This window comes from Paracoccus denitrificans (assembly GCF_900100045.1).
Classification (GTDB): Bacteria; Pseudomonadota; Alphaproteobacteria; order Rhodobacterales; family Rhodobacteraceae; genus Paracoccus; species Paracoccus denitrificans.
Map to the genome: position 1 here is coordinate 55,021 of NZ_FNEA01000011.1, position 56,615 is coordinate 111,635.

53 protein-coding genes, 1 tRNA gene and 3 pseudogenes (3 of these 57 cut by a window edge) are annotated in these 56,615 nt (G+C 63.6%); 20 read left to right on the forward strand and 37 right to left on the reverse strand.

Annotated features, from left to right (window positions below):
• Positions 1-841: the 5' portion of an ROK family transcriptional regulator gene (locus BLT64_RS11280; protein ID WP_011746851.1), read on the reverse strand. It extends 350 nt beyond the left edge of the window; only the first 841 of its 1,191 coding nucleotides appear in the window; its start codon is at positions 839-841; its stop codon lies beyond the left edge, outside the window.
• Positions 842-960: 119 nt separating this feature from the next.
• Here BLT64_RS11280 and BLT64_RS11285 point away from each other — a divergent pair, with 119 nt between their 5' ends.
• The 4 genes from BLT64_RS11285 to BLT64_RS11300 all read left to right on the forward strand — a co-directional run bounded on the left by BLT64_RS11285 (position 961) and on the right by BLT64_RS11300 (position 4,592).
• The gene (locus BLT64_RS11285; protein WP_011746850.1) at positions 961-1,980 is read left to right on the forward strand and encodes a sugar ABC transporter substrate-binding protein; all 1,020 of its coding nucleotides are present in this window, start codon (positions 961-963) and stop codon (positions 1,978-1,980) included.
• 92 nt (positions 1,981-2,072) lie between these two features.
• Positions 2,073-3,146, forward strand: a complete 1,074-nt coding sequence (locus BLT64_RS11290) for an ABC transporter permease (protein ID WP_011746849.1) — start codon at positions 2,073-2,075, stop codon at positions 3,144-3,146.
• Entirely contained in the window at positions 3,143-3,937 is a 795-nt protein-coding gene (locus BLT64_RS11295; protein ID WP_011746848.1) for an ATP-binding cassette domain-containing protein, read from the forward strand. Before BLT64_RS11290 ends, BLT64_RS11295 begins: the two co-directional genes overlap by 4 nt.
• Before the next feature lie 40 nt (positions 3,938-3,977).
• Positions 3,978-4,592 carry a nucleoside/nucleotide kinase family protein gene (locus tag BLT64_RS11300; protein WP_011746847.1) on the forward strand — a complete coding sequence of 205 codons (615 nt, stop codon included), beginning with the start codon at positions 3,978-3,980 and terminating at the stop codon, positions 4,590-4,592.
• On the opposite strand, the gene mog is transcribed toward BLT64_RS11300, so the two are convergent.
• The 3 genes from mog to BLT64_RS11315 form a co-directional block, all read right to left on the reverse strand.
• A complete protein-coding gene (gene mog, locus BLT64_RS11305) occupies positions 4,567-5,118 on the reverse strand; it encodes a molybdopterin adenylyltransferase (protein WP_011746846.1) in 552 nt (183 codons plus the stop codon). The two genes, BLT64_RS11300 and mog, sit on opposite strands and share 26 nt — an antisense overlap.
• 42 nt (positions 5,119-5,160) lie before the next feature.
• On the reverse strand, positions 5,161-5,640 hold the full coding sequence (locus BLT64_RS11310) for a VOC family protein (RefSeq protein ID WP_011746845.1): 480 nt from the start codon (positions 5,638-5,640) through the stop codon (positions 5,161-5,163).
• Positions 5,641-5,777: 137 nt separating this feature from the next.
• Positions 5,778-7,004: an argininosuccinate synthase gene (locus tag BLT64_RS11315; RefSeq protein ID WP_011746844.1), complete on the reverse strand. Its 1,227-nt coding sequence runs from the start codon at positions 7,002-7,004 to the stop codon at positions 5,778-5,780.
• A gap of 181 nt (positions 7,005-7,185) precedes the next feature.
• On the opposite strand from BLT64_RS11315, the gene BLT64_RS11320 reads away from it, so the two are divergent.
• Both BLT64_RS11320 and ilvA read left to right on the forward strand, forming a co-directional pair.
• Positions 7,186-7,896: a hypothetical protein gene (locus BLT64_RS11320; RefSeq protein WP_041529755.1), complete on the forward strand. Its 711-nt coding sequence runs from the start codon at positions 7,186-7,188 to the stop codon at positions 7,894-7,896.
• 78 nt (positions 7,897-7,974) lie between these two features.
• Complete coding sequence (gene ilvA, locus BLT64_RS11325) at positions 7,975-9,213, forward strand: threonine ammonia-lyase IlvA (protein WP_011746842.1); 1,239 nt, start codon at positions 7,975-7,977, stop codon at positions 9,211-9,213.
• Positions 9,214-9,220: 7 nt separating this feature from the next.
• Here the strand turns inward: ilvA and BLT64_RS11330 are convergent, their stop codons facing one another.
• A complete protein-coding gene (locus tag BLT64_RS11330) occupies positions 9,221-9,571 on the reverse strand; it encodes an Hpt domain-containing protein (protein WP_011746841.1) in 351 nt (116 codons plus the stop codon).
• Positions 9,572-9,690: 119 nt separating this feature from the next.
• Between BLT64_RS11330 and BLT64_RS11335 the strand changes: the two genes are divergently transcribed.
• Positions 9,691-10,962 carry a PP2C family protein-serine/threonine phosphatase gene (locus BLT64_RS11335; RefSeq protein WP_011746840.1) on the forward strand — a complete coding sequence of 424 codons (1,272 nt, stop codon included), beginning with the start codon at positions 9,691-9,693 and terminating at the stop codon, positions 10,960-10,962.
• An 8-nt stretch (positions 10,963-10,970) separates the two neighbouring features.
• Here BLT64_RS11335 and BLT64_RS11340 read toward each other — a convergent pair whose 3' ends face one another.
• Positions 10,971-11,411 (reverse strand): NUDIX domain-containing protein, encoded by a 441-nt coding sequence (locus BLT64_RS11340; RefSeq protein WP_011746839.1) that lies wholly within the window; start codon positions 11,409-11,411, stop codon positions 10,971-10,973.
• A 209-nt stretch (positions 11,412-11,620) separates the two neighbouring features.
• Positions 11,621-11,705 (reverse strand) — tRNA-Leu (locus BLT64_RS11345).
• A 308-nt stretch (positions 11,706-12,013) separates the two neighbouring features.
• Between BLT64_RS11345 and BLT64_RS11350 the strand changes: the two genes are divergently transcribed.
• From BLT64_RS11350 to gltB, 6 genes are all read left to right on the forward strand, one after another.
• The gene (locus BLT64_RS11350; protein ID WP_011746838.1) at positions 12,014-13,612 is read left to right on the forward strand and encodes a GMC oxidoreductase; all 1,599 of its coding nucleotides are present in this window, start codon (positions 12,014-12,016) and stop codon (positions 13,610-13,612) included.
• Positions 13,613-13,642: 30 nt separating this feature from the next.
• The gene (locus BLT64_RS11355; RefSeq protein WP_011746837.1) at positions 13,643-14,635 is read left to right on the forward strand and encodes a complex I NDUFA9 subunit family protein; all 993 of its coding nucleotides are present in this window, start codon (positions 13,643-13,645) and stop codon (positions 14,633-14,635) included.
• Positions 14,635-15,438: an undecaprenyl-diphosphate phosphatase gene (locus BLT64_RS11360; protein ID WP_011746836.1), complete on the forward strand. Its 804-nt coding sequence runs from the start codon at positions 14,635-14,637 to the stop codon at positions 15,436-15,438. Before BLT64_RS11355 ends, BLT64_RS11360 begins: the two co-directional genes overlap by 1 nt.
• 150 nt (positions 15,439-15,588) lie before the next feature.
• Positions 15,589-17,082 (forward strand): NAD(P)-dependent oxidoreductase, encoded by a 1,494-nt coding sequence (locus BLT64_RS11365; protein ID WP_011746835.1) that lies wholly within the window; start codon positions 15,589-15,591, stop codon positions 17,080-17,082.
• Positions 17,083-17,160: 78 nt separating this feature from the next.
• Positions 17,161-17,859, forward strand: a complete 699-nt coding sequence (locus BLT64_RS11370) for a hypothetical protein (RefSeq protein ID WP_233901923.1) — start codon at positions 17,161-17,163, stop codon at positions 17,857-17,859.
• 11 nt (positions 17,860-17,870) lie between these two features.
• Complete coding sequence (gene gltB / locus BLT64_RS11375; protein WP_041530071.1) at positions 17,871-22,406, forward strand: glutamate synthase large subunit; 4,536 nt, start codon at positions 17,871-17,873, stop codon at positions 22,404-22,406.
• 587 nt (positions 22,407-22,993) lie between these two features.
• Here the strand turns inward: gltB and BLT64_RS11380 are convergent.
• The 5 genes from BLT64_RS11380 to BLT64_RS11400 all read right to left on the reverse strand — a co-directional run bounded on the left by BLT64_RS11380 (position 22,994) and on the right by BLT64_RS11400 (position 25,589).
• Positions 22,994-23,377 (reverse strand): HVO_A0114 family putative DNA-binding protein, encoded by a 384-nt coding sequence (locus BLT64_RS11380; protein WP_011746831.1) that lies wholly within the window; start codon positions 23,375-23,377, stop codon positions 22,994-22,996.
• 109 nt (positions 23,378-23,486) lie between these two features.
• A complete protein-coding gene (locus tag BLT64_RS11385) occupies positions 23,487-23,780 on the reverse strand; it encodes a helix-turn-helix domain-containing protein (RefSeq protein WP_011746830.1) in 294 nt (97 codons plus the stop codon).
• Entirely contained in the window at positions 23,762-24,088 is a 327-nt protein-coding gene (locus BLT64_RS11390) for a type II toxin-antitoxin system RelE/ParE family toxin (protein ID WP_241663482.1), read from the reverse strand. The genes BLT64_RS11385 and BLT64_RS11390 overlap by 19 nt, the downstream gene beginning before the upstream one ends.
• 839 nt (positions 24,089-24,927) lie before the next feature.
• Positions 24,928-25,329, reverse strand: coding sequence for a type II toxin-antitoxin system VapC family toxin (locus BLT64_RS11395; RefSeq protein WP_011746828.1), 402 nt, complete (start codon positions 25,327-25,329; stop codon positions 24,928-24,930).
• On the reverse strand, positions 25,326-25,589 hold the full coding sequence (locus BLT64_RS11400; protein ID WP_011746827.1) for an antitoxin: 264 nt from the start codon (positions 25,587-25,589) through the stop codon (positions 25,326-25,328). Before BLT64_RS11400 ends, BLT64_RS11395 begins: the two co-directional genes overlap by 4 nt.
• A 534-nt stretch (positions 25,590-26,123) precedes the next feature.
• Between BLT64_RS11400 and BLT64_RS27355 the strand changes: the two are divergent.
• Positions 26,124-26,246 (forward strand): annotated as a pseudogene (locus BLT64_RS27355) (IS5/IS1182 family transposase); the annotation flags it as partial.
• Positions 26,247-26,440: 194 nt separating this feature from the next.
• On the opposite strand, the gene BLT64_RS11410 reads toward BLT64_RS27355, so the two are convergent.
• The 14 genes from BLT64_RS11410 to BLT64_RS11475 all read right to left on the reverse strand — a co-directional run bounded on the left by BLT64_RS11410 (position 26,441) and on the right by BLT64_RS11475 (position 42,309).
• Complete coding sequence (locus tag BLT64_RS11410; RefSeq protein ID WP_011746825.1) at positions 26,441-27,679, reverse strand: MFS transporter; 1,239 nt, start codon at positions 27,677-27,679, stop codon at positions 26,441-26,443.
• A gap of 135 nt (positions 27,680-27,814) precedes the next feature.
• Positions 27,815-28,588 (reverse strand): SDR family NAD(P)-dependent oxidoreductase, encoded by a 774-nt coding sequence (locus tag BLT64_RS11415; protein ID WP_011746824.1) that lies wholly within the window; start codon positions 28,586-28,588, stop codon positions 27,815-27,817.
• On the reverse strand, positions 28,585-29,751 hold the full coding sequence (locus BLT64_RS11420; RefSeq protein ID WP_011746823.1) for an alpha/beta hydrolase family protein: 1,167 nt from the start codon (positions 29,749-29,751) through the stop codon (positions 28,585-28,587). Before BLT64_RS11420 ends, BLT64_RS11415 begins: the two co-directional genes overlap by 4 nt.
• 185 nt (positions 29,752-29,936) lie before the next feature.
• Entirely contained in the window at positions 29,937-30,551 is a 615-nt protein-coding gene (locus BLT64_RS11425; protein WP_011746822.1) for a helix-turn-helix domain-containing protein, read from the reverse strand.
• Between the two features lie 53 nt (positions 30,552-30,604).
• Positions 30,605-31,057 (reverse strand): acyl-CoA thioesterase, encoded by a 453-nt coding sequence (locus BLT64_RS11430; protein ID WP_011746821.1) that lies wholly within the window; start codon positions 31,055-31,057, stop codon positions 30,605-30,607.
• A 379-nt stretch (positions 31,058-31,436) separates the two neighbouring features.
• On the reverse strand, positions 31,437-32,201 hold the full coding sequence (locus BLT64_RS11435) for an SDR family oxidoreductase (RefSeq protein WP_011746819.1): 765 nt from the start codon (positions 32,199-32,201) through the stop codon (positions 31,437-31,439).
• On the reverse strand, positions 32,198-33,964 hold the full coding sequence (locus BLT64_RS11440) for a hydantoinase B/oxoprolinase family protein (protein WP_011746818.1): 1,767 nt from the start codon (positions 33,962-33,964) through the stop codon (positions 32,198-32,200). The genes BLT64_RS11435 and BLT64_RS11440 overlap by 4 nt, the downstream gene beginning before the upstream one ends.
• An 11-nt stretch (positions 33,965-33,975) precedes the next feature.
• The gene (locus tag BLT64_RS11445) at positions 33,976-36,039 is read right to left on the reverse strand and encodes a hydantoinase/oxoprolinase family protein (protein WP_011746817.1); all 2,064 of its coding nucleotides are present in this window, start codon (positions 36,037-36,039) and stop codon (positions 33,976-33,978) included.
• A gap of 16 nt (positions 36,040-36,055) precedes the next feature.
• Complete coding sequence (kce, locus tag BLT64_RS11450; protein WP_011746816.1) at positions 36,056-36,985, reverse strand: 3,5-dioxohexanoate:acetyl-CoA acetone transferase; 930 nt, start codon at positions 36,983-36,985, stop codon at positions 36,056-36,058.
• Positions 36,986-37,229: 244 nt separating this feature from the next.
• Positions 37,230-38,018 (reverse strand): GntR family transcriptional regulator, encoded by a 789-nt coding sequence (locus BLT64_RS11455; RefSeq protein WP_011746815.1) that lies wholly within the window; start codon positions 38,016-38,018, stop codon positions 37,230-37,232.
• A gap of 99 nt (positions 38,019-38,117) precedes the next feature.
• Positions 38,118-38,903, reverse strand: coding sequence for an ABC transporter permease (locus tag BLT64_RS11460; RefSeq protein ID WP_011746814.1), 786 nt, complete (start codon positions 38,901-38,903; stop codon positions 38,118-38,120).
• Entirely contained in the window at positions 38,900-40,150 is a 1,251-nt protein-coding gene (locus BLT64_RS11465) for an ABC transporter permease (RefSeq protein ID WP_011746813.1), read from the reverse strand. Before BLT64_RS11465 ends, BLT64_RS11460 begins: the two co-directional genes overlap by 4 nt.
• Positions 40,147-41,199 carry an ABC transporter substrate-binding protein gene (locus BLT64_RS11470; RefSeq protein ID WP_049792290.1) on the reverse strand — a complete coding sequence of 351 codons (1,053 nt, stop codon included), beginning with the start codon at positions 41,197-41,199 and terminating at the stop codon, positions 40,147-40,149. The genes BLT64_RS11465 and BLT64_RS11470 overlap by 4 nt, the downstream gene beginning before the upstream one ends.
• Before the next feature lie 24 nt (positions 41,200-41,223).
• Complete coding sequence (locus BLT64_RS11475; protein WP_011746811.1) at positions 41,224-42,309, reverse strand: ABC transporter ATP-binding protein; 1,086 nt, start codon at positions 42,307-42,309, stop codon at positions 41,224-41,226.
• A gap of 507 nt (positions 42,310-42,816) precedes the next feature.
• On the opposite strand from BLT64_RS11475, the gene BLT64_RS26830 reads away from it, so the two are divergent.
• On the forward strand, positions 42,817-42,957 hold the full coding sequence (locus tag BLT64_RS26830) for a hypothetical protein (protein WP_157137423.1): 141 nt from the start codon (positions 42,817-42,819) through the stop codon (positions 42,955-42,957).
• 313 nt (positions 42,958-43,270) lie between these two features.
• On the opposite strand, the gene BLT64_RS11485 is transcribed toward BLT64_RS26830, so the two are convergent.
• The 11 genes and pseudogenes from BLT64_RS11485 to BLT64_RS11535 all read right to left on the reverse strand — a co-directional run bounded on the left by BLT64_RS11485 (position 43,271) and on the right by BLT64_RS11535 (position 53,920).
• Positions 43,271-44,269 (reverse strand): IS110 family RNA-guided transposase, encoded by a 999-nt coding sequence (locus BLT64_RS11485; RefSeq protein ID WP_011746810.1) that lies wholly within the window; start codon positions 44,267-44,269, stop codon positions 43,271-43,273.
• A 109-nt stretch (positions 44,270-44,378) separates the two neighbouring features.
• Positions 44,379-45,287: pseudogene (locus BLT64_RS11490) on the reverse strand (recombinase family protein); the annotation flags it as partial.
• A 23-nt stretch (positions 45,288-45,310) separates the two neighbouring features.
• A pseudogene (locus BLT64_RS11495) lies at positions 45,311-45,847 on the reverse strand (ATP-binding protein); the annotation flags it as partial.
• On the reverse strand, positions 45,844-47,361 hold the full coding sequence (gene istA / locus BLT64_RS11500; protein WP_011746807.1) for an IS21 family transposase: 1,518 nt from the start codon (positions 47,359-47,361) through the stop codon (positions 45,844-45,846). The pseudogene BLT64_RS11495 and the gene istA, both read right to left, overlap by 4 nt.
• Before the next feature lie 164 nt (positions 47,362-47,525).
• Positions 47,526-49,007, reverse strand: coding sequence for a TniQ family protein (locus BLT64_RS11505; protein ID WP_011746806.1), 1,482 nt, complete (start codon positions 49,005-49,007; stop codon positions 47,526-47,528).
• A gap of 1 nt (position 49,008) precedes the next feature.
• Positions 49,009-50,007 (reverse strand): TniB family NTP-binding protein, encoded by a 999-nt coding sequence (locus tag BLT64_RS11510; RefSeq protein ID WP_011746805.1) that lies wholly within the window; start codon positions 50,005-50,007, stop codon positions 49,009-49,011.
• Positions 49,997-52,129, reverse strand: a complete 2,133-nt coding sequence (locus BLT64_RS11515; RefSeq protein ID WP_011746804.1) for a TnsB C-terminal domain-containing protein — start codon at positions 52,127-52,129, stop codon at positions 49,997-49,999. The genes BLT64_RS11510 and BLT64_RS11515 overlap by 11 nt, the downstream gene beginning before the upstream one ends.
• A 9-nt stretch (positions 52,130-52,138) precedes the next feature.
• Positions 52,139-52,666, reverse strand: coding sequence for a hypothetical protein (locus BLT64_RS11520; protein ID WP_011746803.1), 528 nt, complete (start codon positions 52,664-52,666; stop codon positions 52,139-52,141).
• Positions 52,667-52,877: 211 nt separating this feature from the next.
• The gene (locus BLT64_RS11525; RefSeq protein ID WP_041529748.1) at positions 52,878-53,108 is read right to left on the reverse strand and encodes a helix-turn-helix domain-containing protein; all 231 of its coding nucleotides are present in this window, start codon (positions 53,106-53,108) and stop codon (positions 52,878-52,880) included.
• Positions 53,109-53,274: 166 nt separating this feature from the next.
• The gene (locus BLT64_RS11530; RefSeq protein ID WP_074810464.1) at positions 53,275-53,475 is read right to left on the reverse strand and encodes a hypothetical protein; all 201 of its coding nucleotides are present in this window, start codon (positions 53,473-53,475) and stop codon (positions 53,275-53,277) included.
• Between the two features lie 190 nt (positions 53,476-53,665).
• Positions 53,666-53,920, reverse strand: coding sequence for a helix-turn-helix domain-containing protein (locus BLT64_RS11535; RefSeq protein WP_011746801.1), 255 nt, complete (start codon positions 53,918-53,920; stop codon positions 53,666-53,668).
• 86 nt (positions 53,921-54,006) lie between these two features.
• Between BLT64_RS11535 and BLT64_RS11540 the strand changes: the two genes are divergently transcribed.
• Positions 54,007-54,837, forward strand: coding sequence for a hypothetical protein (locus tag BLT64_RS11540; protein ID WP_011746800.1), 831 nt, complete (start codon positions 54,007-54,009; stop codon positions 54,835-54,837).
• A gap of 14 nt (positions 54,838-54,851) precedes the next feature.
• Positions 54,852-55,091, forward strand: a complete 240-nt coding sequence (locus BLT64_RS11545) for a hypothetical protein (RefSeq protein WP_074810467.1) — start codon at positions 54,852-54,854, stop codon at positions 55,089-55,091.
• A gap of 94 nt (positions 55,092-55,185) precedes the next feature.
• Positions 55,186-55,737 (forward strand): hypothetical protein, encoded by a 552-nt coding sequence (locus BLT64_RS11550; protein ID WP_232290484.1) that lies wholly within the window; start codon positions 55,186-55,188, stop codon positions 55,735-55,737.
• A 381-nt stretch (positions 55,738-56,118) separates the two neighbouring features.
• A protein-coding gene (socA, locus tag BLT64_RS11555; RefSeq protein ID WP_232290483.1) for a type VI toxin-antitoxin system SocA family antitoxin crosses the window boundary here: on the forward strand, positions 56,119-56,615 show its 5' portion. The gene runs 16 nt beyond the window's last position; only the first 497 of its 513 coding nucleotides appear in the window; the start codon lies at positions 56,119-56,121; the stop codon falls past the right edge of the window.
• Positions 56,609-56,615: the 5' portion of a type VI toxin-antitoxin system SocB family DNA replication inhibitor toxin gene (gene socB / locus BLT64_RS11560; RefSeq protein WP_011746797.1), read on the forward strand. Its footprint extends 710 nt past the window's final position; the window shows 7 of its 717 coding nt (coding positions 1-7); the start codon lies at positions 56,609-56,611; its stop codon lies beyond the right edge, outside the window. The genes socA and socB overlap by 23 nt, the downstream gene beginning before the upstream one ends.

The window sequence follows — 56,615 nt, forward strand, 5'->3', positions numbered from 1 at the left end:
TGGCCGGCGGCACCTGCCAGTCGGCATCATCCAGCGGCAGGTCGCCGCCCAGCGCCGCCTCAAGCACCGAGATCGAGGCAACGTCCAGCACCTGCCGGCCGCCCGGCACCGGATAAGAGCCCATCGCGCCGGCATTGCGCGATGGCCCCAACCGCAGCCGCCCCTCCAGCACCACGCCGCCGCCGGCGAAATGCGCGATGTAGAAATACAGGAAATCCTGCGGCAATTCGTCGGTGCCGAACATCATCTCGGCCCCGCAGGCGCAGGAGCCGTCATTCTCCAGCCAGACCGGCAGGTCCAGCGCCTCGGCCAGTTCGGTGCGCAGATCGCGGCCGCGCCAGGGCTGCATCTCCTCGGCCCAGTCCCACAGGTAGAAGGGGCTGGCGATGCCCATGCCCGCCAGCCGCGCATGTTGCGCATCGGTCAGACCCGCCAGGATCTCGGCCACGCCGGCGATGGCGAAATCGCGAATCGCGTCGGGATGCGGATAGGCATGGGGCAGCAGTCGGATCTGCCGGATCCGGCCTGCGAAGTCGACCAGCACCAGCTCCGCCACCCGGCGCCCGACCTTGAGGCCCAGGAACAGCGCCCCCTCCGGCGCCAGCGCCAGCGGCAGCAGCGGCTGGCCCACCTTGCCGCGCCGACGCTCGCCCCCCGCATCCAGCAGGCCCGCGGCGATCAGCTCGCGCGTGATGTTGGTGACGGCCTGCGCCGACAGGCCGGTGGCCTGGGCCAGCGCGGCCCGCGGCATCGGTCCATTGCGGCGAATCAACCACAGGATCTGCCGCTCGTTCTGGCTGCGGACCCCCTGCGGCGTCGCCGCCGGATTGGTGTTCGGCATGATCGCTTCCTCCCCCTCCATATAAATCAACGAAATTGATTTATTGACAAGCCCCCGTTTCTTCGGCAGCCTTTTGCAAGGAGGCGGCGGTCAGACCCGCCCAGAGGAGGAAGGACATCATGACCAAGACCAAACTGCTGCGCGCGGCGCTGGCGGGCTCGGCCCTGACCCTGATCGCCGGCATGGCGCAGGCGGACAGTGCCTGTCTGATCACCAAGACCGACACCAACCCCTTTTTCGTGAAGATGAAGGAAGGCGCGCAGGCCAAGGCCGCCGAACTGGGGATCGAACTGAAATCCTATGCCGGCCGCATCGACGGCGATCACGAAAGCCAGGTTTCGGCGGTCGAGGCCTGCATCGCCGACGGCGCCAAGGGCATCCTGATCACCGCCTCGGACACCAAGGCCATCGTGGATTCGGTCAAGGCGGCGCGGGATGCCGGGCTGCTGGTCATCGCGCTGGACACGCCGCTGGACCCGATCGACGCGGCGGACGCGACCTTCGCCACCGACAACTTCAAGGCCGGCGAGCTGATCGGCCAATGGGCCAAGGCCACCATGGGCGACGCGGCGGCCGAGGCCAGGATCGCGCTGCTGGACCTGGCGATCTCGCAGCCTTCGGTCGACGTGCTGCGCGACCAGGGCTTCCTGCAGGGCTTCGGCGTCGAACTGGGCGACCCCGAGAAATGGGGCGACGAGACCGATCCGCGCATCGTCGGCCACGAGGTCACCTCGGGCAACGAGGAAGGCGGGCTGAAGGCGATGGAGACGCTGCTGGCCAAGGATCCCGACATCAACCTGGTCTATACCATCAACGAACCCGCCGCCGCCGGTGCGTATGAGGCGCTGAAGGCCGTCGGGCGCGAGGGCGACGTGCTGATCGTCTCGGTCGATGGCGGCTGCCCGGGCGTGGAGAACGTCAAGGACGGCGTGATCGGCGCCACCTCGCAGCAATATCCGCTGGACATGGCGTCGCGGGGGATCGAGGCCATCGCCGCCTTCGCCAAGGACGGCACCAGGCCCGAGCCGACCGAGGGCAAGGATTTCGTCGATACCGGCGTGCAGCTTGTCACCGACAAGCCCGCCGAGGGCGTCGAATCCATCGACAGCGCCAAGGGCACCGAGCTCTGCTGGGGCTGAGCCTCGACTGAACCGCAGGGCGGGACGTCGTCCCGCCCTTGCCACAGGCAGCGGCGCCCGGCGTGGCGTCTTGCAAGGGAGGAAGACCGTCCATGTCATCCGACGCAAAGACGGCCGCCAGCTACGAGGAGGGCCTGCAAGGCGCCTCGGACAAGGTTGCCGAGTTCCAAGAACAGAAAACTGCCCTGAAGCGCCTGCAACATTGGTTGCACATGACGCCCTCGGCGGTGCCGATGATCGTGCTGGTCGCGGCGATCGTCGTCTTCGGCCTGCTGTCGCCGAACTTCTTCAAGGCGGTGACGCTGTCCACCATCCTGCAACAGATCGCCATCGTCGGCATCCTGGGCTGCGCGCAGTCGCTGGTGGTGCTGACGGCCGGGATCGACCTTTCGGTCGGCGCCATCGCGGTGTTTTCCTCGGTGCTGATGGGGCAGTTCACCTTTCGCTACGGCATCCCGGCGCCGCTTGCCATCGCGCTGGGGCTGGCGGCGGGCACGGCCATGGGCTTTGCCAACGGCTGGCTGGTCGCCCGCATCAAGCTGCCACCCTTTATCGTGACGCTGGGCACCTGGCAGATCATCCTGGCGGCGAACTACATCTATTCCGCGAACGAGACGATCCGCTCCTCGGCCATCGCTGCCGAGGCGCCGGCGCTGCAATTCTGGGGCTATTCCATCCAGCCCGGAGGGGTGAAGATCCTCTATGCCGTCTTCCTGATGGTCGCGCTGGTCGCCCTGCTCGCCTATGTCCTGCGCCATACCGCCTGGGGCCGCCATGTCTATGCCGTGGGCGACGACCCGGAAGCGGCGGAACTGGCCGGCGTGCGCACCAAGCGGGTGCTGATCCAGGTCTATGTGCTGGCCGGACTTTTCTGCGCCATAGCCGGCTGGGTGATGATCGGCCGCTTCGGCTCGGTCTCGCCTTCGGCCTCGACCGGGCAGCTGGGCAACATCCAGTCCATCACCGCCGTGGTGATCGGGGGGATCAGCCTGTTCGGCGGGCGCGGCTCGATCGTCGGCATGTTCTTCGGCGCGCTGATCGTCGGCGTGTTCGAGATGGGCCTCAAGATGGTCGGCACCGATCCGCAATGGACCTTCTTCCTCATCGGCCTGCTCATCATCCTCGCCGTGGCGGTGGATCAATGGATCAGAAAGGCATCGGCATGACCGCGAACATTTCCGGGGAACCGCTTCTGAAGGCCCGTGGCCTGGTCAAGCGCTATGGCAAGGTCACCGCGCTGGATCATTGCGACTTCGACCTGCTGCCGGGCGAGATCCTGGCCGTCATCGGCGACAACGGCGCCGGCAAGTCCTCGCTGATCAAGGCGCTTTCCGGCGCGGTCCAGCCCGACGAGGGCGAGATCGCGCTGGAGGGCAAGCCGGTGCGCTTTGCCAACCCGCTGGATGCGCGCGGCTATGGCATCGAATGCGTCTACCAGACGCTGGCCATGTCGCCTGCCCTTTCCATCGCCGACAACATGTTCATGGGGCGCGAATTGCGCAAGCCGGGCATCATGGGCCAGTGGTTTCGCAAGCTGGACCGCCCGGCGATGGAGAAGTTCGCCCGCGAAAAGCTGACCGAGCTGGGGCTGATGACGATCCAGAACATCAACCAGGCGGTCGAAACGCTTTCCGGCGGCCAGCGCCAGGGCGTCGCGGTGGCGCGGGCGGCCGCCTTCGGGTCAAAGGTGGTGATCCTGGACGAGCCGACGGCGGCACTTGGCGTCAAGGAAAGCCGCCGCGTGCTGGAACTGATCCGCGACGTGCGCTCGCGCGGCATCCCGATCATCCTGATCAGCCACAACATGCCGCATGTCTTCGAGGTGGCGGACCGCATCCATATCCACCGGCTGGGGCGGCGGCTCTGCGTGATCCGGCCGGACGACTATTCCATGTCGGACGCGGTGGCCTTCATGACCGGCGCCAAGCTGCCGGAAGAGGCGGCGACGGCAGCCTGAACCGCGCAAACGCCCTTATGCCTTCCCGGGGATATCTTGCATGGAAGAAATACTGGATCGGATTGCGGGACTTGGGCCCGGGCGGCGGGTGCTGGCTGTCCTGGGCGCACCCGGGTCGGGGAAATCCACCCTGGCCGCGCAGTTGGCGGCGGGGCTCGACGATGCGGTGCTGGTGCCGATGGACGGGTTCCATCTGGACAACCGGCTGCTGGAGGCGGACGGGCGGCGCGGCTGCAAGGGCGCGCCCGAAACCTTCGACGCGGCAGGGTTCGTCGCGCTGGTGCAGCGGTTGAAGGCGGGGGGCGAGGTGATCCACCCGATCTTCGACCGCGCGCTGGACCTGGCCATCGCCGGCGCCGGCCGGGTCGAGGCAGAAACCCGGCTGGTGGTGGTCGAGGGCAATTACCTGCTGCTGGACCGCGACCCCTGGCGCGAACTGGCCGGGCTTTGGGACCTGTCGGTCATGCTGGACGTGCCGATGGAGGAGTTGCGACGCCGCCTGACCGCCCGCTGGCAGGGGCTGGGCCGCTCGCCCGCCGAAGTGATGGCGCATCTGGAAAACGACCTCGGCAATGCCGAACTGGTGCTGCGCGAATCGCTGCCCGCCGATCTGGTGGTGCGGCCCGGACCTATTTCTTCGGCCGAAACGCCTTGATGCGGGCCGGGTCGGTTTCGATATAGGCCGCGCCGATCAGGTCGAGGCAATAGGGCACCGCCGCAAAGACCGCATCGAGGCAGGTGGCGATGGCAGAGGGCTTGCCGGGAATGGTGATCATCAGCGTCGCGCCACGGATGCCCGCCGTCTGGCGCGACAGGATGGCGGTCGGCACCTCGCGCAGGCTGGCGCGGCGCATCTCCTCGCCAAAGCCGGGCAACTCCTTTTCGATGACATCGGCCATCGCCTCGGGCGTCTGGTCGCGTGGCGCCGGGCCGGTGCCGCCGGTGATCAGGATCAGGTCGGCGCCCTGTTCGTCGGCAAGGTCGCGCAGGCAATCCGCGACGATCTCGCGCCCGTCGGGGATGATGCGGCGCGTGATGTCCATGGGCGAGGTGATGGTGGCGTGCAGCCAGTCCTCGGCCCCCGGGCCACCCTTGTCCTCGTATTCGCCGCTGGCGGCACGGTCCGAGACGGTGACGATGGCGACATGGGCGGGGCGATCGGCGGCGGGGTTCTGGGTCATGGCCGCATCTTGGCGCAGACGACGCGCGAAGGAAAGCGCGGCTCAACCGCGCCGGGCCGCCTCGATGGCCGCAACGTCGATCCTGGTCATCTCCATCATCGCATCGAAGGCACGTTTCGCCTCGTCACCGCCGGCGGCCAGCGCGTCGGTCAGCACGCGCGGGGTGATCTGCCACGAGACGCCCCACTTGTCCTTGCACCAGCCGCAGGCGCTTTCCTGGCCGCCATTGCCGACGATCGCATTCCAGTAGCGGTCGGTTTCCTCCTGGTCATCGGTGGCGATCTGGAACGAGAACGCCTCGTTATGCCGGAATGTCGGGCCGCCGTTCAGGCCGAGGCAGGGTATGCCTGCGACAGTGAATTCGACCAGCAGCACATCGCCCGCCTTGCCCGAGGGAAAGTCGCTGGGCGCATGGCGCACCGCGGTGACTGCGCTGTCGGGAAAGGTCTCGGCATAGAAACGGGCGGCCGCCTCGGCATCCTTGTCATACCAAAGGCAGATGGTGTTCTTGGCCATGGTCATTTCCGGTTCCTCCTCGGGCATTGCCTGCGGCCGAACGCGCCATGGCCGCGGCGGTTCCCCGTGCCGGGGTCCGTCGCGGCCAGCAAGAAAGGCCGCAGGACTTGCCCGCGGCCTTTGGCATGGAATGATGCTGGCGGTTACTTGAAGCGCGCGTTGCGGTTCGCGACCAGCTTCAGCCGCAGCGCATTCAGGCGGATGAAGCCCGCCGCGTCCTTCTGGTCATAGGCGCCGGCGTCGTCCTCGAAGGTGACGTGCTTTTCGCTGTAAAGCGAGTGCTCCGACCAGCGGCCGACCGTGTGAACGCCGCCCTTGTAGAGCTTGAGCCGCACGGTGCCGGTCACATGCTCCTGGCTCTTGTCGATCAGCGCCTGCAACATCTCGCGCTCGGGCGAATACCAGAAGCCGTTATAGATCAGCTCGGCATAGCGCGGCATGATCGAATCCTTGAGGTGGCCGGCGCCGCTGTCCAGCGTGATCTGCTCGATGCCGCGATGCGCCTCCAGCAGGATGGTGCCGCCGGGGGTCTCGTAGATGCCGCGCGACTTCATGCCGACAAAGCGGTTTTCCACGAAATCGAGCCGGCCGATGCCGTGCTTGCGGCCGTATTCGTTCAGCGCCGTCAGGATGGTCGCGGGCGACAGCGCCTCGCCGTTGATCGCCACCGCGTCGCCCCGCTCGAAGCTTACTTCGATATATTCGGGCTGGTCCGGCGCATCCTCGGGGCTGACGGTGCGCTGATAGACGTAATCGGGCGCCTCGTCGGCCGGATTCTCCAGCGCCTTGCCCTCGGAAGAGGTGTGCAGCAGGTTCGCATCGACCGAGAACGGCGCCTCGCCGCGCTTGTCCTTGGCGATCGGGATCTGGTTCTGCTCGGCGAACTCGATCAGCTTGGTGCGCGAGGTCAGATCCCATTCCCGCCAGGGCGCGATCACCTTGATCGACGGGTCGAGCGCATAGGCCGACAGCTCGAAGCGGACCTGGTCGTTGCCCTTGCCGGTCGCGCCATGGGCCACGGCATCGGCGCCGTGCTGATGCGCGATCTCGACCAGATGCTTGGAAATCAGCGGCCGGGCGATCGAGGTGCCCAGCAGGTAAAGCCCCTCATAGACCGCATTGGCGCGGAACATCGGGAACACGAAATCGCGCACGAATTCCTCGCGCACGTCGACGATATGGATGTTTTCCGGCTTGATGCCCAGCAGTTCGGCCTTCTGGCGCGCCGGTTCCAGTTCCTCGCCCTGGCCCAGGTCGGCGGTAAAGGTGATGACCTCGCAGCCATATTCGGTCTGCAGCCATTTCAGGATGATCGAGGTGTCGAGCCCGCCCGAATAGGCAAGGACGACTTTCTTCGGCGCGTCGGACATGCGATATGGCCCCCGTTTTTGAGTTGATGTTGCAATAGGATGTTTTCCGATGACCGACAAGAGCGGGGCGCAACCCGGCCGCATGCAGAGCTTTTCCGGCAAACCAAGGGGCTTTCGACGCAGGGTCCGGTGCAGGGCTGCCCTTTGCAGGCGCGGGCTGCGGCGGTCCCGCGACGCTTTCATGGATCAGACGGGCGCGCTTTTGCGGCGCGTCTTTCGCGACTGCTGGTGGCTCAGCGCGATCGTCGCCATGACCGTTTTCCTGCCGCCGCTGCTGATGAAGCCGCTGCCCGCCTGGCATGATCCCGTCGCCCTTGCCATATTGACGCTGGCCTTCGGCATTGCCGTCCTGGGCTGGACCATCGCGATCATGGGCAGCTTGCAGCGCTGGCCCGGTCTCAGGCTTGGCCTGACCCTCGCCATTCCCCTGAGCATGGTCATGCTTGCCCGCATGAACGCGCGCAGCATCCTGGCACACAGCTTTGGCGTTTCGCCCGACGCCTTTCCGATGACCCTGGACGTGCTGACCGCCGTCGAGAGCCTGTGGCTGACCTTCGCGGGGGTCGGGTTGCTTCTGTTGCTGCTGCTATTCGGGCTGCTGATCTTGCAGATGCTGGCCGGTGCCGGCGGCGCAGCCCTGCGGTCGGCGGCACTTGTCCTGCCGCTCAGCGTGATGGCCGCGATGCCGCTGGCATCATTCCTGGCGATCATGCCCGATCTGCCCAGACTCGCCCGCGCGCTGGATGGGCAGGCGACTTACCTGTGCGATTTCCCGACCATGCTGTCCAAGCCCGTCGCCGTCACCTTCCTTTCCGATACGCAGGTGCTTGCCTGGATGCCCGATACCGCACAACCCATCGTCCTGCCCTGCGAGATGCGTCCCGGGCATTAGCCGGTCAAGGCGTCCCCGGCCCCGGACGGCAAGCCGTTCCCACTTGCCAATCGCCGCTTTTCGCGCCATTCGCCGGTTATGGAAAACTTTGCCGCCTCTGTCCGCCAGGCAGGGGTCGCGCTGCGCGACCTCTTCGAGCCGACGCCCCTGCAGAAGAACGACCACCTCTCGGCGAAATACGGAGCCGAGATCTGGCTGAAACGCGAAGACCTGACACCGGTGCGCAGCTACAAGCTGCGCGGCGCCTTCAACGCCATGCGCAAGATCGGTGCCGGCTCGCAGGGCCATTTCGTCTGCGCCAGCGCCGGCAACCATGCCCAGGGCATGGCCTATGCCTGCCGCCATTTCGGCACCCGAGGCACCATCTTCATGCCCGTCACCACGCCGAAGCAAAAGATCGACAAGACCCGTATCTTCGGCAACGGCGTCATCGAGATCGTGCTGACCGGCGATTATTTCGACCAGACCCTGGCCGCGGCGCAGGATTTCGCCCGGGCCCAGGGCGCGACCTTCCTGTCGCCCTTCGACGATGCGGACATCATCGAGGGGCAGGCCACGGTCGGGCTGGAACTGCTCGACCAGATTGGCGCCGCGCCGGATCTCGTCGTCCTGCCGGTCGGCGGCGGCGGGCTCGCGGCCGGGGTCACACGCCTGCTTGCCGAACTGGCGCCCGGCACCCGCGCCGAGTTCGCCGAGCCGGAAGGCGGTGGCAGCCTGCGCGAAGCGCTGCTGGCCGGTGCCCCCGTGACGCTGCCCGTAGTGGACAATTTCGTCGACGGCGCCGCCGTGGCGCGGATCGGCGACCTGCCCTTTCGCACACTGGCCGGCTTTGACGCCGACCGGGTCCATACCGCGCCCGAGGATCGCATCTGCGCCACCATGCTGGAGATGCTGAACATCGAAGGCATCGTGCTGGAGCCCGCCGGGGCGCTGGCGGTGGACGTATTGCGCGACATTCCCGACCTGGCCGGCAAGCGCGTGGTCTGCATCTGCTCGGGCGGGAATTTCGACTTCGAGCGCCTGCCCGAAGTCAAGGAGCGCGCCCAGCGCTTCTCGGGGCTGAAGCGCTATTTCATCCTGCGCATGCCGCAGCGGCCGGGCGCCCTGCGCGACTTTCTGCAACTGCTCGGCCCCCAGGACGACATCGCGCGTTTCGAATACCTGAAGAAGTCGGCGCGCAACTTCGGCTCGGTCCTGATCGGCATCGAGACCACCGCTCCCGAGAATCTGGACCGGCTGCGCGAAAGGCTGGAAACGGCCGGAATCGGCTATCGCGACATCACCCACGACCCGGCGCTGGCGGAATTCCTGATCTGATCCGCGGTCAGGCACGGCGCCCGCCCCGGCCGGGATGCAGCGCCGCATCCAGCCGGCCCATCAGCGCCCGCTTCGAGGCGGCATAGCTGGCCAGCAGGGATTCGATATCGACCTCGGCCGGCCTGCCACCGGCTGCCTTGCGTTCGCAGGCATCGCAGAGATCGCCGAAATCGGCAAAGCCCAGGTTCGAGGCGCAACCCTTCAGGAAATGCAGGTCGGTTTCCAGCCGCAGCGCATCGCGGCGCGACAGACGCATGATGACGCCTTCGACCTCGTCCAGAAACAGTTCCAGGATCAGCTGGAACTCGTCATCGCCGACCTCCCCGCGCAGTTCGTTGATGCGGCTCCAATCCAGCATGGACAACCCTTTGAAGAATCACACCCCGCTCATAGCAGGGATTTCGTCTATAACGTGTTAATCGCAAAGATTGTCCGGATTAACGGAACCTTCATGGGCCGTGGTTTAGATCCCTGCGCATGATGATCATCGATGCACAGGCCCTAAGCTCCGTACCGCATGGCTGGCGGCTGGTCCTGCTTGTCGACGACAGCCGGGCGCAAAGGCGGACGCTGGCGGTGCAACTGATCCGTGCCGGCTATCATGTGGTCGAGGCGGCAAGCGGCGACGAGGCGATGCGCATCTGCCTGGAACGGCGGCCGGACATCGTGATCTCGGACTGGATGATGCCGGGGCAAAGCGGGCTGGAATTCTGCCGCCGCTTCCGCGAGATGCAGTCGGATCGCTATGGCTATTTCATCCTGCTGACCTCGCGCAACGACAAGAAGGACATTGCCGAAGGGTTGCGGGCCGGCGCCGACGAATTCCTGACCAAGCCGGTCTCGGGGGCCGAACTGCTGGCGCGGCTTTCGGCCAGCGAGCGCATCCTGCGCATGGAGGAAAGCCTGCGCAGCGCCAACGCCCGGCTCAACTCCACGCTGACCCGGCTGCGCGAGACCCAGGCGGCGATCGACCGCGACCTGCGCGAAGCGCAGCGGCTGCAACAGGGGCTGGTGCGGGAACGCCATGGCCGCTACGGCGATTTCGACCTGTCCCTCCTGATGCGCCCGGCCGGCCATATCGGCGGCGACCTGGTCGGATTCTTCCCGATCAACGCCCGCCGCGTCGGGTTGTTCGCGCTGGACGTGGCCGGGCATGGCGTCGCCTCGGCCCTGCTTTGCGCACGGCTCGCGGCGCTGCTTTCCGGGGCAGCGGACCAGAACATCGCGCTGCGGATCACCGAGCTGGGTCTTTGCGACGCCCGCCCCCCGGCCGAGATCCTGCACCACCTGAACACGCTGATGATCGAGGAATTGCGCACCGAATCCTATTTCACCATGGTCTATGCCGACCTGGATTTCCTGACCGGAGCGCTGCGGCTGGTGCAGGCGGGCCACCCCCACCCCGTGCTGCAACGCGCCGACGGCCGCATCGAGAGCATCGGACGCGGCGGCCTGCCCGTGGGCGTCTTTTCCCATGCCGCCTACGAAGAGGTGCAGCTGGTGCTCGATCCCGGCGACCGGCTGTTCATCAGTTCGGACGGGCTGTCCGAAAGCGAGAATGCCCGCGGCGAGCCGCTGGGCGAGGACGGGCTGCATGCCATCCTGCGCACCAATGCCACGCTGCGGGGCGACTCGCTGCTGGAATCGATCTGCTGGTCCGCGGCACATTACGCCGGTGGCCAGCGCAACGACGACATCTCGGCCGTGCTGATCGAGCGGCGGCAGGAAGCCGGCCAGACATGGGGTTGACGCCCGGCTCAGAGCCTGCGCAACGCCGCCCGCACGAAGGCGCGCGAGCCCGGGTCGGGCAGCAACCGCGCAACCTGCGGCAAGGGCACCCAATGCGCCTCATGCCCCGGCTCGGCCGGGGCGCCCCGCCGTGTCACCGGCCGAGCCAACCAGACGGTGCAGAGCTTTTCGGCCCAGAACCCGTAATCCGGCAGGTAGCAAAAGCGCCGATAGCTGCCGAAGCGACGCGGATTGCCGATGCTCCAGCCGGTCTCCTCGCGCACCTCGCGATGCAGGGCGGCCAGCGGCGATTCGCCGGGATCGATGCCGCCGCCAGGCAGCTGGAACTCGGGCTCGGGCGCCTGCTGGAAGGTCAGCAACGCCGCGCCGTCGCGGATCAGCAGCGCATAGGCCCCCGGACGCAAGCGATAGGCGCGACGCCCGGGCGGCAAGCCGAAACGCGGGATCATGCAGTTCCCTTTCCTTCCTCGCGGACGCCCCGGCCGGCAGGCCCGCCCCCGAACCGGAAAGCCATGGCCGCACCCGGTGCCACCGCATGGCTTCTTCGTTCCCCAAATACTCATGCGGCCGGGCAACACGCAACCAGCCCGGCCTGTCCAGCGCGGTCATCGCAACGCAAAAGCCGCGCAAACCCAAGGGTTTGCGCGGCTTTTGTTTATGGTGCCCAGGAGAGGACTCGAACCTCCACGCCTTGCGGCACACGGACCTGAACCGTGCGCGTCTACCAATTCCGCCACCTGGGCAGGTCGCGTGAGCCGGGTGATTAAGCCCAGCCGCGGGGGGTGTCAACGGGGGATCGACAAAAATCTTCGCCGGGCTTCAAATCTTTTCCTGCCCCCGCTTCGACCGCCATTTCCGCCGCCGTTGCCGCCCTTGTCCCGGGCCGCGTTTCCCGGCCTGGCAGGACCGGAAAGGCTGCACGAACCGGACCGAATGCAAGCGTGACAGGCAATGCCCTGTCCTTTCGGTCAGCTTGCTGGGGGAAAGCGCGCGGGACTAGTAATCCTTACAGAAGTTATTAGTCACCAGTGCTCTGACAAGCGGATTTTTCATGGACGATCTCAAGACCCGCGAATGGGATGCCATCGTGATCGGCACGGGGATCGGCGGAGGAACTGCGGGCCGGCGGCTGGCCGAGGCAGGGCTTTCCGTCCTTTATGTCGAAAAGGGCCCGGACCTGGGCGATGCGCCGCTGTCCGCGCTGGACCTCGATACCCGCGACCCCGAGGAACGCATGTCCCATGGTGCCTGGCCGCGCCTGCTCGAGGCGCAGCTCGACGGCGCCTGGTGCGAATTCGACGGCATGATCGGCGCGGGCGTCGGCGGCACCTCGGCCTTTTACGCCGCGACGCTCGAGCGCCCCGAGCGGCACGACCTGGACACGTCCGACGAACTCCCGCATCCCACCGGCGGCTGGCCCGTCGGCTATGACGAGATGCGGCCCTGGTTCGAACTGGCCGAGGACTATTTCCACATCAATGGCGAGGTCGACCCCCTGGCCCCGGCCGGCGCGAAACTGCTGCCGCCGGTCCAGCCGCTGCCCGCCTCGGATGCGGCGCTGATGACGGCGCTGCGGCGTTCGGGCATGAATCCCTATCGTACGCATATGGCGGCGCGCTTCCTGCCCGGTTGCGAAAACTGCTTTGGCCGGCGTTGTCCGAGGCGCTGCAAGATGGACGGCCGCTCGGCTGGCGTGCTGCCGGCGCTGGACACCGGCCGCGCCGCGCTGGTCGACCGCTGCACCGTCACCCGGATCGAGGCCGACGGCCAGCGCATCCTGGGCCTGGCCTGCCGCCGCGAAGGACAGGAGTTCACCCTGCGCGCCCGGACCTATGTGCTGGCGGCGGGCGGGCTGGGCTCGCCCTCTCTGCTGCTCCGCTCGGCCAGCGAGACCTGGCCCGAGGGCTTGGGCAACCGCAACGGCCTGATCGGCCGCAACCTGATGTTCCATCTCAGCGAGATCATCGCCATCTGGGCCGGACAGGGTCGGCACGAGAACGGCGCCTCGCGCTCGATCAGCATGCGCGACCTGTATTTCATGGACGGTCAGCGCTTCGGCACGGTGCAGTCCATGGGCCTGACCGCCGGCTATGGCGAAATCCTGCATGCGCTGAACGGCCGCTTCGACCAATCGGCACTGCGCCGCATCCGGCCGCTGCGGCACGGGCTGCGCTTTCCCGCCATGATTGCGGCGCGGATGCTGGGTCATGCCAAGCTGTTCGTCGGCGTGCTGGAGGACCTGCCCTATGCGCATAACCGCGTGCTGCCCGACCCGGACGATCCCGACCGGATGCGCTGCCGCTATGATATCTCGGACGAATTGCGCCGTCGCCGGGCCGCCTTTCGCAAGGCATTGCGCGCGGCGTTCCGGCCGCATCGGGCGATGTTCATGGGCGCAGCGCCGCAGCTGAACTTCGCCCATCCCTGCGGCACGCTGCGCTTTGGCACCGATCCGGCGACCAGCGTGCTGGACCGCGATTGCCGGATGCATGGGATCGACAACCTCTTCGTGGCCGATTCCTCGTTCATGCCGACCTCGAACGGGGTCAACCCCAGCCTGACCATCGCCGCCAATGCGCTGCGGGTGGCGGACGCGATCGTCGCAGGCCGGCAGCCACGGCTTGCCGCTGGCCGAAGCCTTGGGTATTGAACGGACGAGCACGCACGAAGGGAGCGCCGCATGTCCGCAGCCAAGCTTGTCACCATTTATGGCGGGTCTGGATTCCTGGGCCGGCAGATCGCCCGGACCATGGCCGCCCAGGGCTGGCGCATCCGGGTCGCCGTCCGCCGCCCGAACGAAGCCGGCGTGGTGCGCACCTATGGCGCACCCGGCCAGGTCGAGCCGGTGCCCTGCAACGTGCGCGACGACCTGTCGGTGACCGCCTGCATGGCCGATGCGGATGCGGTGATCAACTGCGTCGGCATCATGGTCCGCGAGGGCAAGAACACCTTCGACGCCATCCACGAAGAGGCTGCGGGCCGGATCGCCCGCATTGCCGCCGAGACCGGCGTCAAGCGCTTCGTGCATGTCTCGGCCATCGGCGCGGACCCGGATTCGGCCAGCCGCTATGCCGCCTCCAAGGGGCGGGGCGAGGCCGCCGTGCTGGCGCATCGCCCCGATGCGATGATCCTGCGGCCCTCGGTCATCTTCGGGCCGGACGACCACTTCTACAACCGCATCGCGTCGATGACGCGGCTGGGACCGATCCTGTTCGTGCCCGGCGCGAACACCCTGATGCAGCCGGTCTATGTCGAGGACGTGGCCCGCGCCGCCGCCATGGGCGCCGAAGGAACGGCGCAGCCGGGCATCTATGAACTGGGCGGCCCGGACATGCTGACCATGCGCGAGGTGGCGCAGCAGGTGTTGGTCGCGATCGATCGCCGCCGCGCCATCGTCGGCCTGCCGCATTGGCTGGCCCGGGTGACGGGATCGGCGCTGGACCTCGTCCAGGCCGCGACCGGCGGGCTGCTGACCAACCGCATCCTGACCCGCGACCAGGCGCGACTGCTGCGCCTGCCGAACCGGGTCTCGGGCGAGGTCAAGACCTTTGCCGATCTGGACATCGAGCCGACCGCCGCCCCCGCCGTCATCGCGGACTATCTGTGGCGCTTCCGCTCCTCGGGGCAATATGAGGCGATCACCGCCTCGGCGAAGAACCTGCGCAACAGCTGATGGACCACAACACCATCGTTGCCGCCGCCCTTGGTCTGCTGGAGGGGCTGACCGAGTTCATTCCCGTGTCCTCGACCGGCCATGTGCTGCTGGCCGGGCATTTCCTGGGCTTCGATTCGCCCGGACGCGCCTTCGAGGTGCTGATCCAGCTTGGCGCCATCATGGCCATCCTGGGCGTTTATGCCGGGCGGCTGTGGCGGATCTTTTCCAGCGCGCCGCAGGACCCGCGCGCGCGGCGCTTCATCCTGGCGGTGCTGCTTGCCTTCCTGCCCGCGGTGGTGATCGGCGTGCTGGCGCATCGGATCATCAAGGAAGTCCTGTTCGAGACCCCTACCCTGATCGCCGTCATGCTGATCGTGGGTGGTGTGGTGCTGCTGTTCGTTGATCGGATGGCGAACCGACCGCGCCATTTCTCGGCCGAGGATTTCCCGCTGCCCATGGCGCTGAAGATCGGCTTCATCCAGTGCCTGGCGATGATTCCCGGCGTCTCGCGTTCCGGCGCGACCATCGTCGGTGCCCTGCTGCTGGGCGCGGACAAGCGTTCTGCCGCCGAATTCAGCTTTTTCCTGTCCATGCCGACGATGTTGGGCGCTTTCGTCTATGACCTCTACAAGAACCGCGACATCCTGGACGCGGCGGCGACCGGCAATATCGTCATCGGCTTCGTCTGTGCATTCCTGGCCGCCGTCGTCGTGGTGCGCGGGCTGCTGAACTATGTCTCGACCTATGGCTACGGCCTGTTCGCCTGGTGGCGAATCGCGGTCGGGGTGGCGGTTCTGCTGGCTTTGCAGGCAGGTTGGTAATCTATGCTGACCTATTTTTCGCATATGCAGCATGGAATTTTCACCATCAGACAGGAAAATCGTTAATTAGGTCAACATAGCTGACTTTTCTTTGATGACGGCCTGACTTATCAGGCTGGGACCACCCTCGTCATCGAAGGACGCGCAGCCATGGCCACGCAGAAGATGCTCAAATTCGTCACCATCGGGCGCGAGATGCCCGAGAAACGTGACGCGGCATCCCGCTCGGAAGATTTCCACGAGATCTATCGCGAGTTCGCCGAGGCCAAGGCCAAGGAACAGGCCAGCCGGTGCAGCCAATGCGGCGTGCCCTATTGCCAGAGCCATTGCCCGCTGCACAACAACATCCCCGACTGGCTGCGCCTGACCGCCGAGGGCCGCACGCAGGAAGCCTATCTGCGCAGCCAGGAGACCAACACCTTCCCCGAGATCTGCGGCCGCATCTGCCCGCAGGACCGGCTGTGCGAGGGCAATTGCGTCATCGAGCAATCCGGCCACGGTACCGTCACCATCGGCGCCATCGAGAAATACATCACCGACACCGCCTGGGAAGAGGGCTGGATCACCCCGGTCGCCCCGACGCAGGAACGCCCCGAATCCATCGGCATCATCGGCGCCGGGCCGGGCGGGCTTGCCGCCGCCGACCGGCTGCGCCGCATGGGCTTCCAGGTCACGGTCTATGACCGTCACGACCGCGCCGGCGGGCTGCTGATCTATGGCATCCCCGGCTTCAAGCTGGAAAAGCAGGTGGTCGAGCGCCGCACGCAGCAGCTTGTCGAGGGCGGCGTGGATTTCGTGCTGAACGTGAGCGTCGGCGAAGACATCAGCTTCGACGCCATCCGCGGCAAGCATGATGCGGTGCTGATCGCGACCGGCGTCTACAAGACCCGCGACCTGGACATCGACAATGCCGCCGCCAAGGGCGTGGTGCGGGCGCTGGACTACCTGACCGCCTCGAACCGGGTCGATCTGGGCGACGAGATCCCCGATTACGAGGATGGCGAACTGAATGCCAGGGGCAAGCGCGTCGTGGTCATCGGCGGCGGCGACACCGCCATGGACTGCGTGCGCACCGCCATCCGCCAGGGCGCGCAATCGGTGAAATGCCTTTACCGCCGCGACCGGGCCAACATGCCGGGCAGCCAGCGCGAGGTGCAGAATGCCGAGGAAGAAGGCGTCGAATTCGTCTGGCTTTCCGCACCCGGCGCCTTTACCGGCCATGTCACCGGCGAGGCCATGGTCGCGCAGGAACGCGACGTGGACGATACCGGCGAGATCCCGACCATCAGCGCGGTGCGCGTGCAGAAGATGCGGCTGGGCGCGCCGGATGTCTCGGGCCGTCAGTCGCCCGAACTGATCGAGGGCGCCGATTACGACGAGCCGGCGGAACTGGTCATCAAGGCGCTGGGTTTCGAACCCGAAGAACTGCCGCGCCTTTGGGGCGTGGACGGGCTGGAGGTGACGCGCTGGGGCACGATCAAGGCCGATTACCAGACGCACCAGACCAGCCTGCCCGGCGTCTATGCCGTGGGCGACATCGTGCGCGGCGCCAGCCTGGTGGTCTGGGCGATCCGCGACGGCCGCGAGGCTGCCGACAGCATCGCCGGCTACCTGTCCGGTGCCGCCCGGGTCGCCGCCGAGTAAGGGGAAAAGGCCATGGCATCTCGACCAAGCATCAACCCCATGGGGCGCGGCATGGCGCTGGCGGCAGGAACGGCAGCTATGCTGACCCTTCCCGTGCTGCCTGCCCAGGCGGCGAATTTCACCCCGCCCGCCGGCTGCAAGCTGGAGGTGACGGTGCAGAACCGCGGTTGCAGCGTCTCGCAGCATTACCGTTGCAGCGCCGATACGGCGGGCGACCAATGGGTGACCTATTTCACCCCCGAGGGTCCGACCTTCCAGTCGCGCATCGACCGCGAGACGCGCTGGATGGAAAGCACCGACCTGCGCACCGGCCTGACCGACGTGCTGGAGGATCAGGCGCAGGACCACGCCTCGTTCAGCACGCTGCTGGATAGCGGGCAGGACGATTTCGATTTCTGGACCCGCTCGAACAGCGGCGAGCGGCTGCATCATGTCGGCCATGACGAACTGACCGGCGAGACGGTGCAGGTCGACGGCGTGACGCTGGAGGTCACGCGCTTCGAGCTGACCACCTATAGCGAATCCGGCCAGGTGCTGATCCAGCGCCGGGGCCAGCAATTCATCAGCCGCGCGCAAGGGCGGTTCTATGGCGGCGTCGAGACCTCCGAGGACTGGACCGGCGCCGTGCAGCAGACGAACGACAGCCCGGTGACGTTCTCGTTCCCGGGGCATCCCGGCTTTGGCTCGACCACGCCGGAATATGATTGCGACCTGCAGATGGTGGGCGGCCAAGGCGCCGGCGCCCTGTGGCAGCTTGTGAAGGAGGCACGGACGTGAAGGACAGCGACATGACGGGCTGGGAACAGCAGGAACAGGCCCGCCGCGACTGGATGGCGGAACATTCGCTTTACCGTGCCGAGGACGAGCATTCGTCCTGCGGCGTCGGGCTGGTCGTCAGCATCGACGGCAAGATCAGCCGCAAGGTCGTGGAAAGCGGCATCAACGCGCTGAAGGCGATCTGGCATCGCGGCGCCGTGGATGCGGACGGCAAGACCGGCGACGGCGCCGGCATCCATGTGCAGATCCCGGTGCCCTTCTTCTATGACCAGGTGCGCCGCACCGGGCACGAGCCCGACCACGACAAGCTGATCGCCGTGGGCCAGGTGTTCCTGCCGCGCACCGACTTCGCCGCGCAGGAACGCTGCCGGACCATCGTGGAATCCGAAGTGCTGCGCATGGGCCATTACATCTATGGCTGGCGGCACGTGCCGGTGAACACCGCGGTGCTGGGCGAAAAGGCCAACGCCACCCGCCCCGAGATCGAGCAGATCCTGATCCGCTGCGACAAGGACATCGACGACGAGCAGTTCGAGCGCGAACTCTACATCATCCGCCGCCGGATCGAGAAGGCGGCGGTGGCGGCGCAGATCGCCGGCATGTATATCTGCACGCTGTCGTGCCGCAGCATCATCTACAAGGGCATGATGCTGGCCGAGCAGGTGGCCGAGTTCTATCCCGACCTCAAGGACGAGCGCTTCGAGTCCGCCTTTGCCATCTATCACCAGCGCTATTCCACCAACACCTTCCCGCAATGGTGGCTGGCGCAACCCTTCCGCATGCTGGCCCATAACGGCGAGATCAACACGCTGAAGGGCAACTCGAACTGGATGCGCAGCCACGAGATCCGCATGGCGTCGCGGACCTTCGGCGAGATGGCCGAGGACATCAAGCCGATCATCCCCGGCGGCTCGTCCGACTCGGCGGCGCTGGATGCGGTGTTCGAGGTGCTGGTCCGGTCCGGCCGCAACGCACCGATGACCAAGACCATCCTGGTGCCGGAAGCCTGGTCCAAGGCCACCACCGACATGCCCAGGGCCTGGGCGGACATGTATGCCTATTGCAACTCGATCATGGAGCCCTGGGACGGGCCGGCTGCGCTGGCGATGACCGACGGGCGCTGGGTCTGCGGCGGCCTGGACCGCAACGGGCTACGGCCGCTGCGCTATGTGGTGACCGGCGACAACCTGCTGATCGCGGGTTCCGAGGCCGGCATGGTCCCGATCAACGAAACCGCGGTGCGCGAAAAGGGCGCGCTGGGTCCGGGCCAGATGATCGCCGTCGACATGGCCGAGGGCAAGCTTTACCACGACCGCGAGATCAAGGACCACCTGGCCGCCAGCCAGCCCTTTGGCGATTGGGTGGAAAAGGTCGTGCAGCCCTCGGAACTGATGGCGAAGCTGCCCGAGACCGCGCTTCACGACGGCGAGGAACTGCGCCGCCGCCAGATCGCGGTCGGCTATACCGTCGAACTGGTCGAGCAGATGCTGGTGCCGATGGCCGAGGATGCGAAAGAGGCGCTGGCCTCGATGGGCGACGACACGCCGCCCGCGGTGCTGTCGCGCCAGTTCCGGCCGCTGTCGCATTACTTCCGGCAGAACTTCAGCCAGGTCACCAACCCGCCCATCGACAGCTTGCGCGAAAGCCGGGTGATGAGCCTGCGCACCCGTTTCGGCAACCTCAAGAACGTGCTTGAGGAAAGCTCGACCCATGCCGAGATCACCATGCTGGAAAGCCCCTTCCTCGCCAATGGCGAGTTCGAGGAACTGACCCGCATGTTCGAGGGCCAGGCGACGCAGATCGACTGCACCTTCCCGGTCGATGGCGGCTCGGATGCCCTGGGCGATGCGCTGGCGCGCATCCGCGCCGAGGCCGAGGATGCCGTGCGCTCGGGCAACGGCCATATCATCCTGACGGACGAGGGCATCTCGGCCAGCCGCATCGGCGTGCCGATGATCCTGGCGACCAGCGCGGTGCATAGCTGGCTGACCCGCAAGGGGCTGCGGACCTTCTGCTCGCTGAACGTGCGGGCCTCGGAATGCGTGGATCCGCATGATTTCGCGGTGCTGATCGGCTGCGGCGCGACCACGGTGAACCCCTATCTGGCGCAGGACACGCTGGCCGAGCGCATCGAGCGCGGCCTGCTGGACGGCAACCTCATCGACATCATGACCCGCTATCGCGAAGCCATCGACGCGGGCCTGCTGAAGATCATGGCCAAGATGGGCATTTCGGTCCTGTCCTCCTATCGCGGCGGGCTGAACTTCGAGGCGGTGGGGCTGTCGCGCGCCATGGTGGCCGAGTATTTCCCCGGCATGCAGTCGCGCATCTCGGGCATCGGCCTGCACGGGCTGCAAGCCAAGCTGGAAGAGGCCCATGCCAAGGGCTTCGGCGCGGCCCTGGTCGATCTTCTGCCGGTGGGCGGCTTCTTCAAGGCCCGCCGCTCGGGCGAAAAGCATGCCTGGGAAGCCAATACCATGCGGCTTTTGCAGCTGGCCTGCGAAAAGGCGTCCTACGACATCTGGAAGCAGTTCACCGCCACCATGCGGGCGAACCCGCCGATCCATATCCGCGACCTTCTGGACATCAAGCCCCTGGGCAAGCCGGTGCCCATCGAGGAAGTGGAATCGATCACCTCGATCCGCAAGCGCTTCGTGACGCCAGGCATGTCGTTGGGGGCGCTGTCGCCCGAGGCGCACATGACGCTGAACATCGCCATGAACCGGATCGGCGCCAAGTCCGATTCCGGCGAGGGCGGCGAGGACCCGGCGCATAGCCACCCGCTGCCCAACGGCGACAACCCCTGCGCCAAGATCAAGCAGGTCGCCTCGGGCCGCTTCGGCGTCACCGCCGAATACCTGAACGCCTGCGAGGAACTGGAGATCAAGGTCGCGCAAGGCGCCAAACCCGGCGAGGGCGGCCAGCTGCCCGGCATGAAGGTCACCGACCTGATCGCCCGGCTGCGCCACTCGACCAAGGGCGTGACGCTGATCTCGCCGCCGCCGCATCACGACATCTACTCGATCGAGGATCTGGCGCAGCTGATCTACGACCTCAAGCAGATCAACCCGCGCGCCAAGATCACCGTGAAGCTGGTGGCGTCCTCGGGCGTCGGCACCATCGCGGCGGGCGTCGCCAAGGCCAAGGCCGACGTGATCCTGATCTCGGGCCACAACGGCGGCACCGGGGCCAGCCCGGCGACCTCGATCAAGTTCGCCGGCCTGCCCTGGGAGATGGGGCTGACCGAGGCGCATCAGGTGCTGGCGATGAACCGGCTGCGGGATCGCGTCACCTTGCGCACCGACGGGGGCCTGCGCACCGGCCGCGACATCGTCATGGCGGCGATGATGGGGGCCGAGGAATACGGCATCGGCACCGCCGCGCTGATCGCCATGGGCTGCATCATGGTGCGCCAGTGCCAGTCGAACACCTGCCCGGTGGGCGTCTGCACCCAGGACGAAAAGCTGCGCGCCATGTTCAACGGCTCGGCCGACAAGGTGGTGAACCTGATCACCTTCTACGCCACCGAGGTGCGCGAGATCCTGGCCAGCATCGGGGCGCGCAGCCTTGACGAAGTGATCGGGCGGGCCGACCTGCTGACCCAGGTCAGCCGGGGCGACAAGTCGCTGGACGACCTGGACCTGAACCCGCTGCTGATCACCGTCGATGGCTCGGAAAAGATCGTCTATGACCGTTCGAAACCGCGCAACGCGGTGCCCGACACGCTGGACGCCGAGATCATCCGCGACGCCGGCCGCTTCTTCTCGGATGGCGAGAAGATGCAGCTTTCCTATGCGGTCAGGAACACCCAGCGGACGGTGGGCACGCGCACCTCGTCGATGATCGTGCAGACCTTCGGCATGCGCAACACGCTGCAACCCGATCACCTGACCGTGCGGCTGACCGGCAGCGCGGGCCAGTCGCTGGGCGCATTCGCCGCGCCGGGGCTGAAGATCGAGGTCTCGGGCGATGCCAACGACTATGTCGGCAAGGGCCTGTCCGGCGGCACCATCGTCGTTCGCCCGCCCATGGGCAGCCCGCTGAACGCGGCCGAGAACACCATCATCGGCAATACCGTGCTTTACGGCGCTTCCGACGGCTATCTGTTCGCGGCCGGTCGCGCGGGCGAGCGTTTTGCGGTCCGCAACTCGGGCGCCAAGGTGGTGATCGAGGGTTGCGGCTCGAACGGCTGCGAATACATGACCGGCGGCGTCGCCGTGATCCTAGGCCGGATCGGCGCCAATTTTGGTGCCGGCATGACCGGGGGCATGGCCTATCTCTACGACCCCGAGGGCCTGGCACGCGACTATATCAACGACGAGACGCTGGTCCTGTGCCCGGTGACGCAGGCGCATTGGGAAGAGCAGCTGCGGGATCTGATCGAACGGCATCACAGGGAAACCCGCTCGCGCCGGGCCGAGGAGATTCTGCAAAACTGGGAGGACGAGAAGGCGAACTTCCTGCAAGTCTGTCCCAAGGAGATGCTGCCGCATCTGAAGCACCCCATCGCCCCGGTCGAGGACCTGGCGGCGGTGCCGGCCGAGTGACAGGAAGCGGGGGCCGAAAGGCCCCCGTTTCGGTTTCCGCTGACAGGTCAGTGCCTCAAGCCCCCCGAGCGCGCCGCATTCCCGCGGTCATGCGTCCTGCATGCCCCAGACGGCTCGGGCTCTTTCATCCGGCTGCGCCCGCAACCCGCGGGTCATCTGCGCGAGACAGCACGGGATGAAGCATCGCCCGCCATGCCTCCGCTCGACCATTACGAAGATGGGTATCGACCACGGCCATGCCGCCACGCTGCGGCATCATGAATCCAAGCTGCGGGAAATCCATGTAAGCCCCGGCCGCGCAGGAAGCATAGTAGCAAAAAAGGGGGGGACTATCGTGGCAATCTGGAAGTGCTATGAAATTTCAGAGAGTCTTGCTCTGTTCTCCATCCGAATCTTGAACGAATCCAGTGGCTTTGGCTAGCGCGTTCTTCGTTGACTGCCTTTTATTTCACTTCACACGCGGGTTGCCGTGTTGGGACTGGCAAAACTCGGGAGGTTCATGACGGCTTCGGTTTCGGTTTGTGATCTTACCGGGCCTTGAGGTGATCTGTCGCGCCGTAGTGTATGAAGCTTTCTCCCGATAACGCTTATTGCTCATGCCGTTGCATGTTCCCGTCCGATAAATCTACCCAGAAATCAAGGTGGATGCCGCGATGGGGAAATTCGGCGCCTTTTTCAGTATGGTCGATAACCCCCGCATCTGCGAGCGTGATTACGTCCTGATGCACGGCTGGCGCATCGCGCCCGACCCGGCGCGCAAGCTCGTCAATGGACATGACCCCTTGCCCGGCAAGCGCCATGACAACCCTGAGACGAGAAGGTGTGAGAACCCGATGCAGATCCTCGTAGCTGCGAAAATACAGCGCGGGGATCGCCTCGCGGGTGTTGACTATAACGGCCAGTTCGCCTGCTTCGGTGAAGCCTGTCCGAAGATTGGCCCCCGTGTCCAGATGGATGTTCAGAGTGCTCATTGTGTTCCTGCCAGCATTATCGGATGCCCCTGGAAATGCTGGTCGACATACATCCAACCATGCGGGGGGGTGATTTCCAGTCGGCTTCCATCTACTCGACGCACTCAGGTCAACCCGCCAAGGCACGTTGCACCGCACCGGGCTCTTTCTCGATCACCCGCAGCAGCGTGGCAGCAGGACCAGAGACGCGACGCTGACCCTGTTCCCATTTTCGATACCCCGAAAGGCTCATTCCCATCAACGGGGCCATTTGCGCCTGCGTCAGCTTCGCCCGCATCCTGACCTCTCGCGGATCGACCGGCTCGTGCAGAATTGCGGTGCCTTCTCCCTTGGCATGGGCCAGTGCCTCGCCCATGGCCTGGATCAGATCTTCGCCAAACGTGCTCATTTCCTTTCCTTCCATGCAGCCTTCAGCGCCGTGGCCAGCGCGGCCACAGTGCGCTTTTCATCCGGGGTCATGTCGCTTCTCGCGTTCTTGGCATAGGCCAGCAGCGCGTAAAGCGGCATGGATTCATCCAGGTAGTAGTAGATCACCCGAGCACCGCCCCGTTTGCCTCGACCTGAGGCTGCGAACCGGAGCTTGCGCACCCCACCCGTGCCAGGGATCTCATCACCGGCCATGGGGTTCTCGGCCAGAAAATCGATCAGTTCCCGCTTCTCGTCTTCGTCGAACAGCTTTTCGGTCTGTCGGGTAAAGATAGGGGTTTCCACTACTGTCTGCATGCCCACATGTAGCCCATCGGGTTACTTTTTGCAAGAAGTGGGTGATAAGAAGTATCAGACACCATCAATGCCGGCTTCCTCCGGAGGCGGGAAGACGAGAGCCTTCATCGGTTCTCATACTCCGCCCGCTTTCGGGCCTTGAGCGTTGCGCAATCCTGCGTATCATTGGCGGACGGTAAAATCCGCCTCGTCAGGCGGCGCCTTGGTATGGTCAGGTCAATCTTCGGCCGTCAGCCGGCGGACTGCCGCCAGTACCTCTTCGATCGCCCGTTCCGCAGCCGCGAGCTTCACGGCCGCCATGAGCTCCTCACGCCCCGCCATTGCGAGAAACGAGGTCTCACCCAGATTGTCGCGCTATAGCTGACGCGCTAAACCGTGTTCTTGCTGATGCTAGATGCACGACGATTTCTTCTACGGAAACCCGGCGGTCGGACATGATGCGGCCCTTGGGAGGTCAGCCTTCTCCATGGTTCTCGCGATCTCGTCCGATCCAGTCGGAGCGAACGAGCTTGAGGCGGGTTCGCCGCCACCCCCACCACCGCGCTTGATATGGGTCCGGGTCCCCATCGGTTGTCGCGTTGCGGTCAGGCGGCGGCCTCTGGCGGCAGCGTGGGCGCCATGTCCGCGATCGCCTGGAACTTGGCCAGGAACTCAGGACGATGCTGCATGAGATAACGAACCACCCGTGCGTTTCCGAGCAACTTTGCCAGGTAAAGGTGCTCACGATCTGTTTTCTGGGCTATCCGGCGTTTCGGGTTGATGGGGTCTGGAAGTGCTCCTTCCCTGAGCGGTGTTCAGGTTGATGGATCGAATCCCCGCTTCATCGGCTACCTGATCCAGTTTTCAACCCGCAGGCCGCGAACGCGGGAAAACTCGCCCGTGTTGTCAGTCACGAGGATTGCGCCTGCGGCGTAGGCATGAGCTGCGATCAACAGATCGTTTGGACCAATGGGCTTGCCAGCGGCCTCAAGCTCGGCACGAATGCCGCCATACTCCGCGTCAGCAGGCACATCGAGCGCCAGAACCTGCACATTTTCCAGTATCGCCTCGACATGCGCCAGGAGTTTCGCAGACCCTTTCCTGGCGCACCCATATCGCAGCTCTGCGGCTGTGATGATGCTCACGCAGATCGCATCCGGGCCGACCTCGGCAATGCGCTTTGCCGCGCTGCCGTCAGGATGTCGCAGCAGATCGGAGACGATATTGGTGTCGAGCATGTAAAGGGTCAAAGGTCGATTTCCTTGGCCGGGAGAAGCGTCTCGTCCACATCAGGAAACTGATCCTCTGGCCCAAGCGGGTCTAGTCCGGCCAGCACTTCAAGCAGGTTCTTGCGGCGCAGCGGCTCGATGATAAGCCGGTTCCCGTCACGATAGATGTTCACCCGATCCCCCGGCATCTCGAAGTCAGCCGGGATGCGGACGGCCTGGCTCTTGTTGTTGCGGAAGAGCTTGGCTTCACGAGGCCCTGAAGATGGCTGCGGATGCGGCATGATCGCCCCTCCTGTTCATGTGTATATGCAGAAACATATACATCATGCTACGGAGATTTTCAACCTGCGCCGTCGTCAGCCCCGTCCCTACAACCCATTTTGTGGAGAGCGGGCCGGGGCTCGCTCATCTCATCAACCCAAAACGCCGGAGCTGAAATGCAACCAAAACCGATGCGGGCAAGGTTGGACTCGGCTGACGCGCTAGACCGAGCCCTTTCGCACTGCCCTGCTAGCCGCGTGTCGGAGCGGTATGTCCGCGTGCTGGGGCAGAACCGTTCCACGCAGCGTCGCCTTTCTCGCGACCGGGATGACGAGCGGCAATTGACCGACGACATCGTTGCACTGGCCCGCCGCTATGGCAGCTACACCTTCAATAGGATTTCGGACAGCGGCGCCTTCTCCTTGTCCTGCACCTCAGCCGAGCCGGCTTCGGTCATCGGCCTCAGCTTATCGGCTCCGGCGCCCAAGGTCAGGTCGGCCCTGTCCTTCGCGGTCAGCTTGTGGTGCGTCAGTTCCCAACTTGCTGAGGTCAACGCCTTCGGCGAGCGCATCGCATCACGGGACCCGGACCGCCAAGCAGCCAAAGTCCAGATCCGCGTTGCGCCCATGAACCGCCTCAATGCACTCGGCATCGCAGAGATCGAACGCGTGGCCTGAACCAAGCGGGGAAAGGGCACGTCCCACCACTGCCTGACTTCTGCAACAATGCCTAAACCATCTTCAAACGGCGCAAGAGATCAAAACCTTTGAGAAGCGCCGATTGCTGCATCATCAAACCGCAGCATGGACTGAAAGCCGAACGAGCCAAGCCTTCCGTTCCAGATCATCCAGCGACGGACAGTAGTGACATCTCAGCCTGCTGAAGCAAAACTCCGGACAGCGGCAGGTTTATCATAACGCGGCAGCACCCGGAACACCGCCGCAGCCATCGTCAACAACACGACGTTCAGGAACAGCCCCAGTTGATAGTTGCCCAGCGAATCGAATATCCGCGCCATGATCAGCGGACTGATCCCGACGGCTCCGATGAACGCCGCATATTGCCAGCCATAGACCTTGCTGTAGTCGGACCTGCGGAAATATCGGGACACCAGGTAGCCCATCAGATCCGCCTCGACGCCCAGTGAAAAGCCGATAGCGATCGTGGCGGGGATGGCCACGCTGGCGCCGACCATGGCCAGCGCAAGACAGCCCAGGGCCGCCGACAGCGACACCCCGACCAGGATGTAGGCCGCGAAGATGCGGTCGGCCAACCAGCCGCCGATCAGGCGCCCCGCCATCCCCGAGATGCCCAGGAAGCCGACGATCCCTGCCGCCGTGACCGGCTCGAGCCCCGCGTCGATCAGCATCGGCGACAGGTGCACGATCAGGCTGCCGATGCCGAGCGAAAACAACGCCAGCCCGGTGATCAGCAGGCGGAAGATGTTCCGGCGTTCGGCCTCGGTGAAGGCGCCGTTGTCGTCCTCGGGGGCGGCCTGCGCAGCCTGGACGCCATCGCCCTGCCCGCGCAGAAGCAGCAGGAAGGGCAGGACGATCGCCATCATGACCGCCAGCGCGATGTAGCCCGCGCGCCAGTTGGTGTCGTCGATCGAGGTCGCCACGATGGCCGGCGCGACCGTCGCCACAACGCTGGGGCCCATCAGGGTGATGCCCATGGCCAGCCCCTTCATCCGCGAGAAATGGCCCGCGATCACCTTGGTATAGGCCACCGGCGCCGCCGCCGCGCCCAGCAGCGCGATCAGGACATGGACGGCATAGAAGCCCGCAAGGCTGTTCACGAAACGGGCAAGGACCAGATACAGCACCACCGCCGAGATGATCGAGACCGCCGCGCAACGCACCGGGCCGAAGCGGTCGATCGCCCGGCCCACGATGGGTGAGGCCACCCCGATCGACAGCGTGAACAGCAGCACCGCGAAGGAGAGCTGCGAGCGGCTCCAGCCGTATTCGGCGATGAGCGCGGGGAAGAAGACGCCGGCCGTATAGATCGGCAGCGAGGAAACCCCCAACCCGCAGCCGACCATGGCGGCGACGAGATATTTCCAGCCGGTTTTCAATTCGTCCATGGACGAGGTGGTCACAGTCTGCATGAGAAATACTCCTGCAAGAGATGATGTGATCCGCGCAGGCGAGGCTTGCATCCCCAGGCCGTGCGCCGGGATGGATCGGCCGCCCGGCGGCCTGGATGTGGGTGTCGCAGGATCAAGGCCCGACCCCGCGAACGATCAGCCGATCGCGGCGGACAGGCCCTCATCGGCCAGAAGGATGCTGCCATACATCGGCCGCGCCTCGTCGGAGACCAGGAACAGCGCGGTCGAGGCGATCTCGTCGGGCTTCGAGAAGGTCTGGTTGCTGGGCGTCATGGCCTTCATCGCCGCCAGCACCGCCGACTGCGCCGGATCGTTGCGCATCGCGTCATTCATCGGCGTCTCGGTATTGCCGGGCGCGATGGCGTTGACGTTGATGTTGAAGGGCGCAAGCTCGGCCCCCAGGACCCTGGTTAGCATCGCCGTCGCCGCCTTGCTGGCGCAATAGAGCGCAAAGCCCTTGATCGCGGTCAGCCCGGCCACCGACGAGAAGTTGAGGATCTTGCCGCCGCCCGCCGCCTTCATGTGCGGGACAACAGCCTGAATGGCGTTCCAGCTTCCCTTCAGGTTGATGTCGATCATGCCGTTCAGCACCTCCGGCGGAGTGTCACCCACGGGTGAGGGAAGAAAGACGCCCGCTGCGTTGACCCAGATGTCGATCCGGCCGTCCGCCTTGACGACGTTATCGGCCAGCGCCCGCATCATCCATTCGCTTTGCACATCCGCAACATGCGGCGCCGCCTGTCCGTCCGCCGCGACGATCCGGTCGGCGACGACCCGGGCCTTGTCGATGCTGCTGCTGGCGACCACATGGACCCGCGCGCCCTCGGCGGCCAACCGCATGGCGACGGTCGCGCCGATCCCCGAACTGCCGCCGGTGACGACAGCGATCTTGTCCTTGAACCGGTTCATGCCACGCGCCCCCCCAGAATGCGGGCGGCCCAGTCATAGACATAGTGGCCCTGCATCTCCATCACATCGACGCCGCAATGCTCTGTCGAGCCCTCGGCCACCGAAAACACCCGTAGCTTCGCATCGGCGCTGTTCACCGCCCCGGCTACGGTCTTTTCGGCATGGGCCAGCGCAACCTGACGGTCGTTCTCGCCATGCACCACCAGCAGCGGGCATTTCACCTGCCCGATTACCGGCTCCAGGGTGCGGGCCTTCAACACCGCGATGGCCTCGTCGATGGTCGGCTTTCCGGTCACATGCATGGCGTGGATGCCGCTTTCCGGCAGCCCGTCGGACAGCCCGGAGCCCGAGGTGCCGCGCAGCAGCGCCTCCCACCCGGCATCAAGTTCGAAGAAGGCGCCAAGGCTCGCCACGCATTTGAAGCGATGGTCCTGGGACGCCGCGCGCGGAGCGCAGTAGCCGCCCATCGACAGGCCAACGATGCCGATACGGTCAGCATCGATTGCCGGATGCGCGGCAAGGAAGTCGTAGAATTTCCCTGCTGACACCTCGGTTTCCGGGCGTTTCGGGATATTGTGGAAGCGCACGGCCTCGCCTGTTCCCTCCTGATCCACGAACAGCGTGGCGATGCCGCGCCGGGCCGACATGCCGGCATAGATCAGGTAATGCATCTCCTTGATCGAATCGAAGCCGTTGTAGAAGACCAGCGCCGGTTGCCTTGCATCGGTATCGGCCAGACGCAGCCAGCCCGACAGCACACCGTCTTCGAACGGGATCTCGACGCGCTCCCACCGGTCGCCCGAAAGCTCCAGGCCCTTGCGGAAGGCGGCGATCCCCAGGTTGTAGACATGCATCCGGCGCGGATCGGACCATGAGGCGATCCGCTCGGCGAACAGGTAGTAATTCGCCGCCCGCATGTATTTGGCCGAGGCGGTGAAACCGTTGCCCGCTGCTTCATCGGCTTTTGCAAGATCGTTCAGCTTGTGGCCCAGGCGGGTCCAGTTCTGATACCAGGCCTCGTTTGCGGCCGCGGTATGGCCGGCTTCGACCAGTGGCACCAGCGGCGCCAGCGCCTCGTCCAGTTCCGAGATCTGCGCACCCATCGCGATGGAGCACGAGACGGCAAGACTCCACGAATAGTTGTTGGGAAAATACTGGTACATGGCTCACCCTGTTGATTGGCTTGTCCTGCTTGAAGGGTCGCCGCTAAAGGCGTCCGACACCTGCGTGCAGGCCTCCTGCATCATTGCGTATCAGCAACAATACTCCATTGCGAATGCGCAATCAAAAAGAAAATTTCCGGCGGAGATCCCCGCAGATTCGCGCGAATTTTCAAGATGAAACTCTTTTATTTCTGAAACTTGACCTGAAGGACGTCTTCTTCCGACGAGGATGCGATCAACAGCTTCGCCTGCGAATCACCTGCCGAGACATAGGCGTGCGGAATGCTGCTGGTGAACATGATGCTGTCGCCGGGGGCCAGGGTGACCAGCGGATGTCCCTCAAGATGGACCTGCAGCTTGCCGCTCAGCAGATAGACGAATTCCTGCCCGGAATGCGCAGTCAGCCCGCCATATTCCTCGACCGAGCGGGCGAACAGGGTGATCAGGATAGCGCGGAAATTGAAGCACTCCATATCGGGGTGCAGATGCTTGTAGAACAGGTTCGGCAGCTCGATCAGCGCCGGATCGCTGGCGCGCGAGACGCTGATTTCCTGCTTTTCCTGCTGGTCGGGGCGGCCAGAGAAGACGTCGTTGGGATGCATGTCGAAGGTGCGGACGATCTTCAGCAGCAGATCCAGCGTCGGCGACATCTTGCGGTTCTCGATCCGCGACAGGGTGCTGGGCGGCACGCCCACCTCTTCCGCAGCCCGATTGAGCGACCAGCCCTTGCGTTCCCGCAACGCCCGTAGCCGCTCTGGCAGGCCGGATTGAATCCGGGTCCCTTCGATTTTCCTGGCCATGCTGTGCCCTTCGCCTTCATTGCGGATGCGCAAAAGAGTAGTTGCATGACCGATCAGGGGCAAGATGGCTTGGACGCGGCCCGGGGCAGCAGGTCCAGCGCCTGTGCGCGAGCGGCGATCCCGGGTTCGACATCGATGGCGCGGCGGGCGTCGAGGTCGAAGCGGACGGTGGTCGAGATCACGCGGGCGCAGACCGTGCCACAGCCTTGCCGCCGGATCTCGGTCTGGTGGCGGATCGACTTGCGCCCGATTGCCAGAAGACTGCTGCGCAGCACCACGAGATTGCCCGCCCGGAGTTCGGCCAGATAGTCGATCTCGTGGCGGACATCGGCCCAGCCCAGCCGTTCGGGTTGGGGCAGGGGCGCCAGTTCCGCCATGAAATGCAGGAAGGCATCGTCAAGGAACGCCATGTAGTGCTGCGTCGCCAGATGCCCCATGACATCGCAATACCACGGATACACCACCCGCCTGCCGGTCTCGATCTGGCGCGGCTTACTGTCATCCATCAGGCTCCGCTCCTTGCTTCAACGATCTCACCCCGACCTTTCGGTCTGGTGACTGTACCCGTATGGATGCCCCGCAAGGCCGCGCGTGGGCGGCGTGCCACCTGGCCCGGCCGGCCAATCTCCGGCTCGCCGCCGCTGGACTGCAACGGAGAGATACCCGCAACGAACACCTTGCCGGCCGCGACATCGGCCTGCGACCGGCCGAAGGTATGCGGACATCGGCCAGGGTAACGCCTTCGCAGCGCAGCAGCTTGATCATCGTGGCGCGGCATTGCGCCATCAGGCTGCCCTCTGCCGGGATCCGGTCCGGCATCAGTCATCCGGTTCGGATCCAACGCCACATCGACCGCCATCCGATTCGCCTTGCCTTCTGATCCGGTCAGTTTTCCCATTCGATGTTGCCATCGACGGAAACCAGTTGCCCGGTGACGAAACGCGCGCTCTCCGAGGCAAGGAACACCGCCATGCGGGCGATATCCTCCGGCTGCACCTTGGTCCGCATCGAGATGTAATCCAGAAACCTCTGCTCCAGCGCCTCCATCGTGGTGTCCTCGGCCTTCGCCTTCTGGCCAAGAATGCTGCGCATCCTTGCGCTGTCCACGAAGCCGGGGCGGATCGCATTGACGCGGATGCCCAGCGGGCCAAGCTCTTTCGCTGCCGCCCGCGTCAGCCCCTCCAGCGCCCATTTCGAGGCAACATAGTCCGCCCGACCCGCCGGAAGCGTGAAGACCGAGCCGGTCGAGATATTGATGATCGCTCCGGTTCCGCGCGCGGTCATGTCGGGCAGGACGGCACGCAGCATGAAAAAGACACCATGGACATTCACATCGAAGGAGCGGATCCAGTCCGCCGCAGATATGTCAGCAATTGGTGCGCAGGCGCCCGCAATGCCAGCATTGTTGACCAGCACATCGACACGACCATGCAAGCGGACGACTTCCGCCACGCTGGCAATGGCCTGATCCTCGCGGGCGATATCGGCCTGCAGGGTCTGGATGTCCGGGTGTTCCGCCTTGACCTGCGCGAAGGCCTCGGCGTTCAGATCGCAAATGGCGACCCGCGCGCCTGCTTCCAGGAAGCTGCGGGCAATGGCCAGGCCGATGCCCGATGCGCCCGCCGTCACGATGACACTTTGCCCGCTCATGCCATCATCTCCGCGCGTCGCGTTTCGGTCGCAGCCAGATCGACCTGGCCCTGCCCGTCCAGCACCACGCCATAGACCGTCCGGGCCCGATCCGTGCTGACATAGCCTTCGCGCACGTCGCGGGCGACGGCTGCCGCGTCGCGGTCGGCAGGCGGGCCATAACCGCCGCCGCCGGTCGAGATGGCGATAATCATCTCACCCTCGCGCAGTTCGACCTGTGCAACGGGGGGCAGCGGCTCGACCGTACCGTCCTTGCGGCGGATGAACTGGTCGCTGCCGCCCCCGGGGCCGCCGCCGCGCACCCCTTGCGGAGGATTGACCTGGCCGTCCGAGCCATAGGCGATGGTGATTCCCCCCTGCACCGGGCCGAAGACTACCTCGGTCGAGGGCGCGCCGGTGAACCGGCCGGCGCCTTCGGTATCGGTGACGAAGCGGCGGCTTTCGACCAGAAGCGGCTGGTAGATCTCGTCGAGCTCGACCCCGTCCAGCCCGCACATGCCGCCATTGCCGACATCGATCATCGTCCACCAGGCATCGGAAATCGGACTCGCCGCCCCCGCCGAGAAGGCAAGGAAGATCTGGTTCACAAAGGCATTGCCACTGCGCGCATCGACACCCGAAACGACGCCAGCCGAGGGCGCGATGACCGCGCCCACCTCGGCCATGCCGAAGCCGTCGCCGAATTCGGCCATGGCAAGCTGCACCGCATTTCCGACCCGGTCCGAAATGTTCGTGGTCGCCGCCGAGCAGCTATAGGGATGCTCGGTGATCCCCGCGATGCAGTTGCGGCGCAGGATCACCTCGATTCGCCGGAACGCGCCCGCATTCTTCGGCACGCGATGATCCAGACTGTTGAACACCCCGATCATCGCCGCCGTGCGGGAACAGGCTTCCGACAGATTCAGACCCGAGGGCTGGCAGTCGATATTCTCGCTCAGGTCGACGGTGATACGGCCCTCGTCCGGGCGGGCATGGACATGGGCAGTGACGGTGACGCCCTCGGGGGGCAGGCCCGGAAACGGATCATGCGTGGACCGGCCCATGACGCGACCGGCAGGCAATTCGCGGATCGCGGCATCCATCATGTTCTCGCTATAGTCAAACCATTGCGCGGCGAACTGATCCAGCCGATCCCAGCCGATCTCTTCGCCAAGCGCCAGCAGTTCCCGCTCACCGATCCTGACGGCGCCGATGGTCGCCAGATAGTCGCCACGCCATTGCTCGGGCACACGGATGCGCAATTCGCACATGCGGATAATGTCGGCGATGTCCCGATAGTCGCGCTGCACCTGCACGGCCGGAAACAGCAGCGCCCCTTCATTATAGATGTCGCGCGCCGTCGCCATGTAGGTCGTCGGCTCGCTGTTGCCGATATCGGCCTGATGCGCCTTGGCGAAGATGGTGAAGCGGTGGCGGCCATCGGCATCGATCACCGGCACAAGGATGCTGAGATCCGCCGCATGCGAGCAGCCGTGATAGGGCGAGTTGTGGAAGAAGGCGTCGCCGCGCCGCAGGTTCGGGTGAAACTCGGCCATGGTGCGCGCCATGATGTCCGGGCCGGACAGCACATGGATCGGCAGGCTTTCCGCCGCCGCCAGCAGATGGCAATCGGCGGTGATGATGCAGCAGGAGAAGTCCTTGGCGCGGTTCAGGACGCCCGACCGGCCCGTGCGCAGCAGGGTATTGGCCATCTTGCGGACGATCCCTTCGACCCGGTTGTTCAGGATCGCCAGTTCCGCGCCGTTCAAAGCGGTGGTGGTCATGGTGGTCCCTTTCACGGATGAATGACGATGCTGCCGGTTCCCGAGCGGTGAAAGCGCGCATCGGGATCAACGACGATGGTGGTGAAGGCGGATTCGATGATCGCCGGGCCTTGGCCGGGCCGTCCCGGCGCAATCGCCTCGAGCCGCAGGACCGGCGTCTGCAGCCGCCCATAGCCGTGGAAATAGATCTCGCGCGGCCGGTGATCACCGGAAAGGGCGCCCGGCGAATGCAGGCGGAACTCGACATCCCGGCGGATATCGGCGCGCAAGGTGGCGCGGATGCCGATGATCTCGACCGCAGAGCCGGGATCGCGCACCGCGAAGATCTGTTCGTGCATATCGTCGAAGCCGGCGCGGAAGATTTCGCTGCCGTCAGGCCCAAGGATCTTCTGAGGGTCGAACTTCACATCGATATCCCAGACCTGCCCCTCGTATCGCGCCTCGGCGACGAAGCTGATCCGGGGCGCGCCGCTGGCTGCAGGGCTTCGGCTGGCGAAGTCTTCGCATTTCGCACGGAGCCTTTCGATTGCGGCGGCAAGTGCCTCGCGATCGAAACGGTCCGACGAGACGAAGATGCTGGTCGCATATTCGCTGATCAGCGGTGACATCATCGCACCCGCTGCGGACAGCGCCGCGCCGGTTTCCGGGATCACCAGCGACTTGCAGCCCAAGCGGCGCGCAATGAAGGTCGAGTTCAGGCCCGCCGCACCGCCGCCGCCGATCAGCACCGCATTGGCCGGGTCGATCCCCTGAGCGACGGTAATATCGGCGATGGCCTGCACCATGCCCTCGGTCGCCAACGCGATGATCTGCCAACTCGCCTCATCGACCGACATGCCCAGCGGCTCGGCCACCTGCTTCCGGATCGCCTCGATGGCGGCGGGACGGTCCAGCTTAATACGCCCGCCAAGGAAGAAGTCCGGGTCGATATGGCCAAGCGCGACCGAGGCATCGGTTACAGTGGGCTTCGTACCGCCCTGCCGGTAGCAGACCGGCCCGGGCTTCGCGCCCGCGCTTTGCGGCCCGACGCGCAGCAGGCCGCCCTGATCGACATGAGCGATGGAACCACCGCCCGCGCCGACGCTTTTCACCTCGACCGAAGGGTAGCCGACCAGATGACCCAGCAGCGGCCGACCGATCCACAATTCCCGCGTGATCGGCACCACGCCCTTCCTCACCAGACTGATGTCATAGGTGGTCCCGCCGGTATCAGCGACGATCACGTCATCCGCCTGCGCCTCGGCCCGCGCATAATAATGCCCCGAGATCGGCGCCATCGACGGCCCGCTGTTGATCACCTTGATCGGCGAGCGCGCAACCTCGGCCGCATCGACCATGCCACCGCTGCTGGTCAGCAACATGATGTCGCCGGTGAAACCCTCGCCCCGGATCCGGTCGGTCAGCCCGCTGAGGTAATGCCCCATCAGCGGTTTCAGCGAGGCGTCGATAGCCGCCGAGGACGCCCGGCGAAACTCGCGCAGCGTCGGGTTGACGTCATGGGCCAGCGTATAGGGGACGCCCGGCAGGTGTTCGGCGATCAATTCGCCTACGCGCAGCTCATGCGCCGGATTGATCGTTGCCCAGAGCAGGCAGACTGCCACCGCCTCGACCTGCTGTTCCTTCAGCGACTGCAGCACCCCGATCACCGCCGCTTCGTCCAGATCGCGATGGATCGCGCCGGTCGACAGGATCCGCTCGGGGATCTCATAGGTCAGATCGCGCGGGATATAGGGACGCGGAAACGGGATGGACTGGTTGAAGGGCTCGACCCGCCCGCCCTCGCGGAACACCAGGATGTCGCGATGGCCTTTGGTGACCAGCAGCGCGGTGCGGGCGACATTGCCGGTGATGATCGCGTTGATCGCATGGGTGGTGCCGTGGATGAATGTATCGGCGCGCGCCATCAGTTCCTGCAGCGACAGGCCCCGATCTTCGGCGGCCAGTTCCAGCGCGCGCAGCACGCCCAACACCGGATCGTCGGGCACGGTAGGCGACTTGTACATGGTGATCCGGCCGTCGTCCTCCTCGACGACCAGATCGGTAAAGGTGCCGCCGGTATCGCTTGCCAATCGCATTGCTTGCCCTCCTCCCTTAGAAATCGACGCGGTCGCCGCCCTTCAGCGACAGCCGCGCGCGTGCCTCGTCGGGCGAAGCGACCTCCAGTCCCAGCTCCTCGACGATCCGGCGGATCTTCTGCACCTGCTGCGCGTTCGACGTAGCCAGTTCGCCCCGGCCGATGTAAACGCTGTCCTCCAACCCGACCCGGACCGAGCCCCCCAAGATCGCCGCGACGGTCAGGAAATGCATCTGCCTGCGCCCGACGGCAAAGGCGGAAAACTCCATGTCGCTGCCGAACAGGCGTTGCGCGACACCATGGAAATGAATCAAGTTCTCGATCGTCGCGCCCATGCCGCCCATCACGCCGAAGATGCCCTGGATCAGGAAGGGGGGCTTGATCAGCCCCTTGGCGGCGAAATAGCGCACCGCCTCCAGATGACTGAGATCGAAGCACTCGAATTCAAACCGCGTGCCATGCGCCTGGCCGACCTCGACCATGATGGTTTCCAGCATGGCATAGGTATTGGCGTAGATCAGGTCGCGCGTGCTTTCCAGATAGGGCTTTTCCCAATCGTGCTTCCAGCTGTCGTATTTTCCCGCCAGTTCGAAGGCGCAGAAGTTCATCGTGCCCATGTTGAGGCTGCAAACCTCGGGCTTGGCGCGATGTGCGGGACGCAGCCGCTCTTCCAGCGTCATGCCAAGGCCGCCGCCGGTGGTGATGTTCAGCACCGCGCCGGTGGCCTGCTTGATCCGCGGCAGGAATTGCAGGAACAGGTCGGGGTCCTGTTTCGGGCGGCCGCTTTCGGGATCGCGCGCATGCAGATGGATGATCGCCGCCCCTGCCTTGGCCGCGCCGATGGCGGCTTCCGCGATCTCGTCCGGAGTGATCGGCAGATAGGGCGACATGGTCGGCGTGTGCAGCCCCCCGGTGACGGCGCAGGTGATAATGACCTTCTTCGGCATGAAAGAACCCCGTTGGATGGACGCGGATCGCACTTGACCGCATCTCGGATTTCGAGGGCGAGCAGGGTCAGGCCCCGCCGTCCTTCTATTCTGAGATGTCAGTATCACTACAGACGGCCGGTCTGTCAATCTGATATGCCAAAATAAAAAGACGGATCTTTCATCAAGTAATATCAATTATTTGAGACAATACCCACTTGCCAGAGATGCAAAAGCCGCGAATCGTCAACCGCGGCTCGGGTCTTCAGAGATCGACGTTTTCGAGGATATAGGGCTGCCGATTGCCTGTTGTCTCAGACGCCTGCAGGCGCAGGATCTTGCGGGCGGCAGCAATCAGGTCATCGCGCAGGGCAGCTTCGGCGGCATCGGCATCCCGCTCGCGCAGCGCATCGATCATGTCCTCGTGATAGCGCGGGAAATCCCCGTCCATGCCGCCCGCGTCAATGTAGAGATGCAGGGTTGGGCCGATCCGCAGCCACATCGTCTCGATGGTCTGCAGCAGGATCGGCGAGCCGCAAAGCGCGTAGATGGCAAAATGAAACTGGTGATTGCGTTCCAGGATCAATGGGCCGTTGTCCCCCGCGGCGCGCAGCGCGGTTGCATAATGATCGTTCAGCCGCGAGATCCTGTCCAGATCGTCCGGCCCGACCGCCAAGGCAGCCCGGCGGACCGCCAACCCCTCCAGCGCAAGACGCATGTCCAGCACCTGCCGCATCTCTTCGCTGCCCAATTCACGGGCATAGAATGCGCTCTTGTTGCGGGCCTCCAGCACGCCATCGGCTTCCAGCAGTTTGAGCGCCTCGCGAACCGGGGTCGCGCTGACCCCCATGACCTGCGACAATGATCGCACGGTCAAAGGCATTCCCGGCTCGATGCTGCCCGCCATCAATCCTGCCTGCAAGGCATCATAGACCTTTTGCGCCAGCGTCTCCTCATCACCGCTTGCCAGAACCGGCAGGCTCGGCGCCGCCACCTGCTTGCGCCCGCCGCCCGGACGGCGCTTGCGTGGTGTGGGTGAAAGATTCTGCTGCATCGCGGCTGATATCCATGAGGTGGCTGCTTTCTAGTCCGTCGCCCGAGCGCTGCCAAGGCATTTCTGATATGCCTGAATAATGCGGGAAGGCCGCTTGCGTCATGTCCTGGTTCGGCTTCGATAAACAATCAGAAGCATAAGGATCGTCGCCATCAGGATCACCAGTGCGGCGGCAGCGGCAACAGCAGGTGTGATACTTTCCCCGATTCCCGCATAGATCTGGCGCGGAACGGTCCTTTGTCCCGGCGACGCGAGAAACAACGCCAGAACGACCTCATCGAAAGATGTCGAGAAAGCAAGCAGCGCCCCCGTGATCAATCCCGGCGCGATAACGGGCATCATGACGCCCAGGAACACCCGCAACGGCGAACCTCCCAAGCTTGCTGCGGCACGGCCGAGATTAGGATTATAGGATTGCAGGGCTGCACCAACCGACAGGATAACGAAGGGCAACGCCAGCAGAGTGTGGCCAATGATTATCCCGCTGTAAGTATTCACGAGACCGACCCTGCTGAAGGCTGCGAACAGCGCGACCGCAGTGATGACGATCGGCACCATCGAGGGTGCCAGAAGCGTGGCGTAGATTACACCCTTGAGCGGTGATCGTAGCTTCCACAGTCCCAACGCCGCCATTGTGCCAAACACCGTCGCCAACAGAGCGGTCGCAGTTGCGATAAGCATCGAATTGACGAAAGATCTGCGCCATTCCGCGCTGGCCATCACTTCAGCATACCATTTCAGCGACCAGCCGGAAGGCGGAAAGACGAAATAGGTGTCTGCGGTGAAGGACAAAACCAGAATGATTGCCAGAGGAGCGAGCAGGAAACCGATCAGAAGGATGCACAGAGCCGCCAGAACAATCGAAGAAAGACCAGAAACTCTCATCCCTGACGCTCCGGGTTAAAGTGCTGCGTCAGCCAGCGTAGTGTGCCTACAAGCGCGACCGCCAAGACCAATAGCCATATCCCCATTGCCGATGCCATGCCCCAGTTGACACTTCGGTTGGTGAAGAATGAGACGAAATAGCTGACCATCTGGTCCTTGGATCCCCCCAGAAACTCGGGTGTGATATAGAAGCCAAGCGTGAGTACACCGACGATCAGGACGCCGGCACCGATTCCAGGAAGGGTCGCGGGCAGATAAACATTCAGAAAGGCGCGCAGCGGTGTTGCGCCAAGCGACAAAGCAGCTTTCATATGAGATGGTGGGATACGTTGCATAGAATTTCTGATCGGCAGGACCATGAACGGTAACAGGATATGTATCATCCCTAAATAGACGGCACCTCGTGTATAGAGCAAAGAAAGCGGCCGCTCTGCTATTCCGGTGCCAATCAGCAGCTGGTTCAATACTCCGTGTTTCTGTAAGATGATGACCCACGCGAGAGTCCTGACCAAGAGCGAAGTCAAAAAAGGTAGCATTATAGCGCAGAGGACTAACCCTCTCCATCTGCTCGGCGCATGGGCGAGTGCATAGGCCAGCGGATAGGCGAGCAGAAGAGTGGCCGCGGTGACGACAAAGCTCATCCAAAGGGTTCGGACAAGCACATCAGCATAGATGCGCTTGTCAACGGACGCGCGAGTCAACCCCTTATCGATCGACCGCTCTAACCCTAATGTCGTCAGAAGATAGCGGTCGGTCAGATATCCATCATTGGACTTCACGGCGATCCAAACATCCGGCTCCCGCCATTGTTGGTCCACGGCTCCTAGCCATTCCATCGCCGAGACGGTCTGAGGCGGTTGCGTAAGGGCGCGTCCCGTCCGCATTATCACGTTCCGAAAGCTTGGGAGCAGATCGTTCAATTCTCGCGCAACCGCTGCCATTCCACCGCGCTGCTCGGCCTGTGTTGCAAGATCACTCATCATTGCGGCGGCAAGTGTCTCCGTTGGTTCCGTTCGATGATCCCACATCTGAACGGCCTCGATGGTCGCGGGCAGTTTTCTGGACAACGCCGAATTATCGACCGCACGCCAGAGAAAACCTCCCAGCGGCATCAGAAATGCCAGCGCGACCAGCACCATCGACGGCAAGAGCAGCAGCCACGCCGCGCGGTTCGACCGATCACCAAACAGCTTTGTACGTTGCCACCATGTTGCCGAGTGCGCGTACTTGGCTGCTGCTTCGATCATTCGCCGATCCACCGATTGAACCGTTCCGTCAATTGGTCAAGATGATTACTCCAGAACTGGGCATCATAACTGATCTGGTATTCGGCATGATCGCCTGCACCTGGTAGGTAGGTCTTTCGGTCTTCCGGAAGTAACTTATAGGATTCCCGGTTGGACGACCCGTAATCGATATACTCCATGAAAGCCGCCTGCCGGTCCGGCCTGGTCACAAACTCAAGGAATTTCCGTACTTCTTCGATCCTTGAAGATCCGGCCAAAACGACCCAAAAATTGTGACCGACGATATAACCCGCATTCCATGACATGCGCAGATCAACCCTCTGTTCGCGATTGGCATCGGCCACCCTTGCATTGAATCCGACGCCGATGTCGTATTCACCTGAGATAAAGCCCTGAATTTGCTGAGTTCCAGAACTATACCAGACGATCTCGTCCTTGATCCGGTCAAGCATGGCGAATGCTCGGTCTTGTCCTTCTGGCGTCGCAAGCACTTCATAAATTTCTTCGCGGGGTACACCATCGGCAAGCAACGCAAACTCAAGCGTGTATGTCGGCGACTTTCGCAACCCACGTTTGCCAGGAAAAGCGTTCAGGTTGAAGAAGTCAGTCCAAGTTTTCGGACCCTCTTCAAACTTTGTACCGTTATAAGTCAAAACGCTTGCCGCGCTTAGCGAAGCAATGCCGCAATCAGTGACTGTTCCAGGCAGCATGTCGTCTATCGGAAGGGTATCTATAACTAGAAATTCGTATAGACCTTCATCGCAACCGACTATAGCCTCGGCGTCCTCCACCTCGGCGATATCCCACTGGATCGATCCGGTTTCCACCTGAACGCGTAGCTTGGCTATCTCGCCGTTGAAAACATCGTCGACGACTGCAATTCCACTCTCGGTCGTAAATGGCTCCCAATAGGCCGCACGATTGGCGTCGGTAACATTCCCACCCCAGGACGCGATTGTTATCTGGTCCGCAAGAGATTGGTACGGTCCACAGATCGTAGCAGTGATCGAAGCGAGGACCATGGCTGCGTAGAACTCGTGCTTTTCCATTGCTGTTCCCAATGCATACTAACTTCAGGTCTCTGGAAGCACCCAGCAATCGGTCGGGGACCAGCCAACCTCGAACCAATCACCTTCGGTCGGGATCTCGACAAATTCCGAGATAGGTCGACGCACATTGATGCGATGATCACCAATGTGGATCTGGACGCGGATCTGATCACCCAGAAAGGCAAGTTCGGAGACCTGACCACTGAAGCGATTGTCGCAATTCGCGGCTACAGGGCTGACGACGATCCTCTCCTGTCGAATAGCGACTGCCATATTGGCGCCTTCCGGTGTAAGCGTTTGTTTGGTTGCGAGTAATGTCCCCATGTCCGCAACTGTCACCCTCACCTGACCAGCGCCGTGATCTACAAGCTGTGCTGGTAGAATGTTGCTATCTCCAATAAACTGTGCCACGAAAGCTGTGGCAGGCTGATCGTATATCTTGCGAGTTTCATCGATCTGTTGGACGCGTCCGTTATTGAAAATGGCGATACGATCAGACATCGAAAGCGCTTCGTTCTGGTCGTGCGTGACAGCTACGAAAGTTACGCCGGTTGCTGCGTGAAGCCGCTTGATCTCTGCCTGCATCCGAATGCGCAACTGATTGTCAAGCGCGCCGAGAGGTTCGTCCAGAAGAACAAGATCAGGATCAAATACCAAAGCCCGTGCCAAAGCCACACGCTGGCGTTGCCCTCCTGACAATTGATGGGGATAGCGTGACGAAAGATTTGACATATCAACCATGTCCAGGGCTTTTTCTACCTTTCGTGCAACATCAGCACCCCGGAGACCGCGCATCCTCAACGGATAGCCGATATTATCTCCAATTTTCATATGCGGAAAAAGCGCATAGTCTTGAAACACGATCCCGATGTTACGTTTGTGTGGCGCGATCGAATGAAGTGATCGGCCGCGCCGCAAGATATCTCCCGTGGTTGGCTGCTCAAACCCGGCGAGCATCATGAGCGTGGTGCTTTTTCCTGACCCGGACGGGCCCAAGAGCGTCAAAAACTCGCCTTCCCTGACGTCAAGGCAAAGATCCTCAACCACCCATCGATCATGGTCATAGCTCTTGCTGACGGAGTTGAAAGAAATGAACGGCTGTCGGCTCATGGGAAAAGCTGGCAATCAGACGGAGAATAGGAACCGAATTGCGATTTCATGGACTCTCTCCCCAGAGCACACGAACTTTCACCTGTTCTGATATTTCACTATTACAAATCCAGACTCGAATCAATACTGAAATTTCAGAATCTTTTCTTCCTTCTATGAGCGTGCATGGCGATGCGTTCGTCAGGTCTCGGGGCTCCGCTGCACAAATCGACGGATTTGATTTATCTTGTGAATTCAGTTTGATAAATGGGTGACATGAGCAGACAGATACCCCGACCTACGAGCCCAACAACTGAGCAACCTGCAATGAAGCGTTCAAGGGCCGCGGCTCGCTGACGATCTGGTTCGATCCTGCCATGACGCGGAGGCCGCGCCCACCGTCAAGCGTGATGTACCCCTTTGGGTTGTCCTGCCCCGACCGGCACTTTTGCTTGCACGATTCCTGACTTTGGTGCTAGCGGTCCGTTATCAGGCACAGCGGCTCGGGACACGGAGCTGCGCCGGCGGTTGCGGGATTCGGCCAACGAGTGCCGGTGGTTCGACTGGTTCAACAACCGCCGGCTGCTCGAGCCCATCGGCAACATCCCGCCGGTCGAAGCCGAGGAACGCTACTACGCCATGCTGGAAGAACTACCCACGGCGGCGTGACTCAAACCAAATCGCCTCCGGAAAACCCGGGGCGTGTGTGGATGCCCCCGGTTTGGCAAGCTAAATCTTTGATCTTTCGGCGGGGTCTTCGATCGGACGTGTGTCAGGCCTCTCAGCGTGGCCTTGGATGACACCACGGGCCGGTATGCTGTTCGGAAGGCTGGGTTCACATCGGTTCATAGAGCTGCATGCGCTCGAGCCCCGGGACTGAATTTCCCCGCCTTGAACTTCGAAGTCCGTGTCGCCTACTCCTCGTCGATCGCTCACCCCGGCCTTGCGGCCATGCCGTGCCGTCACCCTTTCCGGGCTTGGGTCACGCCATTCTGTAATCCTGTTCTTTTGTCGTCAGCGCCCAAATCATCCGGGCCATCTTGTTCGCCAGCGCGACTGCCGCGACCATCTTCGGCTTGCGCATCACGAGCGCGGCCAGCCAACGGTTCGCGCTGCCCCCCTTGCGGACGACCCAGCGGATCACACTCATGGCGCCGACGATCAGCAGGCGGCGGATATCGGTCTGCCCCATCTTGCTGACAGAGCCCAATCTGGTTTTGCCGCCCGTTGATCTCTGGCGCGGCACCAGGCCGAGCCAGGCGGCAAAATTGCGCCCGCTGTCGAACGTGTCGAGATCCGGTGCGAATGCCGCGACGGCGCCGGCAGTAACTGGTCCGATCCTGGGGATGGTGCACAACCGACGGAGCTGCGTATCTGTCCTCGATGCGGCCTCGAGTTCCTCCGCCAGTCGTCCGATCACCTCTGTCAGCCTCGCGATCTGCTCGACGTAGATCGCGCCCATCTCCCGGACAGGGCCTGGCACATCGCTGGCTGGATCTGCCAGCGCGTTCTCTAGGACCTTCAGGCTCGCAGGCCCCTTCGGCGCCACCAGTCCGAACTCGGCCAGATGCCCGCGGAGGGCGTTGATGAGTTGCGTGCGTTGCCGGACCAGGCATTGATGGGTCCGAAACGCCACTGCGCGACCCTGTGTGTCGGCACTCTTGACCGCCACGAACCGCATGGTCGGGCGGAGGGCTGCCTCCGCGATGGCCTCAGCATCCGCCCGGTCATTCTTTTGGCGCTTTACGAACGGCTTCACATACACAGCAGGGACCAGACGCACTTCGTGACCGTGGGATTGCGCCATGCGGCCCCAGTGATGCGACGTGGCGCAGGCCTCCATGGCCACTACGCAGGCTGGTTGCTCCGCCAATAGCGCTGCCAATCTGGTCCGTGACATCACGCGGTTGTATAGAACCGCCCCATCCGCTGCGACCGCACAGACCTGAAAGCTGCCCTTCGCCAGGTCAATCGCCAGCATGCTGATCTTCGTCGTCACAATTGCGCCTTCCGCTCGGTTCCAATCAAACCATCATGGCACACAAGATGCCGTCGGGTGGGGGCATCCACCGCATCAGTTCACCGTGAAGCGTGTCGAGGCGGATGCGCCAGCGCAGCGAGCCTGCAGCGGTCTCGAAGCATCGCGACAGCACGACCGATACCGTGAATTCGCCGTTGACGGTCAGAATCTCGGTCCGGGGATCCTGAACGGCGCTGCCACCGGCGTTCTCGATCCCAGCGATGACACCCGCCACGATCTGCGGATGTGCCTCGCGGAGCTTGCGGTTGATCTTGATGTATCGGTAGTCCCGGTCGGGCTGATAGCCGACCATCTCATAGGCGCGCAGCAGGCTGCCGAACCGGGATCGGAACGCGCTCGATGACGGCGTGTCCTCGTGCTCGTCGATGACCAACCCGGAAAGGAAGCCCTTGCTCGCAAGCAGTGCCCGAAGTGCGTCCAGCAGGTCCTGGTCGGAAAGATGACGGCTGCGCGCATCGACGATTTCCCGGGCGCGCAGGAACAGTGCCTCATCGACGATGGCCGGATAGGCGCCCTCGGCGCGGATCCACATCTCGCGCGGGTTCACCACCCGGCGCTGCTTCAGCTTGAAGGAAATCTTGTTGAAGACGTTGTTGCCGATGTATTTCTCGTTGGTCAGCACCTGATGGACCGTCGCCCGCGTCCATGGCCGGTCGAGATCGGTGCGCAGTCCGTCGGCGTTCAGGGCATCCGCGATCTCGCGCTCGGATCGGCCGTCCTCGACGAACATGCGATACATGCGCCGGACGACGTCCTGTTCGTCCTCGGGGCCGGGAACGAGAATGACCCTGTCGGTCTGAAGGCTCTTCTGCTCGCCGCGGGACAGTTCGCCCTTGGGGTTTCCGTGTTCGTCGATCAGCACCCGGCGCAACCCGTATCCGGGCGCGCCGCCCTGGCGAAAACCGAGTTCGACCAGGCGACACTGGCCCGCGAAGACCTTTACCGAGAGCTCGCGGCTGCCGCGCGACAAACAGGATGAGCATAGGCGAGGTCGTCGAGGATCAGCAGGTCGAACTTGTCGAGCTTCGCGATGGCGGCCTCGAGCTGCAGTTCCCTGCGGGCAACCTGCAGCTTCTGGACGAGGTCGGTGGTCCTTGTGAAGAGGACGCGCCAGCCGTTCTCGATGAGCGCCAGGCCGATCGCAGCCGCGAGGTGGCTCTTGCCGCCGCCGGGCGGACCGAACATGAGCACATTGGCGCCCTTGGCCAGCCAGCTGTCGCCTGCGGCCATGGCGGAGACCTGGGCCTTCGAGATCATGGGCACGGCTTCGAAGGCGAAGCTGTCGAGGGTCTTTCCGGGCGGCAGATGGGCCTCGGCCAGATGTCGCGCGATCCTGCGATGCGCACGCTCGGCCAGTTCATGCTCGGCGATCGCGGCAAGGAAGCGGGCGGCAGGCCAGCCCTCCCGATCCGCCTGTTCGGCGAAGCGGGGCCAGAGGGTCTTGATCGTCGGCAGCCTCAACTCGTTGAGCATGATGCCGAGGCGCGCGCCGTCGACGGTGTGGGATGCAGGTTTCATGCGCGGGCCTCCGCCAACTCCGGGGCACGGATCAGCGCCTCGTAGCTGCTGAGCCGGGGCGAGGTCACCGTGATGACCGGCAGCTGTTCGGGATCGGGCGAGAACCGTGCGCGCAGGATGGACAGGTCGGGCAAACCACCGTCTTGCAGGACGCGGCCGATCTCGGCGGCCAGTTCGGCCTCGCAGCCGCGATCATGGGCCAGGGCCAGAAGCTCGACAGTGATCCTGCAGGCCTGCCGGGCGGGCAACGCCTCATTGAGCGCCTCCCAGGCCCGGCGATATTCCGGTCGAGGGAAGAGCTTGTCGCGATAGACCAGGCCCGCCAGAGCCATCGGCTTCTTGCGCAGGGAATGGATGACGTGATGATAGTTCACCACCTGATCGTGCTTGCCATTGGCCTGCGCACGCCCGCGCGGCAGGGTCAGAAGATGCGTTCCGCCGGTGAAGACTTCCAGCCGGTCATCGAACAAGCGCACCCGCAGCCGATGCCCGATCAGGCGCGAGGGCACGGTGTAGAACACCTTGCGCAGGGTGAAGCCGCCGGTGCCGGTCACCGTGACGATCACCTCCTCGAAGTCGGTGGTGCGCCGTGTCGGAAGCACCTGCAGATGGGCACGCTCGGCCGCGATCCCCTTACCTCTGGCCGCATTCCTGCGCCCGACAATCTCGTCGATGAAGGCGCGATAGTGATCTAGGTGATCGAAGTCGGCGCTGCCGCGCATCAGCAGTGCGTCCCGGACAGCGGCCTTGAGATGGCCATGGGCGCTTTCGATCGCCCCGTTCTCATGTGCCACGCCCTTGTTGTTGCGCGTCGGCACCATGCGGTACTGGGTGCACAGCGCTTCGTAGCGCGTGGTCAGGTCCGTCCGGGCATCGGCGTCAAGGTTGCGGAACGCGGCCGAAAGGCTGTCGGTGCGGTGACAGGCGGGGGCGCCGCCCGCCGACCACAGCGCGTTCTGCAACCCCTCGGCCAAAGCCACGAAGCTCTCGCCGCCCAGGATGACATGGGCATGTTCGAACCCCGACCACGGCAGCCGGAAATGGTAAAGCAGGTGATCGAGCAGCTGCCCGGTGATCGTCACGCCGAGTGCGCCCATGTCGGTGAAGTCCGACAGGCCGAGCCGCCCAGGTTCGTGGACCTGTCGGAACATGACCTCCCGATCCTCGCCGTGGAGAGCTCGCCAGGCCCGGATCCGGCGCTCCAGCGTGCGGCGAATGCCCGGTTGAAGTTCGGGATGGCGGCGCAGCATCTCCTCGTAAATGGCAACCGGCCGCAACCCGGGGGCCGACTGCAACATCGGCACCACCTCGGCCTCGAAAATATGCTCCAGCGGGTCGGGGCGGCGGCGACCGCGGGCTCCCTTCTTCTGCGACGGCAGGCGCGGGTCGTTTACGATCCGATAGCCCGTCGACCGGCTCAGCCCCGCCTTCGCGGCGGCGGTCTCAATGGGATGGTCTTGTCTCAGCTTCATGAAAAGCCTCGTCTGATGATCGGTTACATGGCGACCCGGCACAAAGGTGGTTCTCCAGTCCTGAAAACCACCAACGTAGCGAGCCGACCGCGATCACAGACCCCGGGAAATCGGGCAGATCGGCGGGAGCGCGCCTCCGGTCGGGCTACGCCCTCCCTCCGCCGCGCTCCCGCCGATCCGTCTCATCCTGTTTGTCGCGCGGCACGTCAGCCGAGCCCAACCTTGCTGGCATCGGTTTTAGCCTGCTCAACCAGTGCCGCCATGCAAGAATGACTGACAGTAACCCCGGTCAGTCCCCGCTTCCGCCGGTCACGATACAGCGCACCCCCAACGGCCCGAGCCGCGATCAGCAGCCGCGAAACCTTGACCCTGTTCGCACGAGCGACGGTCTGGATGGGGGTGCGAATTGCCTGTCCACCTGATGGCGACTTGCCTGCGCTGCACCAGTCATCGAGAAAGGATTCGAGCGTCGCTGCCGAAAACCCGACCATCCTGTCGTTGAAGCGGTAATCGGGGACCAGCAGCCCGTCGCCGATCAGCCCCCGCACCACATCGACGCTGACGCCAAGATGGCGCGCGGCATCCTGGGCGTTGAGCAGGTCCTTCAGCTTTGGTGCAAGATCGGCGATCAGGTCGGGATCGACCTCGGAACTGGCCCCGATCCCGACCCTGAGGCCGTATTGGGCCTTCAGCACCTGCACGGTGATCTTCAGCCCGATTCCGTGACGGTTGCAGAGCGAACGCAGGGTCTTGGGCTCGACCCCGCGTGTGCGGATGCCGAAAACCTTCTCCTGACCCGTGAAACGGAAGGTTTCCCCAACATATGCTGCCAGCACCGCACAGATGGGCCTGTAAGCGGGCTGATCCTTTCGGAAATAGAACTCGTTGAACGCACGGCCAAAGGCGTTGTGGTAATCGTTGCCCCGCCGGCCATGACCGATATGCGTGCGCAGGAAATCCTTGATCGCCGCCGGTCCTTCGATCAGCACCTCGGCCCCGAGATCCCCATGCTCGCGACGCTCATCGGCAGATATGCCTTTCCAGTCGCCTTGGGGACCGCGCATGGCCATGGCACCGAAGACCTCGGCGGTATGGATGGCGACATCGAGCTGAACATCGTCGATCCAGCGCCTGGAGTGCACACCGTCCAACCTCTCAGTGATATAGTGCTCCAGCGCGGTCGGTCGACCTGGTTGCCAGGGCGCCGCCCGAGCTGCGACCAGCTTTGGAATCAAAGGCGACAGGTCCTGCTGCATCCGTGCCGCCTTGCGGGGCAGGACCGTCATGAGACGGAGACCGTGCTCGGCACAGACATGGTTCGCGTCGATCAGCCAATCCGTCCGGCCCAGGCAGGCAGATCGAAGATCGCCATCGGCCAATCCCCCCAGACAGGCCGGGCAGAACCGATAACGATCCGGGGCGCACTGAACCTTGTTGCTTGGATCGGCGCCGAGTTGCAGACGCCGCGGATTGCTGGCGTCCAGGGCGCCACGAACAAGCGCCTGCGGATCACAGCCCGTATATCTGGCAAGGTTCTCGACGCTGTGCCTGTCGCCCATCAGCAGGGCTCGAAGGTCCAGATCGAAGAGGTGGACCAATGCCGCCAGGGATGACAGCCCGGACAGCCGGGCAATGCGGTATCCGTAGGAGGCGATGGTCTCACGGGCATGCGGGGCGGGAAAGATCATCTTACCGCCTCCCCCTTGGTTTTCGCGACCGCCCCTTCGAACCCGTCGGAGGATCGGGCTCAAGCGGTGATCGCCCTGTATTCAGGCTCCGGAAATCCGGCACGAGGAATGGGTTCCGCCCCGCGACATCCCCGGTGCGTTCGGTATAGAACCGTGCGAAATCCCTGATGCCCAACGCCAGATGTCCGTCCGCCAGGGCGCGGGTGATCGCGCCGATGATCAGTTCGACCACGATTCCGAACTGTTCGCGCCCGGCATGGAGAAGCCGGGGCACGAACTCCACATCCGCCAGATCCGGCGCCAGCGGCAGATCCGCAAGCCCGGCGTAGCGGGCGACCAGTTCTGCAACATCGTCGCAGGCATCGAACTCGGTCACCGGAAGAAAGCGGGTGATGAAGAAGCGGCGGGACAGTTGTGGATCCTGGGTCAGCAGATCATGCAGTTCCGGTGTCCCGCTGACGACCAGGTTGGTCGGCCAGTCCGGGATCTGCATGAGGCTCTTCAGGGCATTGATCACGCCCGCCTTCTCGACCTCCGAGCCTCGGCCACCCAATTCCTGGCCTTCATCGAGGTGGATCAGCCAGCATTTCCGCAGGTGCAGGTGAAAATTGACCAGCTCCCACATGCGCGACGCCGTGGTGTTGCTCTGGATCTGGAAAGCCAGGGCATGCAGGATCGCGCGTGCGAGGTCTTTCTGGGTGGCAGGCGTCGGCACCCGAATGGAGATCCAGCGGAACTCGCCAGATTCGGCGTCCGCAGCATCAATCCGGCGCAGGATCCGCTGGATGGCAGTGGTCTTGCCGCTGCCGGATTCCCCGATGACCGCGATCCCGCGTCCCTCGGCAGACTGTCCAAGATCCAGTTCGGCCTGGCGTTTGTCCATGATCTCGCGGAAAAGCCGCCGCACGGTTTCGTAGCCCGGATGGGCCACGAAATGCTTGCGCAGGGACACGGCGATCCGCGCGACCTGATCGGGCGCCGTGTGATGCTCATTCGTCATCTTCGAACCTCCAGCCCTTGCGCGATGGCGGGGTGTCATCCGCAGGAGGGTCCTCCGGTGCGGGTGGCACCTCAGCATCATCTGCCTCGCTGCCCCCGACCTCAAACCCGCCCTGCAGCCAATCCGAGCCGGCCTGGGCCTGACCGACCGACGCAGCGGGCAGCAGGTGCAGGCCAAGACCGAGTGTCTGTTCCGCCCTGTCGATCTCCTCGGCGGTGAACGTCATCCGCCCAAGCTGCGCGGCGTTGGCCGCCTCGATGGAAAGCAAATCGAGCCGGCGCAGCCCGTCATGGAAGATTTCGGCGGAGATTGCCGCGCGTTCGCGGTTGTGATCCATGACGGTCCTGGCGAAGGCCGACCACTGGTAGAAGGAAACGCCCGAAAGCGCCCCGGACAGGTCATGGGCGGGATACCAGATTCCGCCGACCTCGACCGCGACCCAGCCAAGGTCAAGTGGATCGAACCGCAGCCGGGCCTTGTGCTGATGGCTGTGCTTGCGGGCATCGCGCAGCTGTTCGCAGGCGAAGTCCGCGCCGAACACCCGCACGCCGCGACCGGAAATGCTGCGTTCCAGCTCAATGCCGAAGATCGCCCGGCGATCCATCGCATCGACCGGGGCCGGAAGGCCATATTTGGCCACCAGCCGGTCCCAGCAATCGGCAGGGGTCTCACCCTGAAGCCCGGCGTGAGGGCGCTGGTGATAGACGTCCACGATATAGGTCACGAGCGCCGCCAGCAGGTCCTGATCGGTAAGAGAGGCTTCGGCTTCGGCATCATAATCGCCCCGCTGCTCGGGGTTCGAGAATGTCCGCCCCCGGAATCGACTGACGAAATGCGTTGCAAAGGTCCCGAACAGGCGTTCGATGCGAGACCGGAGCTTGGCCACACCGCCGGGTGGATTGACCAGACGGGCAAGCAACCCGGCGCAGGTGATCTTGAAATCATCGCTGACGAAGGCTGAGCCCATGTCGGCTGCGACGGTCTCGGGCCGCCCACCCTGGTGCCAACCGTGACGACAGCTAAGGCCGACCGCGATAGCCGTCTTGTCAATCGTGACCGTTTCCATCGTGCGGATGGCCGCTTCGGCACTGGTCGATCTGGACAGGGTGAGACCGACGACGCAACGCGTGGCACAGTCGATGGCGACGCAGATGACAAGGCGGATCACCTCGAGGGCCGCGATCTGCTGCGTCGTCAGCCGGTCGAGAAGACCGGCATTGGAAACCCATGCCATGAGGTCGACATCCCATTCGTCGATCTCGACCCGTTCCATGGGCCGCAGGACCTGCACGCCATATTCGATGATCGCGAATTTCTTGTTGGCGGCATCGACACCCCACCGTTGCAGGTAGGTCTCGTAGGGGTCCATCCGCTTGATCGCGCGATAGACGGTGGAGCGGGATGGCGGCCGGAGTTCGGGCAACCCCCGCTCAGCACGGTCGCGGTTGAAATCCGCGTAGAAGTTGGTCGCGCGCTCGTGGATCTGATCGATGGTCTGGCGCAGCGGCGAGGCGTATTCCGCGATCAGCGCATCAAATGCCGCAAGCTCGCCGGGCAGCATCTGGCCTCTGCCTCCGCATCGATGCGTCTGAGGCACCAGAGCCATGATGCTGAAGCCGCTTCTTTCGTAGGCGCGTGTCCAGGTCAGCAACGTCTTGGCGCAAGGCGGCGTTCGAGAGGTTTCCATACGCCCCGCGCGCTTGAACCGTTTGCGAAAGCGCTTGCGCATATGACTTTCTACGGCAGCGATAACTGCTGGCAGAATGATGTTGACCGAGGCCTCGTTTCGCCTGGCCAGCCCGGCCTTGATGCAGCGCAGCAACTCCTCGACGAACAATAGTCGCCACAGCGCGGTCTCTTGCTTGCCCTCGGGAAGATCTCGAAAATATTCGGGGAGTCCGTCAAGGTTGCGCTCCGCGGCTGTGCGTGCCGCCCCCTGCGGAATGTAGCGAAACCGCGGGCTGCGAAGCAGTTCCTCCAGCTCGCCATGGCTGATGCTGCGTGCAGGGTGCGGTGGCGCTGTTCCGATCAGCACGATTCCTTCGGGCTCATGCGATGCAAGCCGATATTCCACGCCATCAAGGATGACGAGATCGAGGAGATTGATGTTGAAGTGTTTCACGGCGTCCTCTCAGGCCAGGATCATATGGGTAAAGGCTGGAATCATCGGCGCGCCGAGTTCCCTGGCGCGCTCGATCAGGCGCGTCGTCGGGGCGTGCGGCACGACCTCTGGCCGGGGAATATCCGCATCGGTGAACAGCAAGATCCGTGTCGCGAAGGATCTGGGCAGTTGCGAGGCAATGAGCCTCAACGTGTCCTCGAAGCGGTATTTGCGGACGCGGGCCAGCGGCCGTACGGCGACGGCAAGCGCACTACCGTCGGCCAGGTGGGCGCGAAAGTCGAAGTGATGGACGGCGGGCCTGCCCCGTGCGTCGCGGTACTGTATGACGGGCGGCTGCGCCTGAACTTCGCGAATCTCGGGGTCCGCAATCAGCTGGTCCCAGCAATGGGCTTCCAGCCCGGATTCGAGCCGACTGATGACGGGCTGGGGCAGGAATGATCGCACATCGACGACCTGCACGCGGGCGCTCGCTTTCGAGCGCGCCGGAATGGTCCGGCTGGCGGGTGCCAGCACGGGAAAGCGGAAGAAGGGGTTCATGTCACATCCCTGGCAATAGTTTGACAGATGACCGCCCGCGAGAACGGGCGATCATGGCGGATGCAGGCACAGCGCAGCCATCGACCGAAGCGGATGGCGCCGGTCATTGACTTTGCGTGCGAGGTTTGGGATGCTTGGTTCACCGGGTGCGTTAGATTCGGTAAACCTAAGCAGGGCTCTGAAAGTTGGCGCTTTCGGAGCCTTTCGCTTTTTAGCTCTTCATGGTGCCCTCCTGTTCGTAGCGATCAGGCCAGATATTTTCGGGGGTGGTATCAAGCTTTTCGGCTATCGCACGCTGGATTCTCTGAGACCGTCTAAGCCCTTGCGACACAAGGCTTACCGAGGCAGGAGTTTTACCCAGTTCGCGAGCGATGTCGCTGAAGCTGGTTCCGGCCAGCCGCAAGCGTGCCCGGATCATCTCGTGGCAAAATTCATCGTCCATCCCTGCACCTATACCGTGTCAGTGAGTGACCAGCACATCTAGCCCAACCGGATTATGGCAGAGAACGAATCATTTTCCTAGCTAAAAAACTTGCTAGCGCATTGATTTCCTGATCTAATTTTTTACAGATTGTTTTTTGTTAGAACGGGGAAGCCCAGTCGCACGCTTAGCTTGACGGCTTGCGCTCTGTATTAAGTGCGGTTGTCAGGACATCGACGATCAACTGCTCAACTTCGTTCAGCCGCATCTGGCGTTCGTAAGCTAGGCGCTCGACGAGCGTGGCAATGGCCGGGTCGCGCGGCCCGTACAGTGCCCAGTCCCGGATCAGGGCCGCATCAGGATGTGGGTGTGCAGATGTGATGGCCATAGCCCTTTAATACCCGATGTGGGCGCGTGGGTCGAGAACAAGCGCTTCTGCGTTGCCATTGCCTTCGAGGTAACAAAGCGCGAAGACAGCAACCAAATGGCGCCAAATCATGCAGCCGAGCCAAAGCTAGCACCTTCATCGCTGCCGCCGTTTCCCTCACAACCTCGCAGCAGCCACGATTCCGGCGACCTCAGTGCTGGCCCCTTTCGCTGAACTCAGCCTCGACCGCACCGATAAGCTCCACCATGGAAAGCCCCAGACCTTGGCACAGGCCATGAATGGTCGCCAAGCTGGGTTGATGTCGGCGGCTTTCCAGAAGTGAGACATATCGCATGCTGACCCCGGCCCTATGCGCAAGCTCCTCCTGGGACAGGCCAGCCGCAGTCCGCTGCTTACGCAGGATTTTTGCAAAGGCTTCCAGAAGGGCGTCGTCTGCGTCGGGCATGCCGGATGCAGACGTCCAGACAGGACTTGATTCTATGAAGTATTCTATGAATTATGAAGAAAACAGTGAATTTATGGAGAAGCCCTTTGCTGCCGCCCCATCGCATCCCTGCCATCGCGCTGCTCACGTTCCTTGCCGCCGCCGCTGCCGGCGCACAGTCCCTCCCGCAACAGCCCGGATATGACGCATTCCAGCATGCTGTCGTCGTTGAACCGCGCCCATATGAATTTGAGATCCTTGGCGTGAAACCCGGCATGCCGATCGATGAGGCCGTGCGTCTGATCGAGGAACATCTTGGCAAGGAACTGTCGCCACTGGATGGCACGCTGCAGATCAGCAGTCCGGATGGGCGCACATTCCGTACGGAACTGCGCTTAGGCTATGAAACACCGGGTATCACCTTCTTCCTGCACAATCAGGATGATCAGCCCTTTGACAGCCTGAAACTTGACGTCTCGACGCCGGCATCAGGTTCCGTGGTCACTGTCGTGCGCAGAGAGGTCAGGCTGAGCGCCAGCGATGGTCCTGACGGTGCCAGCCTGCTCGCCCAGCTGGAGGACCTGTATGGCGAGCCCTCCGAGACCAAGGTATCCCCAGGTACGAACTCCTGGCTCTGGGCAACAGATATGGATTACAGCGACATCGCCTTTGTCGGTGGCGGTCCGGAACCACGCTATGCCTGTGTTCGCGGCCTGCCGGACAATGGGCGATACAGCTACGAGGCGCCGTTTCTGACTGGGGGACCAAACAATTGTGGCGCGACATTCGGTGTCAGTCATCGCACAAGCGCTACCACGGTCACGCTCAATTTCCGGCTGACGGATTATAAGCTGGTCGATCAGGATCGGGCAGCCGCAAACTCTCAGGTGGACGAGAAACTGACTGCGACAGCGGCACCTTCGGATATGAAGCTGTGAGGAGGACGATCCGGATGGACGGAGGCGATGTTTTCACCGAACCTAGCGACGAGCAACTAGCGGCCCACGATGCGGAAAACCTTCAAAGCATGCTAACCTATCTTCGCGACAATCCCACTGACGATGCCGAATGTGTTCTAGAGGTCAAGGTCTCGATGTCAGCATTAGCGAAGATGCAGCTGCGCAGTATACAGGAGAAGATTTCGCTACAGGCCGTACTGAGAGAATCGCTCCGTCGGGATGGCTTGAGTTGATAGAGCCTACTTCGGGCTCTTACTCCCACAGTGGTGGTACGCCTGTAATAATCTGTCCGAATACGTTCTCACGATGCCAGCGCAGGTTCTCGGGATGAGGATGATTATGTGGGTCGGCGGGTTTCAACAGTTTACCGCCCGGCCTTATGAGGCGGTTGATTTCGGCCGCGAGCGAGAGGGTGTGGACCTGAGCAAGGTGGAGTTGACGCACCACAAGCTGACAGCGAAGGACAAGGCGGACCTGACTTTGGGCAGCGCGGCTGAAAAGCTGAAGCCCATGAGCGAATCCGGCTCGGCGGAAGTGCAAGACAAGGAAAAGGCTCTGCTGTCCGAGATCCTTGCCAGGATGAACGATCTGTTCATCGGCGTGACGGACAACGACCAGCTTTCTTATGCCATGGCGATCAAGGGCAAGCTGGTGGAGAACGAAACGCTTTCCCAGCAGGCTGGCAGCAACCAGAAGGAGCAGTTCGACAACTCGCCGTTGCTGAAAGCGGCAATCATGGATGCTGTCATCGACGCCCTGGACGCACATTCGGCCATGAGCCGACAGGCACTAGAATCTCCGACGATTCAGGCCGGGCTGAAAGCGGCACTGATGGGGCCAGGGCGGCTGTATGAAGCCCTGCGGGAACGGGCCGCGTGACATGGTTAGAGGAGAAGATCGGCCCATTCCTGACGTTTGCTCTCGGCGATTGGTGCAGGGAATCTGCTGCAAAAGCGGCCATTCGACACTAGGCGCAGCATCTCGCTCCGCCGAATGTCCGAGAACTGGTAGTTTACTCGCTTGGTGGGAGGCAAACGATGCATCAGCGCTGGAATGATGGGCGGGCATCCTTGCTGAAGCTAGGGTGCATCGCTTAGCTACTCGGAAACGAACGAGTGACCTTGGGCAGGCGGACCCCTCGATCATGCGGTTGCCAAATCACTTCGTTTCGCGGCATAGTGCTGAACAAAAATAGAACTCGAAGGCGACAGGCATGAGGTCATGAGTGGGCCATACGATCCGAGGGCAATCGCGAACCTCATGCTGGACGAGGCGGATCGGCGCGGCTGGAAAATCACGAACCTTGCCCTCCAGAAGCTGCTCTACTTCGCTCACGGCATACACCTAACCAAGACGAAGCGCCCGCTCGTGTCGGGCTACTTCGAGGCGTGGCAGTACGGCCCCGTGCATCCAGCCGTCTATCGGGCGTTCAAGCCGTCAGGCTCCGCACCCATCATCAACCGGGCGGCCGCGAAAGACCCGCTCACAGGCAAGACGCGTGATCTGCCAAAGCCGACGGACCTTGAAGTCATCGACCTCGTGTCCGACGTGATGAGATCATACGGGCACCTCCCGCCTGGACGGCTGGTCGATCTGTCCCACGCGAAGGACTCGCCGTGGTCGGTGGTCGTGGACAAAGCACGAACAGATGTTGCTTTTGGGATGCGGATACCGGATGATGTGATCATCGCCCGATTCCGCCACCATAAGGTGTCGGTCGGCACAAGTCCTCGTGCAGGAGAACCGCCTAGTGACGA

Bases quoted from the DNA above. Each gene is read 5' to 3' on its own strand.
- BLT64_RS11420 (WP_011746823.1), bottom strand. From the start codon at position 29,751: ATGTACCAGTATTTTCCCAACAACTATTCGTGGAGTCTTGCCGTCTCG.
- BLT64_RS11475 (WP_011746811.1), bottom strand. From the start codon at position 42,309: ATGAGCCGACAGCCGTTCATTTCTTTCAACTCCGTCAGCAAGAGCTAT.
- BLT64_RS11525 (WP_041529748.1), bottom strand. From the start codon at position 53,108: ATGGACGATGAATTTTGCCACGAGATGATCCGGGCACGCTTGCGGCTG.
- BLT64_RS11400 (WP_011746827.1), bottom strand. From the start codon at position 25,589: ATGCCGCATCCGCAGCCATCTTCAGGGCCTCGTGAAGCCAAGCTCTTC.
- BLT64_RS11520 (WP_011746803.1), bottom strand. From the start codon at position 52,666: ATGAACCCCTTCTTCCGCTTTCCCGTGCTGGCACCCGCCAGCCGGACC.
- BLT64_RS11430 (WP_011746821.1), bottom strand. From the start codon at position 31,057: ATGGATGACAGTAAGCCGCGCCAGATCGAGACCGGCAGGCGGGTGGTG.
- mog (WP_011746846.1), bottom strand. From the start codon at position 5,118: ATGACCCAGAACCCCGCCGCCGATCGCCCCGCCCATGTCGCCATCGTC.
- BLT64_RS11365 (WP_011746835.1), top strand. From the start codon at position 15,589: ATGGCCACGCAGAAGATGCTCAAATTCGTCACCATCGGGCGCGAGATG.
- BLT64_RS11465 (WP_011746813.1), bottom strand. From the start codon at position 40,150: ATGATCGAAGCAGCAGCCAAGTACGCGCACTCGGCAACATGGTGGCAA.
- BLT64_RS11435 (WP_011746819.1), bottom strand. From the start codon at position 32,201: ATGAGCGGGCAAAGTGTCATCGTGACGGCGGGCGCATCGGGCATCGGC.
- BLT64_RS11545 (WP_074810467.1), top strand. From the start codon at position 54,852: ATGGACGGAGGCGATGTTTTCACCGAACCTAGCGACGAGCAACTAGCG.
- kce (WP_011746816.1), bottom strand. From the start codon at position 36,985: ATGCCGAAGAAGGTCATTATCACCTGCGCCGTCACCGGGGGGCTGCAC.
- BLT64_RS11360 (WP_011746836.1), top strand. From the start codon at position 14,635: ATGGACCACAACACCATCGTTGCCGCCGCCCTTGGTCTGCTGGAGGGG.
- BLT64_RS11455 (WP_011746815.1), bottom strand. From the start codon at position 38,018: ATGCAGCAGAATCTTTCACCCACACCACGCAAGCGCCGTCCGGGCGGC.
- BLT64_RS11370 (WP_233901923.1), top strand. From the start codon at position 17,161: ATGCTGACCCTTCCCGTGCTGCCTGCCCAGGCGGCGAATTTCACCCCG.
- BLT64_RS11510 (WP_011746805.1), bottom strand. From the start codon at position 50,007: ATGACGAATGAGCATCACACGGCGCCCGATCAGGTCGCGCGGATCGCC.
- BLT64_RS11330 (WP_011746841.1), bottom strand. From the start codon at position 9,571: ATGCTGGATTGGAGCCGCATCAACGAACTGCGCGGGGAGGTCGGCGAT.
- BLT64_RS11425 (WP_011746822.1), bottom strand. From the start codon at position 30,551: ATGGCCAGGAAAATCGAAGGGACCCGGATTCAATCCGGCCTGCCAGAG.
- BLT64_RS11315 (WP_011746844.1), bottom strand. From the start codon at position 7,004: ATGTCCGACGCGCCGAAGAAAGTCGTCCTTGCCTATTCGGGCGGGCTC.
- BLT64_RS11295 (WP_011746848.1), top strand. From the start codon at position 3,143: ATGACCGCGAACATTTCCGGGGAACCGCTTCTGAAGGCCCGTGGCCTG.
- BLT64_RS11335 (WP_011746840.1), top strand. From the start codon at position 9,691: ATGATGATCATCGATGCACAGGCCCTAAGCTCCGTACCGCATGGCTGG.
- BLT64_RS11385 (WP_011746830.1), bottom strand. From the start codon at position 23,780: ATGGAAGGAAAGGAAATGAGCACGTTTGGCGAAGATCTGATCCAGGCC.
- BLT64_RS11440 (WP_011746818.1), bottom strand. From the start codon at position 33,964: ATGACCACCACCGCTTTGAACGGCGCGGAACTGGCGATCCTGAACAAC.
- BLT64_RS11410 (WP_011746825.1), bottom strand. From the start codon at position 27,679: ATGCAGACTGTGACCACCTCGTCCATGGACGAATTGAAAACCGGCTGG.
- BLT64_RS11415 (WP_011746824.1), bottom strand. From the start codon at position 28,588: ATGAACCGGTTCAAGGACAAGATCGCTGTCGTCACCGGCGGCAGTTCG.
- ilvA (WP_011746842.1), top strand. From the start codon at position 7,975: ATGGAAAACTTTGCCGCCTCTGTCCGCCAGGCAGGGGTCGCGCTGCGC.
- BLT64_RS11340 (WP_011746839.1), bottom strand. From the start codon at position 11,411: ATGATCCCGCGTTTCGGCTTGCCGCCCGGGCGTCGCGCCTATCGCTTG.
- BLT64_RS11445 (WP_011746817.1), bottom strand. From the start codon at position 36,039: ATGCGATTGGCAAGCGATACCGGCGGCACCTTTACCGATCTGGTCGTC.
- BLT64_RS11530 (WP_074810464.1), bottom strand. From the start codon at position 53,475: ATGGCCATCACATCTGCACACCCACATCCTGATGCGGCCCTGATCCGG.
- BLT64_RS11550 (WP_232290484.1), top strand. From the start codon at position 55,186: ATGAGGATGATTATGTGGGTCGGCGGGTTTCAACAGTTTACCGCCCGG.
- BLT64_RS11380 (WP_011746831.1), bottom strand. From the start codon at position 23,377: ATGAGCACTCTGAACATCCATCTGGACACGGGGGCCAATCTTCGGACA.
- BLT64_RS11320 (WP_041529755.1), top strand. From the start codon at position 7,186: ATGGATCAGACGGGCGCGCTTTTGCGGCGCGTCTTTCGCGACTGCTGG.
- BLT64_RS11300 (WP_011746847.1), top strand. From the start codon at position 3,978: ATGGAAGAAATACTGGATCGGATTGCGGGACTTGGGCCCGGGCGGCGG.
- BLT64_RS11505 (WP_011746806.1), bottom strand. From the start codon at position 49,007: ATGATCTTTCCCGCCCCGCATGCCCGTGAGACCATCGCCTCCTACGGA.
- BLT64_RS11310 (WP_011746845.1), bottom strand. From the start codon at position 5,640: ATGACCATGGCCAAGAACACCATCTGCCTTTGGTATGACAAGGATGCC.
- BLT64_RS11285 (WP_011746850.1), top strand. From the start codon at position 961: ATGACCAAGACCAAACTGCTGCGCGCGGCGCTGGCGGGCTCGGCCCTG.
- BLT64_RS11355 (WP_011746837.1), top strand. From the start codon at position 13,643: ATGTCCGCAGCCAAGCTTGTCACCATTTATGGCGGGTCTGGATTCCTG.
- BLT64_RS11470 (WP_049792290.1), bottom strand. From the start codon at position 41,199: ATGGAAAAGCACGAGTTCTACGCAGCCATGGTCCTCGCTTCGATCACT.
- BLT64_RS11350 (WP_011746838.1), top strand. From the start codon at position 12,014: ATGGACGATCTCAAGACCCGCGAATGGGATGCCATCGTGATCGGCACG.
- gltB (WP_041530071.1), top strand. From the start codon at position 17,871: ATGACGGGCTGGGAACAGCAGGAACAGGCCCGCCGCGACTGGATGGCG.
- BLT64_RS11460 (WP_011746814.1), bottom strand. From the start codon at position 38,903: ATGAGAGTTTCTGGTCTTTCTTCGATTGTTCTGGCGGCTCTGTGCATC.
- BLT64_RS11535 (WP_011746801.1), bottom strand. From the start codon at position 53,920: ATGCCCGACGCAGACGACGCCCTTCTGGAAGCCTTTGCAAAAATCCTG.
- BLT64_RS11290 (WP_011746849.1), top strand. From the start codon at position 2,073: ATGTCATCCGACGCAAAGACGGCCGCCAGCTACGAGGAGGGCCTGCAA.
- BLT64_RS11485 (WP_011746810.1), bottom strand. From the start codon at position 44,269: ATGCTGGCGATTGACCTGGCGAAGGGCAGCTTTCAGGTCTGTGCGGTC.